Origin of the sequence: Microcoleus sp. AT3-D2 (genome assembly GCF_036705715.1) — a bacterium.
Classification (GTDB): Bacteria; Cyanobacteriota; Cyanobacteriia; order Cyanobacteriales; family Microcoleaceae; genus Microcoleus.
This window is the reverse complement of record NZ_JAUBVE010000056.1, coordinates 143-47,465: the sequence shown is the minus strand read 5'-3', so window position 1 is coordinate 47,465 and position 47,323 is coordinate 143. Positions and strand designations below refer to the sequence as shown.

The window sequence follows — 47,323 nt, the reverse complement described above, 5'->3', positions numbered from 1 at the left end:
AATGACTAATGACTAATGACTAATGACTAATGACTAATGACTAATGACTAATGACTAATGACTAATGACTAATGACTTTTATCTAAATTATCCCGCTGGCGAAGTAATTCAGGCCCGCGAGAAGTCCCCAAACGAGTTGCCCCAGCTACTACCAAATCTAGAGCTTGTTCATGAGTACGAATTCCGCCCGCCGCTTTAATCCCGATCCTTCCCTTCGTAACTTCCTTCAGCAGTCGCACATCGTCAACTTTCGCCGGGCCAAAAAAGCCAGTGTTGGTTTTGATGTAAGCGACGCCGGCTTCCATACAAATCTCAGCCGCTAATTGTTTTTCGGCATCGGAAAGCAGCGAACTTTCGATAATTGCTTTAATGGTGAGATTGGTTTCTTCACAAATTTGGGCTAGTTCCCGGTGGAATTCGTCGATTCTTCCAGCTTTCAACAATCCTAAGTTAACGGAGACATCTAACTCTACGGCTCCATTATCTGCTGCTTCTAGAGCTTCGTAAACTTTCACCGTTGAAGTCGAAGCACCGGTGGGAAAACCTATAACTGTACAGACTTTGGGACGTTTGCCGTGCAGCAGCTCAACTGCTTGTCTGACGTAGGCGGGATACACGCAAACTGTGACAAAGCCAAATCTCTCTGCTTGTTGGCAACAGTTTTCTACTTGCTCTGGCGTAGCGGTGGGGTCGATCAGGCCGTAGTCGATCAAGGGGGCAATATCGATGTCTGCCTGGTTTGCAGCCATTGCTGTTTTTTCTCCGAAGTAATTACTTCCTTATTATGTAGCGAATTTACCAATCTTCTACCGAAAGCAGCCAGGGTACAACCCCCCGCATTCCTCCGTGAGATCGCTTTCTCCAATTCTTCAATCTAAAATCTAAAATCTAAAATCTAAAATCGATTGACTTTACTCCGGGTTCTAACAAGTATAAATACTCAACTTGCTGCTCGTAAAAACTCTTGTGGGAATTGGTTTACCAATTTATGTCTAAAAAATAATATTTTGGTATCTCCCTTTAGATACATTTTTGCTCTTTCTTTAGGTATACTTTGTTAAAAGGACTTACGGTAGAGCCTGCGTCAGCTACGCTAGGGCAGAGCCTGGTAGCGGCTACTGTTTTTACTTTTAGTAGTGCTTTAAAAACATAAAAGCCAGTGCCAAGCATGAATCATTTAGAACTCGAACAAGAAATTGGGAAGATGGCTAGAGCGATGATGACTCGCAATAGCTTAATTGGTAAAGATTTGATTGCGGATCTCAGAGAGCGGGTGTCTGTTGACAGTTTAGCTGCTTTGATGATTGTCAGTATTGAGCGTTTGATTTGGTATGACTGCGAGTCCGTGATCTGGAGTTTGAGTTATTTGATTCCTGCTGACGTGATGGAAGAAATTCGCCGGATTACTGCGCTGATTGTTTGCCAGCGGTTGATGGGCCAGGGTTTTCTGCTGGGGAAAGATTTTAGTATTGATGCCACAGGCCAGTTGCTGTTGAGTGAGAATGCTAAAACAGCGGTTGTGGTTGCTTGAATTGGGCAAGCAGAAATAGGAGTCATTAGCACTAGGAGATTTGCAGTTAGACTGGGGGCGCCCTAGGACTCTTTGTGTAACTGCAAACCTAATTCGGGATGCGGTAAGAGTTACGTGATTCACGCAGAGTTAAGATTCGCACCAGCTCTAAAAAACGATGAGTGCGGTTAGCGAAAAGAGCTTTTTACCAGAGGAAAATAGTTAGTTTCGACCGCAAATTGTTGAGGTTGTTACTGGCCGAGTGTACGGGCGATCGCCCTGTATCAAATTTTTCAGATTTTTAGTGGAATTACAGTTTTACTCCAGCTATGGTTTCATGTAGAATCATCCCTAAGATAGATACAAAATATTATGAACTTAATTCAAAACTTGGAAGCGGCTTGGTATTACCATCTGGGCTCGCGCCACCTCGAAGCTAACGATGATCATGGTGCTCTGGCGAACTTTAACAGAGCATTGAAGTTGCAATCAGATCATTATAAGGCTTGGTTCGGCCGAGGTATGGCTCTGGGGAAATTAGAACGGCACTTAGAGGCGCTGAAGAGTTTTGATGAGGCCTTGGCGGTGGAGCCGAATGCGAGCTTTGGCTGGCACAACCGGGCTATTGCTTTAGGAAAGTTGGGCCGCTGGTTGGAGGCTCTCAATAGTTTTGACCGGGCTCTGGAGTTCAGTCCTTGCGCGGCGAGTATTTGGCACAACCGGGGACTGACGCTGATCGATATGGGGCTTTACGAGAAGGCGGTTCTGAGTTTTGATCGCTCTTTAAATTTGTACCCGGAGGCTGCTTGGGTGTGGTACAACCGAGGTAATGCCCTGTTGGAACTCAAGCTTTACTATCAGGCGCTCAACAGTTTTGACCGGGCGATCGAGTTTAAGCCTGATGACGCGAAGGCTTGGTACAATCGCGGTATAGCTGCGAACTCTATGGGACTTTACAAACAAGCAGTGGCTAGTTTTAGCCGATCGATCGCTCTACAACCTGGCAGAGCCGATGCTGTGGGCGAACGGAGAGTTGCTTTGGAGAAATTAATAGGTTTAAATCAGAGAAATGCCAAGTTCACTCCCACATCTGAGCGTCCCTTAGAAGATTATTTAATTTGGTACAACCGGGGTGTGGAATTGGCGCGAAAAGGCTGCTACTCTGAGGCGATTGCTTGCTACGAAACAGTCTTAGAAATAAATCCTGATTTTGCCAACGCTTTTTACAATAAAGCTTGCTGTTATGCGCTACTGGGATTCGCTGATTTGGCCCTTGACAATTTGCAGCGGGCTGTTGAGTTTATCCCTAATTTATACCGAGAGCTAGCTTTAGCTGACTCTGATTTAAGCTGCATTTGGAAACAAGAACGTTTTGAAGCGCTGATCCAAGGTTGATTTTACGCAAAAAACAAAACAGCTCGCCCCATTGGCGAGCTGTTTTTTTGGGCGGTGCAAATTCGATCGCCCGACAGTATTTGTGCAATCTTTGCTATTGCACAGAAACTCGGATTGAGGGCTTGACCGGCCTCTTGGCAACTACGATTACCCGGTAGATACCGGACTCGGGGAGTTGAGCAAAAGTTTGACCTTCACCTTGATCCAGGAGTGCTCCCGACGGAGATTGGATCGCCAGATCTAGATTTTTGTTGCTAGAGCTCGCCCTAATTGTCTGTCCCTGCTTGCCTTGAAGTGTGATCGGCTGGATTTGGTAGCCGGACATTTTGAGTTTGACTGTGGCTTGTGTTTCCTTGAATGCTATGGGAATTGCGCGATCGGGCCGATAAGTCCACTTGGCGCTAAAGTCGCGTCCGAGTACGAAGCTGGTGGTTTCACCTTTGGGGGTAACTCGCACGCGATAGATACCTGACTCTGGCAACTGGCCAATCCACTGATTATCTGACTTTTCAATAACCCCCATATTTTCACCATTGGGACTGTACAGTTCGGCTGTCAGTTGTCCCGCCCACAGGGAGAGAGTGAGTTCTCGCCCTTTGATGCCTTCAAAAATATAGGTGGTGGGTTGGTTGATGGTTTCTCGGATTTCCGAGGTTGACATTCGCTTGATAGGTTCGAGGTTTGAAGCTGATTCAGAGGTAACGGGTTTGTTAAGGGTTTCTGTAATTTCCGAGGCAGCCATCAGCTCGCTCGGCGCAATTTTGGGGGCTACTGGGCTGGCAAATACTGATTTTGCCGTCATCATGAGTAGCATTCCAGTCAGTAAAATTAGTTTTTTCATGTCGCACTTCCGAGGGGGGGGGTAAGGAGTTGTATATGGTTACTTGTATTTGCTTGTTTTCACCGGATTAAATCTGGCGATCGCACAGAGGCTACAAGAGGATATAGGATACACGTAAATATCCCGTACTTGCACAAAACCTGCTGGTAGCAAATTGGCAGTGCGGGAGCTAAGTAGTAGCCTCAATTTGTCGGGACATTTTAATGATACTCCTTACGCATAATATCATCACAGAATATTAGTAATTTTTTATAGGGAGATTAAAACTTTTTCCGAGGTTCTTGCTAAAGAAATGCCCACACCCAAAAAACGCGGTGTCTGGGATTCTGGCTCTGCCTTGCTACTAGAAAAGGGCTAGCACCCCACGGGGTGAGAACCCCTAGTGTTACTTCATTTTTGACGATCGCCTAATTATTTAGGGCGGTGCGAACCCCATCTTACCATATTTGTAGCGTGTTAAACCTTTTTTTACGTAAGTTTTGATACTCTATGTTTGTAGGGAGGATTTAGTTATTATCAATGATAAAGACAAGTTTATCACTACCGAATCCGCCCTACAATACGAGGTTAATTTGTACTACGAAGCGGCCAGGATTTTTAGGTAAGCTTGGACTGTGTTGAACAACCCCATTTCTAGCGCTTCCGCAATTAAAGCATGACCAATTGATACTTCTAGTATATTAGGAATACAGCAAAATTTAGCTAAATTTTGCAAATTTAAATCATGCCCAGCATTCACCCCTAAACCTGCTGATTGAGCGGCTTGAGCGGCTTCAACATATTGTTGAAAAACAGATTCAACTCTCCCTTCGCGAAAAGCAGTTGCGTAGGGTTCCGTGTACAGTTCTACTCTGTCTGCTCCAACTTCTTTTGCTAGCGGCATGAGAGCAGCATCTGCGTCCATAAATAAGCTGACTCTGATACCATTGTCTTTTAATTTTTCAATGATTGGTAAGAGCCGATCGCGATTTTCGGGAATATTCCAACCGCTATCGGATGTTAGCACGTCGGGAGCATCCGGCACCAAGGTACACTGAGCCGGTTTTACGTCGCAAACTATATCCATAAATGGCGGCTGAAACGGATTTCCTTCGATGTTGAACTCAACGGTTAGCATTTTGGCTAATTCGTAAACATCGGCAGCTTTGATATGCCTTTCGTCGGGGCGCGGATGGACTGTAACGCCGTGAGCTCCGGCGGCAATTACTGTTTTGGCGGCTTCCGTAACGCTGGGGATACCGATGTTTCGAGAGTTTCTGAGGAGGGCGATTCTGTTGATGTTAACGCTGAGTTTTGTCATGGGATGTTAATCTTTAAGGTAGATGCTACTATATTAATCGCTTTCGGTACGAAATCTTGAGCCTATGGCGGTAGTGTTAGGGCATTGTTAGAGGACAAATTAGCTTGTACCAGCGGTAAACTTTCTGCAAATAAAGCCTCTGCTATTTGCTGTTTGGCTGTCAAATCTCCAAGGTTGGCAATGCAGAAAAGCGGTGCGACGCGATCGACTATTTCGGGAGGAAAATCGCGGCTGAAATATTTTAGTTCAAAGTCGTATCTGTGGGGACGGTAAATCATGCCCAGCAGTTCGACTAACGGTAGAAGCGTCCAATTGTGATAGTTGCCGATCGCATCTACTAAATGTCCGCGATAAATCTCTTTTTTAACCAGAGGTTGCAGCAAATCGAAACGGATTTTAATTTCGTTGAATCTCGACTGCATTGTAGATAAATGTTTGCTTCGATCCAAAGGAGGCGGTACAATTAGATTAGCTTTGTCAAAGGCGATCGGGACTTTCCCGTGCCTCTCTATTTCCAGAAAATCGTTGCGGCTGCTGCGCCGAAAAACGGCGAAATCAATTAGCAAGAACGGCGGGGTTTCTTTCAGCCGCCAGAAGCACTGCGATTGACCGTGCCAAGCGGGTTCGGGAACTCGATATTTGATTTCGATTTCGCCAATTTCTGCGAGGGCTTTTTCCACAATCTCAAATGTTTCTTCCACGCAGTTATCTTCAACCACAACCGCAATATCGAGGTCTGACCACTCGTCGGTGTATCCGTGGGCTGTTGAACCTCCTTGCCACAAAGCGAGAACAAAATCTAAAGGTTGTAAGGTAGAAACAATCTTTTCGAGAATGATTTGTCTCATGGAATCAAGCTATACTGTTTGTTTTCCCTGGCTTGCACAAGTTTAACAAACGATCGCGTGTTGAGATTGCTCCGCGACAGTTGTCCGAGGAGTTGCTAATGCTTCCGGTTGTGCACTGCTGCCAAAAATTACACGGGAAGCTGCAAGGAAAAGTGGCAATCTTTGGGAAAGTGCGATCGCCCGCGATTGAAAATCAGCCTTATATGGTCAGAATCAGAAACTTGCCCGCTGTCCGGTAACATGAGAAAGGATTAATTTTTAACAGCGCGGCATGGCTACTATTTGGGAACTCGACTTTTACAGCCGTCCAATCATAGACGAGCGAGAGAAAAAAAAATGGGAAGTGTTGATCTGCGAAAGCCCGCTGAATGTAGGCGACAAGGCCGAATCTCTGTTTCGCTACTCACAATTCTGCTCCAGTTCTACCGTGAATTCCCTGTGGCTGGCGGGTGCAATTAAAGATGCGATCGCCGCAGCACCGAAACGCCCCGAAAAAATCCGCTTTTTCCGCCGCCAAATGGCGAACATGATTACCAAAGCCTGCGATGACTTGGACATTCCCGCCGCCTGCAGCCGCCGCACCCTCGCCCTTAGCCTGTGGCTGGAAGAACGGATGCAAGACGTTTATCCCGCCGAACCGGGCTATCAACCGGTTGTGAACCCGAGCGTTCAATTTGTACCCGAAACGCCAGTTGCGCTGCCGGATGCTTTAATCGGCGAAAAATGGGCGTTTGTGAGTTTGCCGATCGCAGCTTTTGACGAAATGTCCGAGTGGGATATCGGATTTGGCGAAGCTTTCGGACTGCCGATGACACGCCTCGCCCCAGAAACGCAAATTCCGGGACTGATTATCTACTCGTCGAGAGCAACAGCTTTGGCAGGTTGGATGTCGGGTTTAGAGTTGGCTTTCCTGAAATTTGAGAGCGGCCCACCCGCTAGGCTGGTATTAGATACGGGAGCTAATGATCGCTGGATTTTAGCTAATCTCAGAGACGCAGCAACTGAGAGAGAAGCAAAAGGATTTGAAGCAGCTAAAAAGCAAGCAAAAAAAGTACATTTCTTAGCAATTCAGTCGAATCCTGAATCGGAATCTTTTGCAGGATTTTGGCTGCTGCACGAACTAACTATTTAGTCATTAGTCATTAGTCATTAGTAATTATTCATTAGTCATTAGTTATGAGTCAATATAGCTGTTAACTCTAGACTAATGACGGTAGATTATTAACTGATGACTGATGATCAATGACTGTAAAATCTGGTTATCGCCAATTACACCAGTTTTCCCAAAAGAATCTAAATGTAGACCCGTGCACCCAACCCCTATCCAGTAAGTTATTGCCAATTCTTTAATCGAAAATCGAAAATCGAAAATCGAATCGCCCATTACAAACCACCGAGAACAATGACCAATCACCAATCAGCAGAACAACTGTTAGAACTAGCCACCAAAGCAGGTGCAGAAGCTGCTGAGGTATTGGAATCGCAATCGCTCTCACGGCCGGTCTTTTTTGAAGCAAACCGCCTCAAACAGCTAGAAACCGCCCAAGCAGAAGGCATTGCCCTGCGGCTGTGGCGGGATGGGCGGCCAGGTTTGGCGGTGGCCTACGGGCCGGTGGAACTGCAAATTTTGGTGGACAGGGCGATCGCACTTTCGCAACTCAACGAACCGGAAACCATCGAACTAGGCACCGGTGAGAAAGTTGTCTATCCCGATCTCGGAGTGTCAGTGTCGGCCGAACAGCTAGTAAACTGGGGCAAAGAGGCGATCGCGATCGTCCGGGAAGCCTATCCAGAAAGCCTCTGCACCGCCGAACTCGACTGCGAAATCGAAAGCACCCGCTTGGTGAACACCAAAGGCTTGGATTCAAGTCACACCGACACCACCCTCAGCGGTTACTTATCAGCAGAATTAGTGCGGGGCGAAGATTTCCTCAACATTTGGGAAGGCGAAACCGAACGCGGGACTCTCGACTTAAACACCAGCGCCAAGCGGGTTTTGCAGCGTTTAGAATGGGCGAAAGATAATGTTGCTCCCGCCACCGGGCGCGTGCCGGTGCTATTTACAGCCAAAGCCGCCGATTTGCTTTGGGGGACTGTCTGTGCGGCGTTGAACGGCAAACAGGTACTCGAAGGCGCTTCGCCTTGGAACGATCGACTAGGCCAACAAGTGACATCGCCCCTTGTAACCCTCTCGCAGCAGCCGGATATCGGGCCCTATAGCTGTCCCTTTGATGACGAAGGTACTCCCACTCGGGCGATCGTCTTTATCAACAGCGGAGTGTTGCAGCTATTTTATACCGATCGTACCACCGGTCGAGCCTTGGGCAGCGGCACCACCGGCAACGGATTTCGTCCCGGTTTAGGCAGCTATCCGACGCCGAGTTTGTTCAATGTTTTGATTAAACCAGGTTCGCTTTCGCTAATCAATTTAATCGCTAAATTAGACGACGGAATTGTAGTCGATCAAATGCTTGGTGGCAGTGCTGGAATTTCCGGCGATTTTTCAATAAACGTCGATCTCGGCTACCGAGTCAAAAAAGGTCAAATAGTCGGCAGAATCAAAGACACAATGGTAGCTGGCAACGTCTACAGCGTCCTCAAACAATTAGTAGAATTGGGAGGAGACTCTGAGTGGAACGGTTCTTGCCACACACCGTCTGTAATTGTAGAGGGATTGTCCGTCATCGGCAAGAATTAAAGGAATCGGGCATGGGGCATGGGTAATTGGTAATCGGTAATAGTTAGTAGTTAGTAGTTAGTGGTTAGTGATTACTTGTTAGTAGTTTTTCTAATTAAAAATAACCAATGCCCAATGCCCAATGCCCCATGCCCAATGCCCCATGCCCAATGCCCCATGCCCCATGCCCAATTCCCATTTCCTATTTACCCATTCCCACTTCCCACACATAATATGCGTATTTGTTTTATCGGCGATTCTTTTGTAAACGGTACTTGCGATCCCAAATGTCTCGGTTGGACAGGACGGATTTGTGCTGCCGCTTGCGGACAAGGACACGATATTACCTACTACAATTTAGGAATAAGGGGAGAAAACAGTGCCGATATAGAAACTCGCTGGTTCAGCGAAGTTTCTTGCCGCTTACCTCACTACGACGACGGCAGAATAGTATTTTCCTTTGGCGTCAATGACACTTACCTAGAAAAAGAAAAAATTCGCATAGAAGTTGAAAAATCAATTGAAAATGCTCGCTCTATTCTCACGTCAGCCAAAGAAATATTTCCAGTATTAATGGTAGGGCCGCCGCCAGTTATTGATGCCGATCGCACAAGCCGGATTGCAAACTTATCCGAACAGTTTTCTCAAGTTTGCAGCGAGTTAAACGTGCCTTATCTAGATGTTTGCACCCCGCTGCAAACATCGGAAATTTGGCAAAAAGAACTTACCGAAAACGATGGCTCCCATCCCGGCGCCGCCGGTTACGCTGAATTGGCTAAAATAGTTCACAATTGGGACGGTTGGAAAGCTTGGTTTAAAAATATCAATATATCAGATCAAGAGACTTTCACGCTGTTCCGAGCCGTCGGCAAAAAAGAAATGGAACTGATTAAAGAAAGCGATTTTCTGGCATTTCCGCCACGCTTATCCTTTCAGCCTACTTTTTATCCCGTAATTCATAAAGCCTATGCCATACAAATCGCGAGAGATTGGAATACAAGAGATGCAGCATCGGGATATTTCGGCTATGTCACGCGCTTTCGGGTGGCGGCAGAATTCTTAAAAAAATATCCGGTTCAAAATGTGGGCAGTTCGATTCACCAAGAATATTGGATTCCGGCAGAAGAATTGGCTCAATTTAATCAAAACATTGTGGGGAAAATTGAAATTTTTGCGGAATATCAACCCTAAACTAAGAGAGAACTATGCTAGAATTTTAATCAATTTTAAGTAGTGAGTTTTGACTGCTATGACACTCTGATAGATTGGGAAAGGGGAATACTGCTAGTCTTGAGACAATTGCTGTCAAGTCGCGAGATAGATTTGGGTAAATCGCAGACACGAAAAAAGAGGATTTGGGGCAACACTGCCGGCCAGCGGCCAGCCTGATTTAGAAGTGCCGGATTTGAAAACACTGGTGGAGGCTATAAGGTAAAAAAATCGCAGATTGATATCAAATCCGGTAGCATCAGAATTACAGCAGATTTCAGGTAAGTATCGAAGGATTTTTTGCTAAAGTGCGATCGAGCAGACAATTCTCAGGCCATCTACGCTATTTATGCCGTACATAACTATCCCTAAACAATTTAGGGAACCTTCCAGGGTAATCAAATCTCAACTTTTTTTACGGCCTAAACGCCTAGCCATTTTTGAAGCTTGTCTGATCGGCTTGGTTGCCGGACTGGCTGGTGTTTTGCTAAAGTCGGGAGTCGGATGGCTAGGCAGTTGGCGAGTTGCTACCTCGACATTAATCCCAGCTTGGATATTACTGCCCACCGTCGGTTTATCCGGCGGGTTGCTGACAGGTTTATTGGTTGAGCGTTTGGCTCCCGAAACTGCAGGCAGTGGCATTCCTCACGTCAAAGCTGCTCTCGGCGGAGTCAATCTTTCCTTAGATTTGCGAGTAGCTGTAGCCAAACTTCTGACCACTATTTTAGCAGTTGGTTCCGGTTTAACTTTAGGCAGGCAAGGCCCGACTGTGCAAATTGGAGCATCTTTGGCCGGCTGGATAGGTCACTTGATGCCCACTTCCCCAGACTACCGCCGACAATTGATTGCTTGCGGTGCAGCAGCAGGATTGGCTGCAGGTTTCAATGCTCCCATTGCAGGAGTTTTGTTTGTAGTTGAAGAACTGCTGCACGACGTTTCGGGGTTGACTTTAGGGACTGCAATTATCGCTTCATTTATCGGTGCAGTTGTCTCGCAGCTTTTGGGCGGCGATAGTTTAAGTTTGAACCTTCGCGCGTACCAAACCAGTTTTGATGCTCAGGAAATCCCGTTTTACATACTATTAGGAGTTTTAGCGGGATGGCTGGGAGCTTTGTTCACCAAAGGGATTATGGCTAGCTTGCAATTTAACAGGCGATCGCTCAAACTAGCTTTGCCCGCGCGAATGGCTCTAGCTGGTCTAATCTGCGGTTCAGTAATAGCTTTTCTTCCAGCAACTTTCCGCGATAATACGGGTTTACGGGAGTTTATGCTGACAGGCGAAGCAAGCGGCATAACAAGTTTAATTGCCTTTATAGCTCACTTTTTTCTGACAATTATTTCCGCTGCTTCGGGAGCTCCGGGAGGATTGTTTTCCCCTGCCCTAGTTATGGGCTCTGCACTCGGTCACATGGTGGGAATTGTGCAGGCAGATTCCCTGGGTGTCGGTTTGCCGGTAACTTACGCTTTGGCGGGAATGGGAGCGTTTTTTTGCGCGGTTTCTAGGGCGCCGATTACTGCGGTAGTGATTGTGTTTGAAATTACGGCGGATTTCAAATTAGTGCTGCCTTTGATGATCTGTTCTGTAGTTGCTTATTTGGTGGCGGAAAAGGTGGACAGTGGCTCTTTTTACGATCGCCTTTTGGAGTTTAACGGCATTCAACTGACAAAGGCAAAAGCTGCCAGCAATACTTTGAGCGACTTGCACGCAGATGACGTGATGCAGCGCCGAGTTGAAACTCTTTCGAGTCTGCTGACTTTCGATGAAGTGATGCAGGCATTTTCGCGATCGCACCACCGAGGATTTCCAGTCGTTGAAGATGGCAAATTAGTCGGAATTGTCAGTCAAACCGATTTGGCAAATGCCAGCGAGCGCAATTTTTCAGGAGACTCGCTGCTCAAAGAATTTATGACTGTACAACCGATCGCAGTCAAAGCAAGCGATACTTTAAGTGAGGTATTGTACAGGCTCAACAACTACAATATCAGCCGTTTGCCAGTCATAGAAGGCCGTCGTTTGGTGGGAATTATTACCCGCAGCGACATTATCCGAGTTGAATCCGATCGCCTCAGCGGAGAAGCAACCCAGGGCCCGCATCCAGAACCTTCTTATATTGTCTATCAAACCAGGGCTCCGCAAGTCGGAAATGGCCGGTTATTAGTGCCGCTTTCCAACCCCCAAACAGCACCCGCTTTGCTGCGGCTGGCCGCGGCGATCGCGCGCGATCGCAATTACGAATTAGAATGCCTGCAAATCATCTTAGTACCGCGCAACAGTTCCCCTTCAGAAAGCGCAGTGCGGACAACCAAAAGCCGCCGTTTGCTGCAACAAGCCGAGCGAATTGTTCGCAATTGGAACTTGCCAGTACACACCCAAATACGGGTAGCTCATGACGTGCCTAACGCGATTTTGGAGACAATCAAGGAGCGACATATCGATTCAATTTTGATGGGCTGGCAAGGCGAATTTTCCACAAAAGGACGTATTTTTGGCGATGTGGTGGATACCGTAATTCGGCAAGCAGGCTGCGAGGTTATTTTGGTAAAGTGGAGCGAAAAACTATTAGCAACACGCCAGAAAAATGAGTTTTCCGCCACTTTCAGCGGGCAGAAATATGCGTCTATAGAATGGGAGTTAAATCCCGAAAAACTTGACGGCGCAGATAATCCCGCATTGGCGAGATCCTCAGATTCATCAGCGACTACAGAGACTGAACTTTCTTCGCCAAATTCAGGCATTCCAGGGCCAGAATTGGGACTGCACACGCTGATGGGTTTGCACCGCTGGTTGGTACCTATTCGCGGCAGTTACAAGCAAGCTGCCGCTTTGCGGCTGCTACCGGCTTTGGTGGCTGCGAGTGCTGTACCGGAGATTAAATTGTGTCAGGTTCATCAGCCTTCTGTTGCAGAACCCGATCGGGGGGAATTAAAGCAAGCGGCGGAGTTTATCAAGCGCCGAGTTAGCTGTTCGATAATAGCGACTTCGGTTTGCGCTAAATCGGTTTCTGATGCTTTAATTGATTTGGCTCAGAACGATCAGTGCGATGCGATCGTTTTGGGAGCGAGCCGGGAAGGGCTACTGAAACAGGTGATTCACGGGAATATCCCGGAAGCTGTGGCACGCGGGTGCGACTGTACAGTCATTTTAGTGCGATCGGCCTCCTAGCAAATTCATACCTGGATATACCAATGATAATGTACCGGCTTTCTCCGATGGAATGCTGAGGATCGGGAAAAGTTACAGATAGCGGGTCATTAAATATGGTTGTGGCTTCTTGAAAGGAAACACCATGCTTCTCAACATTTAGTGTCGCTTTGTCTGGATTCCATTCAAATTCCATAAATAACTCTCCATGCCTTTTTCCGCTTGTGCTTCACAACCGCTAAATTCTCGCTTTCCTTTTATTTTTAACACTCAATTGCTTAGTAAGCGAGGTATAATAATGCAAAGCAAAAAGCAGATTGATTCCAAAAAACACCAAAGTTAAAACAAATGTAAAAAAAGACGTAAACGACAGCCTGGAAGTCATCGTAAATATCGCCAAAATGATTGAGCAAAGCCCAAAACCGGAAGCAAAAGAACTTAAAAGCAGCAACCGCACCTTAGACATAGTTTAATTTAAAGATTATCAGTAAAATGCACTCTTGGCAGCTACAGAGGAGTGCCAAATGATACTTATTACTATATAGCGGAATTGCTCAGTTCCGCCAAGGGCAAAACGACTGCTTTCCTAAAAAGGTTTGAATTATACAGAAAAATACAGCCCGCGCTCTTGTAAACTCCTGTTGGTCAACTTAATATCAATCAAAGTAATTCCCCAGCCTCCGCGAGCTTTCCACCTTTCGCCGTACAGTCACCGCAGCCGCAATCCCGCTGACAGCAAAGTATTCGCTCCCAAAACCGCGCTTTCCCTGGGATTCCAAACATTGCCAAAATCCACAAACGCCGTCACCTGCAAAACTCATTGTTTGTCGTCGGTGCGCTTGCATCGGATACCGCAACTCGACTGAATCAAAAATCCCGCTATCGGCAAGCATTGCATCCTGACGGTAGCCCCGCAATGTGTCTGAGCCTCCTATACCGAATTGTTGGATCGGCAAAAGCTCTGCCCCAGCCAATGCCAAATCCGATCGCACCACCAGCAGCGTCTCAGGAGCCAACAACCGCACGTACTGCAATTGACCCCGCCAGTGCAAAAATTGACTCTCAGGGCTGCTGCTGCTCACCGTAGCACCAAATGCTGCCACTCCCTGACAGAAATGCGATCGCGCCGCCAAGACATCTCTCTCCCATTTGAGTAAAATCCTGAAACCGCCTCAGCACCACAACCGGATTTCTACCCGAATTATCTGCTTCCGGCGACAGGGGAAAATCCTTTCCCAGCCAAGATGTATCGCTTTCTCGACTGCGAGTACCGATACCGATCGCGATTTCTCTTCTCGGATTTTGCACGATCGGCTCGCGGTAGGTCAACTGCCAACTACTTCAAATCGAGCGACTTTTATCCTACCCGGAATCTTAGCAATTCTGCAGGCTGTGCCGGCGCGGGAACAGCAGGCGGCAAAAGCTGTTCCGCTGAAAGCAAGGGCGCTGGCGGCGCGGGTTACGGGAGGGGAGCCGGATTTGGCCGTCGCGGGTTGGGAATAGGAAATTCGTGTCTGTTTTCTCCTCGATTCGGCAATTGAGGGAGAGTTTCTGCTGCCTCAGTTTGGGTCAATTGATCGATCTCCGGGATGCTATTTTCTTGCTCTTGATTGCCTCTATCTAATTCTGAACCTGAGTATAAATCACGAAGCCGATCGCGATCGTCTCCTATTTCTTGATTTAGTTTGAATTGAGACAGTAAATTATCCTGCAAAATTGGCGATTGCACCCATGAGTCGGTAGCAAGCATCGACTCGCTAACACTTAGAGCTGATAGCAGTGCGGGGCAAATAGCTGCAATTGAAAAACCAAGTGCTAATGCCTTGAAAAACTTGATTTTACAAAAGCCTCTAGAAAATTGCACGGGCATGACAGATTAGCAATATTTGATAGTTATTTACACTTACGATCGGGCGCGGCCGACGCAATTGCAAGGAATAAAATTACTCTATCACTTTTTACAGAGTTAATTCCTTAAGTCAATATAAAGATAGTTGACAGCACTCCTCTTTTGTGTACTAAATAATTACTGAAAAAACTATGACCACGAATTTCAAAGGTGGTACCCGCCACGTGATTTATCCGTGGAATCAATCCAAAATCGAAAATCGAAAATCCTCAAGCCCCCGGATTTATCCGTGGGGTCGCCTCTAAAATCTAAAATCTAAAATCTAAAATCGATTGACCTCCCAAGCTAGCCATCTTGCAAGGAATAAAATTACCCTATCACTTTATATTGACTTAAGGAATTAAGTCAATATAAAGATAGTTGACAAAACTCATGTTTTGTGCATTCAAAAATAACTAAAAAAACTCCGACCTCCCAAGCTAGCCCTGTAGGTCGGCGGAGCATTCTATCAAACCTGCGATCTCAGAAATAGGTAAATTTTGATAGAGATTACTACATTTTATTGAGCTGCGATCGCAATTCTTCCAACTCAGCGTCAATCACCGGGCTCGACTCCGAGCTACTGGCTGCTGCCGTTTTACCCGCTGCCGGCAATTGACCTTGAGACACAGATCCCCCGGTCAGTTGAGCTTTCATCTGAGCCAACTCATCGTCAACATCACCGCCACTTTCGAGCAAGCGGAACTGTTCCTCTAAATTGCTGCCGCCGGCGGCCAGTTCTGCCGAAGCTCCCGCGCGAGCTTCAATTTGCAAAACTTTTTCTTCCATGCGATCGAAAGCTGCCATTGAACTGCCAGTATTCAATGTGCCAATGGTATTGTTGAGCTGTTCCTGAGCCTTGGCAGCGGATATCCTCGCCTTGAGCATATCCTTCTTAGTCTTAGCTTCGGAAATTTTGCTCTCCAAACCGATTAAATTGCGCTTGAGACTTTCCACCTGAGCCGATTGCTGATCCAGGCTGGCTTTCAGCGTAGCCGCCGTTTCCGCGTGAGACTTTTTGCGAACTAGCGCTTCCCTGGCCAAAGTCTCGTCTCCTTTTTGCAGGGCTAGCTGAGCGCGCTGCTGCCACTGGTTAGACTGAGATTCAGCTTGATTGTACTGAGTCTGGGTACGCTTTTGAGTGGCGATCGCGCTGGCAACGGCCTGACGCAACTGCACCAAGTCTTCCTGCATATCTGTAACAGACTGTTCTAAAATCTTTTCCGGGTCTTCAGCTTTGTTGACCAGATCGTTAAGATTGGCTTTGACGACTCGGCTAATGCGGTCAAATAATCCCATAATGCTATTTTTCCTGGGTGAGGTGTACGAAGTAGGCGGAAAGCAGGCTTGATAGCCCTAGCCCGCAGTTGTGAAATTCACTCTTGTCAGATTTTTAGTGCGATTTAGTTTTTGGCAATTTTTGCAGACAGATAAATCCAGTTTAAAGCGATCGAGTAATGTGATGCAGGCAAGCTTATTCATGCACATATCTATTGAGTTTAACTTCGATCCGGGAATTCCCCAACAGGCTTCGAGCCATCTCTAGCTAGGCTGTTGAGAAGTTTTTGCTCGTCCCGACTCTTGTTCTGTTGCCTGGGGTTCAGGATGCGGGCGGCTCGCTCGACGGCAATTTGGGTGTATTGTTGCCCGGAAGCATTTGTGCTTTCATCGCCGCCAACTCGTTATCCACATCGTCGGCACCTTCGAGAGAGAGAAACTTCTTTTCTAAATCATTAGTTCCGAGTTCTGCAATTGCTTCGGAGCGAGCTTCTAGCTGCATGACTTTCTCTTCCATCCGTTCAAAGGCGCTCAAAGTGCTGCCGGTACTGAGATTGCCCATCATTTCTTGAAGCCTTTCCGACGATGCGGCCGATCGAGCTCGGGCAATGTACATATCTTTTTTAGATTTTGCCTCGGAAATTTTACTTTCGAGCGCCCGCATATTTTCTTTAAGTTTAGTCACAACAGCGTTCTGTTGTCCGAGACTGGCTTTCATCGCCGTTGCCGTTTCTTGATAAGATTTCTTGCGCGTCAGAGCTTCCCGCGCCAAATTTTCCTCGCCTTTTTGTAAAGCTAGCTGCGCCCGCTGATGCCATTCTGCTGCTGTAGACTCAGCTTGGGAACACTGGCGTTCAGTGCGTTTTTGAGCTGCAATCGCTCCTGCCACAGCTTGTCTGAGCTGCACTAAATCTTCCTGCATATCCATTACAGCCTGTTCCAGAATTTTTTCTGGGTCTTCGGCAGCCCCGACCAAACTGTTAATATTTGCTCGAATCACTCGCCATAGGCGATCGAATAATCCCATTTTGCCCGTCTCCCGATTTTATTAAATTTTAGATTTAGGACTAGGAATTGACAATTACAAAACCAATTTTGTGTTAGACAAAACATTCCTCATTGTCTAGCTTTGTCTAACAGTTTAGTTAAAGTTTTTCACCCTTTAACTAATTTATGGTTGATAGTATTGTGGCTTCATTCCTTTTTCTTGGAGTTCTTTCGCCAAACGTTCTGCTGAGGCAGCATCGCTCAAAGCCCCCATTTGGATCTTGACACCCTTTGAGAAGTTTCGCACGTAGGCATCGGGAACTACGGTTCTGGCTTGCTGCAGCGATTTTTCGTCGGTGTAATCGGTGACAACGTAATAGAAACCGTCGGCCGCCCGTGCAGGCCTTCCCAGCGGGGATGCGGCTGCTGGGGATGCGGCTGCTGGGGATGCGGCTGCTGGCTGGGCTGGGGAGGGTGTTGGAGGCAGTGTCGGCAGTGCCGGCACAGGCTGCGCGGCGCTGGGGCTGGGAGTGGGAAGCAAAGCCGTACTCAGATTGTTGAGTCCTTGTTCCCTACCTCTGGGCGGGTTGCCGTCTTCTGTAGGAATCGGCACAGCCCCGCTGGGGCCAGGAGGCGCTGGCGGAGTTGGCGGGATTGATGCTTTTGGTGACGGGGAAGGAATCGGGCTGACTGTCGGCTTAACATTGCTGAGAGTGCTCAAATCTAGCTCGACAAATTCCTTGGATACCAGATTTGGTGCTTTCGGTAGTTCCTTGGTGCTGGTAGCTGAGGTGGATGTAGAGGCGGGACTGTCGCTGGGAGAGGGTGAGGTGCGATCGAGCAAACGGTTCAGGCCGGCCATCTTAACTAGATTTGACGGGTACATGACTGCGTAGCCCAAAGCTGTGCACGATAGCAAAAACAGCAGCATCGAACTCAGCCCCAAGGGAGTTAACAAACTGGCGGCTAAACTGCGTTCTACCGTAGTTTCAGCTTTTGACTCGTCCAAACTTTCGATCAGTTTTTCGCTTGATTCGAGATAATTGTTGGGTGCGAAGGCACTGCTAGATAATTTTGTGCCACCCCTGGTAGTTGCTAGCGGGGCATCGCCCTGAGTGCCGGCAAGGGATAGGGGCAGTGATAGCGGCTGCTGGGTTTCTTCCGCAGTCTCAGGCGCCAAATTTTGGGCTAGCTGTTGCTCGGTTGTGGCTGTTTGCTTGCCAGTACGAACTGAGGGCGACACCCACTGTTCGGCCCGCCGCCTGTGCCTTCTGTATGTTGTCAGTTCTGCTTCTAGGTTTACATCTAGACTCCCCAGGACTGCTTGCAAAGCAGGGTTGATTGGGGTTGAAGAGGATTGATGATTTGGGGATTCAACCGAAGAACGCTTACTCATTAGCAAAACTCCTACCGCCTCTGAATTAATTTTAATGTTTTGATTTTGACACTCCCGGGCCTAAAGGCGTGGGGATTCTTGCTTCGCAGGGATTCCAATGAATTTACTTGCAGGCAAGCATCTTGACCGTATGCCCTACGGCTGCAAGTCCTCGCTTGAGAACTACTTGTGCGGCTGCGACATCTCTGTCGGTTGTATAGCCGCAATTGTGACACGAGTGAGTTCCTTGTGATAACTCTTTTTTGCCTGTTTCGTTAAGGCAATTGGGACAGATTTGGCTAGTCTTTTTAGCATCTACTTTCTGGAAATACACACCGCGCTTAAAGCAAGTTTGCTCCAATATGTTGAAGAATTGCCCAAACCCAGCATCTAAGCAGTGCTTACCTAACATCCCCGCTTCCAGTCCGACCAGATTAAGGTCTTCGACAAACACCATACCCGCGTCATCACAGATTTGATGTGACAACTTGCGATGCCAATCTTTTCGGCAGTTTGCCACGTATTCATGCAGCAAAGCGACTTTTTTTTGAGCCTGTTTCCAATTATTTGACCCGATTTTTTTTCTAGTAACGCGCTGTTGCAGCAATTTAAGCTTGCGTTCTGCGTCAGCAAGAAACCTCGTTCTTTTAATTAAAAGCCCGTTAGAAGTTGCAATCAAATTAGTCAACCCTACATCAATTCCTACGGGATTGCCGTGAGGAATGATATCGGGAATTGAGACATCCCATTGCAAAGTCAACATTATATACCAGCCACTAGACCGTCTAACGACGCGAGCTTGTTTGACGATTGCGCCCTGGGGGATGGGACGCGACTGAAAAAATTTTATCGAGCCAATTACAGGCAATTTAAAGCGGTTGCCTTGATGGAAAGTTGCACCCAACTGTGGGAAACTCAAAGACCTCAAAGCCCCCTGTTTTTTGAACCGAGGAAACCCGTGATTTTGCTCCCACATACTGACGAAAGCTTTTTCCAATCTCCGCAGCGTTTGTTGCAACACCTGAGCGTTGACTCGCTGCAATGCGGGGCTGGTCTTCCTGTATGCCGTTAAAGCCTTGCACTGACTTGAATATGTCGGTCTAGGCACCTCAGCAGGAATAATATAGTCGGAGCCAATGGAGCAAGAGTTGATCTGACATTTGCGTGAGTTGTACCAGTCTTTGCGTTCTCTTAGGGCATAGTTGTACACCTTGTGGCACTGTTCTAGCCAATCTTCAAAAACTGCTATTTGTGTCGCTGTGGGCTTCAACTTAAATTCAAACGTCAAATTAAACACTTGCTTCACATCCTTGACTTAGTATACAGCAAGTCTACAAATCGTCTAAGGATTTCTTAGGACCAATTAAAGTCGCCCGCTTATGGGCGAGGCTCTCACCCCAAAATTTTGGTAGGTAGGTATAAATAAGAAGCTTGAAAACTTGCCTATTTTATGATTAGATACTTTTGGCGTCAATGCAACAGGGGCCCGATCGCCTGCTGTCGATCGCCCGCAGCTATTTTTCATTTTCATTCGCAGACTTAATTGTTGCTGTTTCCTGGAGGGTGCTTACCGACACTCTCAGCCAATTTTTGTATTCTCGGCTACCGCTTATTTGTAAGCTCTCATACTCGTTGGGCATTTGTACTTTTTCTTGATCCCTAACGGCTTTATAAACTTTTCACCTTTGTTTTTACCTATACAATGAGCAAGCACCGAGCTAATTGTTTCTATATATAACGAGATTATAAATAAATTATAAAATTTAATTATGCTTCGGGGATCGCTACAACCCAGACAGCATAAAGGTTGGGATGCTCTAAAACCTGCTAGCTCTACAAAGGAGAATTAGAGATGAAAATGATTTCCCTAAGAACTTTTATGCAAACCTCATTAACTTCACCTTTAACTTCAGCTTGTGGTCACTGCCGTCACTATACCCCTGAAGGCAGACGCGGGGGTGTTTGCGCTTTACTAGGCGGCCCGGTTCAAAGTCACTGGAAAGCTTGTGCTTTAGCGGTTTCGCCTTTTAAATCATCTTGGGAAAACATAGAAGAAATTGGAATGTGGCAAGAATCGACTCTGACGCTGCAGGATGCCGCCGTCACTCTTTCCGAGCGCAATGCCTGCCAGCTTACAGGCACAACGTTAACCGAAAAATCGGCAGCAGCAGTCTCGGTCTAGTTCGTCGGCGGCCCTGCTGCTCATACCATTTTCGATTTTCGATTGGGAAATCACTGATCATTATCATGGTTTGGATCTGACAAAGCAGTTTCATTCTTTTTCGGAACTGGTATCAATAGTCACACTTTTGGACGATCGGGTGCATAGGGCTTTACTAACTCCGAAAAATTAGCAGCATCTACTTTAATATGAGCGAACAAAAAAACTGATTTATCCATCCAGCTATGGCAGCCAAGGATATTGACTAAAATCAGGTTGCCGTTTTTCTAAAAAGGCTTGTTTGCCTTCGGCGCCTTCCTGCGTCATATAGTACAGCAAAGTGGCATTTCCCGCCAGTTCTTGCAAACCGGCTTGACCGTCGCAGTCGGCATTAAAAGCTGATTTCAAACAACGAATCGCGATCGGACTTTTTTCGAGAATTTCCGCAGCCCACTGAATCCCTTCTAGTTCTAGTTGTTCGACGGGGACGACGCAGTTGACTAAACCCATTTCTAGGGCTTGCTGCGCGCTGTACTGGCGACACAAAAACCAAATTTCTCTGGCTTTTTTCTGGCCGACGACTCTGGCGAGATAGCTAGCTCCGAAACCACCGTCGAAACTGCCGACTTTGGGGCCGGTCTGTCCGAAAATAGCATTGTCAGCAGCGATCGTCAAGTCGCAAATTAAGTGCAGAACATGACCCCCTCCAATTGCGTAGCCTGCAACTAAAGCAATTACAACTTTGGGCATCGATCGAATTAACTTCTGCAAGTCGAGCACGTTCAACCGGGGTATGCCACCTTCGTCTACATATCCCGCCGAACCCCGCACGCTTTGGTCGCCGCCGGCGCAAAAGGCGTATTTGCCGTCTGTATGAGGCCCCGCACCGGTGAAAAGGACAACGCCGATTTTTGTGTCTTCGCGGGCATCAGTAAAGGCATCGCACAGTTCCAGCACGGTTTTGGGACGGAAAGCGTTCCGTTTGTGAGGTCGATTGATGGTAATTTTGGCGGTGCCACCACTTTTGTGATAGAGAATGTCTTCGTAGGTTTTGGCGGTTTGCCATTCAATTTGCATAATCAATCAATGTGAGATTTGAGATTGAGCTGAGTCAATCAAGGCAGCGACAAGTCGCTTTTAGATTTTAGAGGCATTCGGTTCAATGGGATACAAGGGTCGATCGACTGTTGCAAAAAAAATAAAGCGGGACTTAGGCAGAAACCAGGTTTTTGAGCAACATACGCCGCGCAGCGCTCTTGGTAGGGGTTAAACAACCCGGTTTTTGAGGGTAAGAGCGCCCAATTCCCATCTCAATTGGAAACAGCGTCAAATCCTCGAAATCCTCTCTCACTACTTTTACTGGCCCAAAATTTATATGGGCTGGATTATTTGCGGACTAAAATACTCAGCAAGTGCTTTGCTGCTTTGCCAAATACGGGATCGCGGGACTCGAATTGGCTGGGATCGAGTAAAGCTTGAACTTCGCTAAAAGCTTCTGAGTCGAGGGTTCCTTCTTTAGTAAATAAAGTGTCTATGACTGCAATGTGTCTGGAGTCGAGGCCGAGCCGATTGGCGATCGACTGTAAGTACATTTGCTCCCGCATATCGATGTGTCCGTCTGCGGCTGACATTTCGTAGCCGGAACCGATGAGCAACAACTTTTCTGATTCTGAGAACAAAGCTGTCAGGGTTAGCAATTCCGTGGGGTTGAAGTAAACCTGCTGTTTGGAGATTCCTTTGACAAGGCGCTGAATTAGTTCTACCCGATCGCGGTCGCCACTGGCAAAGGCTTTGAGAGTCTTTTGCAGCCGTTCTTCTTCTTCAACTGCGATCGTCCTGTCAATAATCATCACTCCGCGCAAGATGGAAATCAGAGCCGTTAGAAACACTACCAAAGGAGTGATATCTTGTTCGCGCAGCTTTTGCCGACTAATGCGGCACAACAGCTCAACAATTTCAGTGGTAATCGTAGTGGTGTCCATAATTAAAGACTCTCGATTAAGCTGTAATGTAACTTGATTTATCGATCTTAAGTTTTTCTGTTACTTAGGTATGACGTGAATTGTAAAGCTGAGCAGTTGTCTATTAGTGATACTACTTATTTTATTCACAAACGCTGGATGACTAGGGCTGTGGAACTGGCACAAGCAGCCGGTGATGCTGGTGAAGTACCCGTGGGTGCTGCAATTGTTGACGGTACTGGCAAATTGATTGCCCAAGCGCAAAATCGGCGAGAGCGAGATTGCGATCCGACTGCTCACGCTGAAATCTTGGCTTTGCGGGCGGCCGGCCAAGTTTTGCAAGACTGGCATCTTAACCAATGTACGCTCTACGTAACGCTGGAGCCTTGCCCGATGTGCGCGGGTGCGATCGTCCAAGCTCGGATTGGGCTGCTGGTATACGGAGCAGATGACCCGAAAACTGGCACGATTCGGACTGCGGCTAATATTCCAGATAGCGCGCATTCGTGTCACCGCTTAGAGGTGCTCGGCGGTATTATGGAGTCTGTTTGCCGCGATCAGTTGCTTTCTTGGTTTGAAGCGCGGCGGAAAAATTAACAGGTAAAATTTTTTACTTTCTTCGGGGCGATGTTTAATCGAAATTGACCTTTAACTGAAATAATAGATCCGTAATTGCCCGCTCCAGCTTTCGAGGCGGCCGACTGCTCTACATTAGTGCTGTCCGGTTGGCGGAGGTTTTACCTGTTAGAGATTATCTCTTGCGGGCGCGATCGCTTGATCGGCACAAGGCCAATAGCAAAAGTGTCCCGATCTAAAAACTAAAGATTTGGCCAACACCTTACTTTAGACTTTAGATCTCGATAAAGCAGCTTAATTGCTATGCCCCACACCGCCACGATCGCCGTTGAGTCCAGTAAATCATCTCTAGTGAAGCCAATGCCTGCCAAGGTAGCATCTAATACCTCTCGCGTTTCTCCTTGGTTAACCTCCTTGCTCTATCCGCTAGGTCACTATGTTGTCCTACCGTTTCATTTTGGCAAGATTGAGGTAACCGGACAGGATCACTTGCCGAAAGATGGGCCTGTCATCTTAGCCCCTACGCACCGCTCCCGGTGGGATGCCCTGATGATGCCCTATTCAACTGGACAGAAGGTGACTGGACGCGATTTGCGGTTTATGGTAACTGCTGATGAGGTCAAAGGACTGCAAGGTTGGTTCATCAGACATTTGGGGGGGTTTGCTGTGGATCTCAAGCATCCGGCAATCGGCAGTCTCCGTTATGGGGTGGAACTACTCCTCGACAAGGAAATGTTGGTGATTTTTCCCGAAGGCGGCATTTTTCAGGATGGCGAAGTTCACCCGATTAAGCCTGGATTGGCGCGTTTGGCAATTCAAGCAGAGTTGAGCAAACCGGGTTTGGGGGTGAAAATTGTACCGATGAGCATCCGCTATCGCCCGCGCATTCCTCAATGGGGTGCTCACGTAAAAATTGCGATCGGTTCTCCGATTTGCGTGGCGGATTATGCCAATGGCGGCGGTAAAAAAGAAGCACCATTGTTGACTGCCCAGCTCGAAAAGGCTCTTAAAAATCTTGATGAAAGTTGAGAAGAAGAAGGAAGTTCGGCAACGGATGTAACGGATGTAACGGATGTAACGGATGTCAGGAAGAAGGAAGAAGTAAGAAGGAAGAAGGAATTATGATATAATTTTTTCCGGTGCTGTGGAGAGATGCAGCACTTATTTGGCTGCTTTGTTATGTCTGTATTAAGTGTGAGCATTAATGGATTGTGCTTTGAACTTTAAGCCGGGTCAAATTGTCAGTTTAGAATGTGGAGATGCGTGCCTGCATTCAGAGGTTATCCAAGTGGTTGAGGCACGTCAAATTTGTTGGGTGCGCCCTTTAATGTTAGTTGTATTACTGTCAGGGAAGGATTTATCGGAGCAATGGTCGGAAGAATACACTTTATCCGACTTGCGGGATGGTGCTGATTTGCTTTGGCCGCTGAGCTTGTTTCGGGCGGCTTTAGATACTGAGGTAATTTCGCTGTTGACTCAGTTGCAGTCTCTGGACTCTGAGAAAAAGGATGGTGCGATCGCATCTCGGCAACTTAGAGATTTTGTCGATCGAGTTTGGGAAGCTTTTCCCAGTGCTTTTCATTAAGCAGATATCTGCCGTTTTGTCTATTAGTCCGCCAGGGGTTGAAAACCCCTGTCTAATAGCTAAAGCCCTCTTGGATAGAAATAATACTCTCTTAATTCTTCAGTCCGCGTAGGCGGACTTCGTTTGTCTAGAAGCGATTTCAATCGCCCAATTTTCTTTTCGCTTTTCGCGGACTATTATACTAAAATACCGCGTGGGAAAGCTCTTCCGGGTTGAGATTGCTGTGAATAACTTGACCGTCGCGGAACCAGACAACGCGGCGAGTTTGGCGCGCTACTTCGGGTTCGTGCGTTACCATAACAACAGTCATGCCGCTTTCATTGAATTCTGTAAAAATATCCATTACTTCTTGAGTAGTTTTTGTATCCAATGCACCAGTCGGTTCATCAGCCAGCAACAACACGGGACGGTTTACTATAGCCCTGGCGATCGCAACCCGCTGCTGCTGTCCTCCTGATAGTTGATTCGGTCTGTTTTGCAGCCGACTTTCCAGCCCTACTTTCGTTAAAGCATCTACTCCCCGTTCGCGTCTTTCTGCTGCGGGAATGCCTGCATAAACCATCGGTAACATGACATTTTCTAATGCTGTCAATTGAGGCAACAGGTGAAATTGTTGGAAGACAAAACCTAATTTTAAATTGCGAATTCCGGCTAATTCTTCTTCGGGCATTTGGGCGACATCTACGCCGTCTAAGTAGTAACTGCCGCTCGTAGGTCGATCGAGACAGCCGATAATATTCATAGCTGTAGATTTGCCCGATCCCGACGCGCCCATAATCGAGCAATATTCTCCTTGTCTTACCGTCAAGCTGACGCCGTTTAAGGCGCGAACTTCCAGGTCGCCAATCCCGTAAACTTTTGTTACCTCTTCCAGACCGACAACAACGGGCTTTGAGAGGACTTGCGGGTCGAGGTCTTGGTATGTATCGGTTTGTAGTTCAGGCATTTTGTTTTCTGTGCGATCGACACAACTAACTACTAACTTAACACTTCTTATCGGTTTTGGCGGCGGTCAGGGCGATCGTTTGGACGCTAATTGACGAGATATAAAAAAACTCAATCTTTAAGGACGTGTTTGTGAGTTCTTTAATGAGAGTCATCTGATGTTCTAGCACTAGATAGTTATCTAATTTGCTTTTTCCAGCCCGGGTCAAGCCTTGATTATTGTGGGCATAAATTAGGTCGAGGATATGCTCTTTTGCTTCCTCGGAGAGTTGAAAGTTGATAATGCTGTGGGAAGTGTGGCTGTCGCCAAAACTTCAACTGTTTCTGCATAACCTTTGAGGATATTAGTGGCTACAGCCATATTTTATTTCTGCTTTTTTTGTTTAGATCACAGCTTCTCTAATTCGGTCAACTTTTCCTGGGCAAACTGGCGGACTTCTTCATCGGGATCGTTGACCAATCGCTCGCGAAGTATTTCTAAAGTTTTTGGGCGATCGGGGTATTGCTTGAGCATGATTTCAAGTGCTGTTTGTCTGGGATTCTCGAAGGGGAACTCGCATTCAAAAGGATAATTGATAGCAATATCGCCCAACCATTCAAATATTTCTGGTTCATCTTTCCAACCGCGTGCTAATTCTTCAACGGCTGAATATCGCACATTCCAATCATTATCAGATTGAGCCAGTGGTTTGAGGAAAGGTAAGGTTTCTGGGTCATCTTTCCACCCCCTTGCTAATTCTCGGACTGCTGCACGTCGTACAGCCGAATTACCATCAGATTGAGCCAGGTGTTTGAGGAAAGGTAAAGTTTCTGGGTCATCTTTCCACCCCCCTGCTAATTCTTGGAGTGCTGCTTGTCGCACATACCCATTATCTTCTGATTGAGCCAGTTGTTTGAGCCAAGGTAAGGTTTCCGGGTCATCTTTCCACCCCCCTGCTAATTCTCGGACTGCTGCTTGTTGCACAGAAAAATCATTTTCACATTGAGTCCGTTGTTTGAGCCAAGGTAAGGTTTCCGGGTCATCCTTCCACCCCCTTGCTAATTCTTGGAGTGCTACTTGTCGCACATCCCGATTATCATCAGATTCAACCCGTTGTTTGAGAAAAGGTAAGGTTTCCGGGTCATCTTTCCACCCCCCTGCTAATTCTTGTACTGCTGCTTGTCGCACATACCCATTATCGTCTGATTGAGCCAGTTGTTTGAGCCAAGGTAAGGTTTCCGGGTCATCTTTCCACCCCCCTGCTAATTCTTGTACTGCTGCATATCGCACAAACGAATAATCCTCAGATTGAGCCAGTTGTTTGAGCCAAGGTAAGGTTTCCGGGTCATCTTTCCACCCCCCTGCTAATTCTCGGACTGCTGCTTGTTGCACAAAAAAATCATTTTCACATTGAGCCAGTTGTTTGAGCCAAGGTAAGGTTTCCGGGTCATCTTTCCAAGTGTAGGCGATCGCACTTACTGCTTGAGTATGAATGTCCCCAATCAGTTTAATTTCTGCGTCATTTACATGAAAACCTATGCTATACTTGCTGACAGGACACTTCGTTAACTCTTGTAAGCGTTCAAGCAATTGACTCTCAACCCCAGCAATCTCTTTTCTATCCCTCACCTCATTGAAACACTTCGCTGCCAAAAACAGATTGCTAAAGTTTTTGGCTTCCCCATCCTGTTCAATCAAAAACTCAATCAATTTCCCTGTAAACTTTCCAGCAATCAATCCCGCAATCAAGCACAAAACTTCCTGCCAAGATTCATCATCCCAGTGCTTGCCAAAAACATCGGTTTTCAGCTCCTCCAGTGAAATTTCTTGTGTCTTCTGAAACCTTTCCACCACCTCCGATGCACAGAAATATTCCAAAAAAGTTCGATGCACAAACCCATAAGTATCCGCACCCAAAAAACATAAAATAAAGTTGCGAGTTCGCAGTTGGTTAATTATCAACCTTGCCCGCTCTTTCGGTCGATAGAAATCTTTATTCTTCAGATATGCTGTCAGGGTATTCTCCAAATCTCCCGCACTAATAATATTGCCAGCCAACCCTTCAGGTGCTGCTTGCATTTTGTAAGCGACTCGCCGCAGCATTTCTTGCTTATCTTTAGCATCAAGAGTTTTCGGATCGAGCCTGCTATCCTCTACTAAAGACCTTTCCACATCCCATTGATACAGCAATACCCGCGAAGCTTGATTGTAAAGTTCCGCCCTGTCTCTCGGCAATTCTTGACTGCGATTTAAAATCGCCATAATCGTCAACAATAACGGATTTCCTGCTAAATCTCGAATTGTTGAGGAATACTCCAGTGCTCTTTCCATGCGATCGCGAATTCGCGCTTTTTCCACAGCATCAGTAAAAGTTAATTCATGCCAGCGGTGAACAAAATCCTGAATTTGTTCCGCATTCAAATCTTGGAGAATAAAGTGATGAAACTCTGCATCTTGCAACCGTTGAGGTTTGTAACCAATAATCCGAGACGTGACAATCACTCGCACGCGCGGATACTCATTGGTAAACCGATGAATCGCCGTAATTACATCTTCTCGTTTCCCGGTATCGAAAATTTCATCTAACCCGTCGAACATCACCACAGCGTCGCCTGCTTTAAGCTGTTCCTGCAATTGATGCTGATTCAAGTGACAAATTGAACCCGGACTTTGATGAAAAAATTCGAGGAAATTCTTGCAATGTCCTGATTCCCCGCTGCGAATGTAAGTCCGCAATTCTATTAGCAGCGGAATCGGCTGAGATGTCACGCTATTTAAGGGCGATCGCGCCCAGTTTAATGCTAAATATTGTAACAGAGTAGACTTGCCCGAACCCGGATCGCCTAAAATTACAATGTAGGGATACTTTTGCTTGTCATTGATAACATCTAACACGGAGACGATCGGCTGAGAAAAATAACCGCGCCGATATTTCTCTAAATTTTCTAGATCGATCGCGTCTAATTGATTGCTGTCTTGCAGCCGCCGTTGATGTTCTTTAGGAATTTCGTAAGCTTGGGGCAGAAAGGATTCGTAAATCGATCGCACATCTTGGAAAATAAAGATTTGCCAAACTTTCAGCTTTTCCCGATAATCGTAGGTATTGGGATCGACGCTGCTTAAATTGAGATTGCTGTAACGCTCGCACAGAGCTTCTTGATATTGCCTCAAGTCAAATTCGGGGATAATCCCCGCCGTTTCTTGAGTATTTTTCTGAATGCTATCCAGATTTTGAGCCGTCAAGATATCGCGCAAGTCTTTTGAGTCAAAGAGAATTTCTTGAACTTCTGCGAGATACTGATTGGCGATGGTTTGCCACTTAAATCTTGCTGGTAAAGGAGTTAAATCTAGTTGAGTCCAGGTTTGTTCGAGAAGTTCTGCATCGAGAGATTCGCGATCGCTCTCAAAAGCCTTGCCCAAAATTTCCTTAACCGACTTGTTATTGATAAACTGTTTAACATCTTTAATATACAGCTTTCTTTGCTCTGAGGAAAGTCCGCCAATTTTCAACTGCTGTTCCACCAAGTCCAAAAACTTTTTGATCGCTTTACCCGCTGCGACTTTTCGGGGGTCTTTTTCGCCTAATAAGACGTTTTTCAGGGAATCTTTAAAAAAATCTTTAGCAAAATCCTTCGCGCCGTCTTTGATCAAGTCTTCTAAGATGGGTTGAACGAGAATGCCAACTCCTTGCGTCACTCCCCAGATCACAAGCCAATCGATCATAAAGCTAGCCCGAGAATTAATTTATGTTTATAATATAGCAATTATCAAGGATTGATGAAATTCTCAAAAACTGTAGGGTAATCTCCCGTGATTGCCCCGATAGGTTAGGGTAGTATCAGTTTTCTATCGCTGCGCTGTGATTAGCCCCGATCCAGCCTGATTGTTGCCCCCTACTACCCCTTAAAAATCGGGAAGAGCATTAAAGTTGCGCTTTTTTACAGGGATTTACGGGAGTTCGACTCGGCTATAACGAGCGATCGACAATTAGCTCTTTTATTCTTGGCGGCGGCTCGAAAATAGTTACATTTTTATATGTTTCTTGTCGAGCGCTTGTGCTATACTCTAATAATGGGAGTGTGAGCATTTTTTAAATTAACGCACAGATTCCTATTATTAAATAATACCCGATTGATCGCAAAAAGTAAAGTAGTTTACCCCAAAAAAAACAAAAATTTTTTGAGATATCATTAAAAAAAGTAAAGCGTAAAATTGGTAAGTGGGCGATAAGAAGGTACAGACAATTATGACATACGACTACGACTTGTTTGTGATAGGTGCGGGTTCCGGCGGATTAGCGAGTTCCAAGCGAGCAGCATCCTACGGCGCAAAAGTGGCGATCGCCGAAAATGACTTAGTAGGCGGAACCTGCGTAATTCGCGGCTGTGTCCCGAAAAAGCTCATGGTGTACGCTTCAACATTTTCGCACCTTTATGAAGATGCGGTGGGCTACGGTTGGAGTCCAGTAGAAAGCAGCTTCGATTGGGAAAAACTCATCACCACGGTAGACGCAGAAGTGCGGCGGCTGAGCAAACTGCACATCAGCTTCCTTGAAAAAGCCGGAGTCGAATTAATCTCAGGATACGCGAAATTTATTGACCCCCACACCGTCGAAGTTGGTGACAAAAAATTTACCGCAGCGAAAATCTTAATAGCAGTCGGCGGAGAAGCCAGAAGAGTCCCAATTCCCGGCATCGAACACGCGATTACCTCCCGCGAAATCTTCCTGCAAAAAGAGCAGCCAAAACGGTTAGCCATTTGGGGTGGCGGCTACATCGGCGTCGAATTTGCTTGCATTATGAACGGGTTGGGAAGCCAAGTAACTCAAATCATTCGCAGCGACTTAATTTTGAACGACTTCGACACAGAAATTCGCACCAACGTGCAAGAAGGAATGATTAAGCACGGAATAGACATTTTGACAGAAAGCTCGATCAACCACATAGAGAAAACCCCAGAAGGCTTACAATTAACTTTGTCGGGAAAATCCGAAGGAACGCTCATAGTAGACGCGCTGTTGTGCGCTACCGGGCGCTTGCCGAACTTGGAAAAATTGGCTTTAGAAAATGCGGGAGTAGAAATCGATAACTGTGCGATCGCAGTTACCAAAGACAGCCGCACCAGTCAGCCCCACATTTTTGCAGTGGGAGATTGCACCAACCGGATTAATTTAACACCAGTTGCGATCGCGGAAGGCCGTGCTTTTGCCGATACTGAATTTGGTAATAACCCCAGATCGATCAGTCACGAAAATGTTGCATCAGCAGTATTTTCGCAGCCGGAAGCAGCTACAGTTGGCTTAACAGAAGAGGAGGCTAAAACCAAGTTTCCCGAATCAATTAAGTGCTATACAGCCAAGTTTAGACCGATGTTTCATTCTTTGACAGGTGCAGATGAGAAGACTTTTGTCAAGTTAGTTGTTGAGACTAATACTGACAGAGTTTTGGGCGTGCACATGGTTGGGAAAGACGCCGGCGAGATTATTCAAGGAATGGCGATCGCTGTTAATATGGGAGCTACCAAGAAAGACTTCGACGCGACTATTGGCATTCACCCATCGACTGCTGAAGAGTTTGTTACTTTGCGGTAAAGCGGGGGAAGTGGCCAGGGGTTTAAACCCCTGGCTAATAGCTAAAGTCGGTTAAAACTGACTGAATATCACCTTTTTGATGTTTTGCATAGCAGATTAATGAGTGATTCAACCAAACAAAACAAAATTTTAGCATTCTATCTCGGTCAGCAGCCTGATTCACAAGGTCGGGCGATCGAGGATATTTGGTCGTGGGATTACCAGAAGCTGGAATCTGTACACAATTACATTCAATGGCTGTTTCCGCTGAGAGAAAAGAGTCGCTTTAATTCCAGTGCTCCTACTTTAAATGATGAGGTAATTCAAGCTTTTAGAACAAGTGAAGAGTTGAGAAATCGCTTACTCCATTCGTTCAAAGTCATGCTGGCGTTTTACGGTTTGCAATGCCGCGAAGGGGAAAAAGCAGAAATTGTAATTGCAAAATCAGAGGAATATTTGTCAAGAAAAAGAGAGTGGATTGAAAAATTTAATCACAACTACCTGCGGCTGACAAGGATTCTCACAAGTTTGACAGAGTTGGGATTGAAAAATTACGCTTTAGGTTTTTTCAAATGTTTAGATGAAATCTATAATGAAGACCAAAAAAGTATTGGTTTAGAAACTTATACCTATTGGAAAAATGCTGTAAATAGTTAGAACTCACATCTTGCACCATTGTTAAGAACGGGCTCTCCGGCCCGTTCCACAATAAAATTGAGTTTTGTGGAACGGGCCGGAGAACCCGTTCCTAAACAGGTAGTTGATAATGGTGCAAGATATCAGTTAGAACCAATATTTTAGAATTATCGCCATAGCCAACCCTACGGCCCACAATAAGATTTAATTTTTGTGGAACAGGCCCGAAAGCCTGTTATGGGCGGGCTAGAAGCCCAACCCACAAGAAAATTCAATTTTTGTGGAACAGGCATCTTGCCTGTTGCTGACATTGGTACAGTTTTACACCCCAAGCGGATTCATGCTCAAAATAATATTTTAAATTATTTGAACCTTTTTCCAGATCGCCCTGTCTAAACTCTTCAGATAACGAACTGGTGGGGGAGACTTCACAGGTGTTAGCTGTGTCAGCCAATGTTTTAATCGATGATTGTTCCGACTCGGACTTAGTTGCTCAATGTTTAAAGGGCGATCGCACTTGCTTTCGCTACCTTTACAAACGCTATCAACACAAAGTCAGGTCAACCCTTTACCAACTCTGCGGCCCCTCGCTTCTTGACGATTTAGCACAAGAAGTATTTCTGCGAGTGTGGAAAGGATTGCCCAAACTCAAGCACCAGGAAAACTTTTCTACTTGGCTTTATCGAATCACTTGGAATGTGGCTTCCGACCAAAGACAAGCATTTGCTAAACAGCATTCTTTTGACTCCCAACTCAAAAATCAAGAAACAATGGATCGGGTTATTCTTAAAGATAACACATCGGACTTGATGCAGTTGCACTATCAAGATTTAGTGCAGCGGGGACTGGAGCAATTGAGCTTTGAACACCGCAGCGTTTTGGTGCTGCACGACTTAGAAGACATCCCGCAAAAAGAAGTAGCCCAAATTTTGGGACTGCCTGCGGGAACCGTCAAATCTCGCGTGTTTTATGCCCGAAATGCTGTGCGGCAATTTTTGCAAAAAGAAGGTGTCAGCGAGCTATGAATAACCCAAGCAGCGACCAAGAGTTAGTTAATTTCTTGAAGCGAAATCGCCCCAATATTCCTGAAGCTATACCAGATTTAGAGCAAAAAATTCTAGCAGCAATCGAAAGTAACCAGGCGAGTGTTTTCCATGAAACCAACTGCAAAAAAACGCGATCAAGTGCCTCAGCTAAGTCTGATGATTTAAAAATATCCTCTGTTTCTAAGTGGGCTTTATCGTCTGCGATTGCTGCTAGCCTGCTAGTTTTTTGGTCTGGCTACCGTCCGTTTCAGACTGCACAATTGCGAGATAAGGAAATAGCTCAGCTAGAAGCATTTTTAGTTACTAACTGGGAGGGTGTACTTCATGATTCTCCCCAAGAAAGTATGACCGATCGCTCACAAACATATTGGTTGACTTTCAGCCCGGGTGCTGACAGTGAACCGCCAACAAATAAGTAATATCAAAGAGGCAATTTTCATGTCAATTCGTCGTATATCTGCCCTAGCCGTTTTAATGCTGACTCTCGGTAGCACAGCCGCAGCAATAGCAGTTCCTAATCCCCTAGAACCGGAAACACTTGCACAAAATCAGCGACCAAATCGACCTGCTGGCAAGGAAGGTGGGATGTTCGAGAAACTGAATTTAAGCGCAGACCAAAAGCAGCAAATGCAGGCAGTTCGCGATCGGTACAAAGACCAAGTTTCCCAGCGAATGCAAGCAGTCCGCCAAGCCAGACAAGAATTGGACACGATGATGTCCGGCACGGCAAATGCCAGCGAAATACGCGAAAAACACCGTCAAATAATGGGATTGAGACAGCAGTTTGAAGAAGTTCAATTTGAAATTACACTCGCAATGCGAGAAGTGCTCACTGCCGAACAGCGCAGCCAATTAGCTCAAATGATGCAGCAGCGCCGGCAAAATGCTAAAAACAGGATGCAAAACGGTCAAAAACCGCAGTAGTTGACGAGGATTTTTGAGTAAATCGCAGGGTGTTTACGCACTCTGCGATTCATTAGTTCAAGCTCCCAGATTGGGAGCTTGAACTTTTGCAGGTAAGCTATAAATTGGAGTTTTGAGGCAGGAGCCAGAAGGAAACAGGAAGAAGAAAGAAGTAATAAGAAGTGTTTTTACAAATATGAGATGCTCTCCCAGATTCATGGAGTAAATCTAAAATCTAAAATCTAAAACCTAAAATCGAATGACCCCTCTAGCTGGGGCGAAACGTTAGCTTTCATGCTGCTTCCGTCGCCTACTGTAAAGGTGTGGGTTGAGATTTTCCCCTCCAGCATGATATCATCAGGCTGCTCTATTTGGTTTGTTAATTTAGACTGGATTTTAATATAGAATTAACTAAATTAACAGCCGAGAAGGCAGAAACTACAGAGGTCAGAGAAAGAGCAAATTAGAAATTTTTGATATGAGTACAATTTTTTATTAAACCGGAGCCATTGAAATGAGATTGTTAAAACCCTGGCGTTTAGTTTTATTAAGTCTAGTTTTTGGGATGGCTGTAATTTTATCAAATTGCGGCACTCCTTCAAACACGGTTAGCAATAATTCTCCAACTACGCCAACTCCTGCTGCGGTTCCGGCTGGGGCTTTAGTTTACGGTGCGGGCGGGCAGCCGGTCAATCTGGAACCGGGAAATATTACTGATGGCAATTCGGTGATTGTTATCGACCAAATTTACAATCGCTTGACTGATTTTAAACCGGGAACTGTGGAACTTGAGCCGAGTCTCGCTACTGAATGGTCAAGTTCTACAGATGGCAAAACTTGGACTTTTAAGTTGCGTTCCGGGGTAAAGTTTCACGACGGTACGGATTTTGACGCGGAAGCTGTTAAGTTTAATGTGGATCGCTGGTGGGATGCGAAAAATCCTAACGGTTTTCGAGAAGCGGGCAAGAATTATTCAATTTGGAAAGCTTTTTTTGGCGGGTTTAAGGGAGAAAAAGATTCTTTAGTAAAAGATGTGGCAGTTGTTGATAAGTTTACAATTAAATTTGTTTTGAATCGACCTTTTGCTGCTTTTCCGTCGGCGATTGGGTCTGGTTATTTCGGGATGGCGAGTCCGGCGGCGGTGAAAAAAGCGGGTGCTAAGTACGGCACTCCGGCGTCGCTGGCGGTGGGGACGGGGCCTTTTGTGTTTCAGGAATGGCGATCGGGCGATCGCATAGTTTTGGAGAAAAATCCGAATTATTGGAAAACTGGCACGCCAAAAGTCAATCAATTGATAATTCGTTTTGTTGATGATCCGGCGGCGAGACTGGCTCAGTTGCGAGCAGGACAACTTGATTTTACTGTAGATTTAACGCCGGATCAATTAAAAGAAGTTCAGGGAGATCCTAATTTAGAAGCTGTTGTGCGACCTTCTTTTAATGTCGGTTATTTAGGGCTAAATCCGAGTTACGAACCTTTGTCAAAACCGGAAGTCAGGCGGGCGATCGCCCAAACAATTAACAAGACAGCAATAGTGCAAGCTTTCTGGGGAGAACTCGGAAAACATGATTCGCAATTTATCCCGCCTGCGCTGAATTGGGCGGCGTCTGATCAAGTTAAAGATTATGAATTTAACCCGCAGCAAGCTAAAGCAATGCTCGCGAAAGCCGGTTATCCGAACGGTTTTGATTTGGATTTGTGGTATATGCCCGTCAGCCGTCCCTATTTTCCCACGCCGAAGCCGATCGCTGAGGCTTTTGCGGCGGATTTGAGCGCGATCGGGATTCGGGTAAAATTGCTGACAAAGGATTGGTCTGCTTATTTAGCCGATCGGCTCAAACCTCCCGGATTTCAAGCTTTTATGATGGGTTGGACGGGAGATTATGGCGATCCAGACAATTTTTATTATCCTCACTTCGGGCCGGGTTCTACGGCGGATTTGGGAAATTGGAAAAATCCGAAAGTTCTGGAACTTTTGGATCGGGGGAGGGCGAGTGGTGATAAAGCAGCTAGGGCGAAAATTTATGCGGAAGTTAGCGAGATTTTGCATGGGGAAGCTGTACGTTTGCCGATCGTACATTCGCAGCCACTTTTAGGCAAACGCAAGAATATTCAAGGTTGGATTCCGAGTCCTTTGGGTTCTGAGTCTTTTGAGGATGTTAGTAAGTCTTGAAAACGGCGGGTTTTACCTGCATATATTGGTGTTGATACAAGGGGCGGGTTTTAGGAGAAATATATGAAATAATTTAGTAAATTCATAAACCCGCCCTCTTCTCTTCGCGGTTCCCTAAGAAAAGGCGGGTTTATCCATATCCTTCGTTACTACAAATATTTTTCGTAAACCCGGCCCTACCAACCATATAACGATATGTGAAAATGCAGCCAAATCCGAGCGGAGCAAATCTATCTTAAAAAAATGATTAATTACATTATTAAACGTTTTCTGGGACTATTCCCAGTCCTTTTCGGAATCACTCTGCTAGTATTTACTTTTTTGCATTTGATACCGGGAGACCCAGCTACAGTGCTTTTGGGAGAACGGGGAACTCCCGAACAGGTGGAAATGTTGAGAGTGAGATTAGGTTTGAATCAACCTTTGCATTTGCAATATTTGGCTTTTTTATGGAGTTTGATCCGCTTGGATTTGGGAAATAGTATTATTAGTGGTATTCCCATAATTGATGAAATAATAAGTCGCTGGCCTGCTACTTTTGAACTGTCTGTGGTGGCGATGTTGGTGGCATTGGTTATCGGAATTCCGGCGGGGATTTTGGCTGCTGTTCATAAAAATAGCTGGCTGGACAATCTCGCGATGAGTGGTTCGTTAATTGGCGTATCTTTGCCAGTGTATTGGTTGGGATTGATGTTGATTTATTTGTTTGCTGTTTATCTGAAATGGCTACCTCCTAGCGGGCGGATTAGTGTAGATTTGGGGTTTGGTTTTAAGTCGATTACGGGTGTTTATATTTTGGATGCGTTGCTGAGGTGGGATTTTGCGGCTTTGCGGGATGCGATCGCCCATTTAATCCTGCCAGCTTTGACTTTAGGAACTATTCCTCTGGCGATTATAGCTCGCATCACTCGTTCTGCGATGCTGGAAGTGCTTTCTCAAGATTACATCCGCACTGCGAGGGCGAAGGGATTACCGGAATATTGGGTGATTTTGAAACACGCTTTGAAAAATGCCTTTTTGCCGATCGTCACAACTATCGGTTTGCAGTTCGGCACTCTTTTAGGCGGCGCTATTCTGACTGAAACAATTTTCTCGTGGCCGGGAATTGGTTCTTGGATTTATAGCGGTATTCTGACGCGGGATTACCCAATTGTTCAAGGAGGAGTAATTTTTGTCTCTGTCACTTTTGTACTGATTAATCTGGCGGTTGATATTTCCTATGCTTTTTTCGATCCGAGAATTCAGTACCGTTAAGGAAAAGGAAATCAGACACGAAATGCTTGTTTAACATCCGGCCGCAGCAGGTAATAAATGCTAGCTACTGCAAAACCCAGAGTTAAGAAATTGACTGCTGTACCGCCGCTGCCCAACATTTTGGCAATTTGCGCGATGGTGGCGATGATATGGACAATTAATGTTCCCGTCCAAGCCCAATTTTTTAGTTGAAACAAACCCCAAGTTAAGAGTAAGGAGAGGAGGCCTAAAATAAAACTGATTCCCGCAAAAATTGCAATAAAGCCGCCGATTACAGTGCCAACTTTCGCCCCGCCGACAGCCGCACCGAGACCGCCAAAAATGCCAGCAAAAAGTAAGATGAACAAGCCGTCAAGGAGGCTGAATACGCCGCTAATTAGCTGCAAGATTGCCAGAACTGTAACGCTTTGAGGACGGTTCATTGTTTTTATTTTCCATTTTTAACGGATTTGAAAAATATTTTAACCTGTTGTGGGCACAGGGCGGATATGGATTCAAGATTTACGCACCGCTACCCGTGAAACCGGGTTTATGAGAATTAAGTGTGTCCATACTGTGTCGTTACGAGCGATTCACTGGCAGATCCCGCTGCGATCGCTAACACGAGTCCGCAATGACCTACTGTAGTCGATCGCCCGCTGTCGTATCAGCCTTTGTCGCTGGTGAGGAGCGCGCCCCGATACCCCAAAAATGATATTATTTATTAAAATATATTTTTATTTGCCAGCAGCCAGGAGCGATTTTGTTTAGATCCACCTCTTTTGGCTGAAAAAACTTAACATTATTTAATAACTTGCAAAGATTAGCTATAATTGTTTACAGGTGCTGGTTGGGGAACTTTTTTTAAATCACCCGATCGGATGAGTCTGAAAGACGATGCCAAGCATCAGCAAAAAATTTTACCTTAAAGGTAATCCTGAGATTAAATTAGGTGAGTCGGTATGATCGTTAGCCCTAAAAAGGAAACTGCTCAGGTCAAGGTGGAAGATACTCAGACTGTAGACACCAAGGCCGCAGAGACCAAAATTGCAGATAAAAAAACCGCCCAAAAGCAGTCTCCGAAGAAACCCGCGCGCAAACCGCAGCGGTGGGCGATTGGGTTGGTTGCAGCCGGGTTGCTAGCTGTACCGACCACTATATATATAGCAAAAAGTCGATCGCAGCCGAAAGTAGATGCGATCGCCACTATGACAGTGCCGGTGGAAGCGCAAAACCTCACCGTGCGGATCACGTCGAGCGGTACCGTGCAGCCCGTACAGCGCGTCAATCTCAGCCCCAAAGGTTCCGGCCGCATCGCAGAATTATTTGTCGAACAGGGCGATAAAGTCGAAGCAGGACAAATCGTGGCCCGCATGGAAAGCCGCGATGTAGAAGCTCAACTAGCTCAAGCTCAAGCCCGCGAAGCCAGCGCGCGAGCCAAACTCGCCAAAATCGAAGCCGGGAATCGATCGGAAGACATCGCCAGCGCCCGAGCGCGCTTAGAGCAAGCCGAGGCCAGTCTCGCGCAAGTCCAAGCCGGCAGCCGCGTTGAAGAAGTGGCAGGAGCCAGAGCTCGCTTGCAGCAAACTCAAGCAGGGTTGCAGCGACTGCGAGCCGGCAGCCGCGTAGAAGAAGTCAGCCAAGGGCGAGCTCGTTTAGCCCAAGCTCAAGCTCGTTTAGCAGATGCTCAAACCGGCAGTGTAAAACAAGAAATTGCCCAAGCACAAACGCAAATTGACTCGAGTAAAGCCCAAGCCGAACTAACCGCTCAACGGGTGGAACGCAATCGGCCGCTAGTGGAAGAAGGTGCTCTTGCTAAAGATAAACTGGATGAATTAATTAAAGAAAATCGTACTGCCCAAGCTCAATTAATAGAGTCCCAAAGACGCGTGCAACAACTGCAAGAAAGTCGGGAGTCGCAAATTAAGCAACTGCAAGCTGCTGTGCAAGTCGAGCAGCAAGCATTGAAGCAATTGCAAAACGGCACGCGATCGGAAGAAATTGCGAGAGCCGAAGCAGAAGTTGCCGAAGCTAGAAGCAAATTAGCGCAGCTAGAAAACGGCAGCCGTCCAGAAGAAATCGCCCAAGCCGAAGCAGCAGTTGCTGAAGCAAAAAGCCAATTGAACGCACAAGAAAACGGTTCTCGCCCGGAAGAAATAGCTCAAGCTCAAGCTGAATTAGCCGAAGCTCAAGCTCAAGTCCGCTTTCAAGAAGTGCAGTTAGAAGATACGAAAGTTCGCGCTCCTTTTGCTGGAGTTATTACCCAAAGATATGCCATCCAAGGAGCTTTTGTAACTCCGGCAACTTCGGCATCGGAAGCTACTTCGGCAACTTCGACATCGATTGTCGCTCTAGCTAGAGATGTTGAAGTTTTGGCGAAAGTCCCGGAGGCTGATATCAGTCAAATTAAACCGGGTCAAGTCGTTGAAATAGTGGCTGACGCTTATCCAGATAAAGTGTTTAAAGGCCGCGTTAAGTTAATTGCGCCGGAAGCTGTTAAGGAACGGGATGTGACGCTATTCCAAGTGCGAGTTGCCATTGATACAGGCAAGGATTTCTTGCAATCGGGGATGAATGTAGATTTGAGATTTGTTGGTGAAAAGTTGAGCAATGCTTTAGTTGTGCCGACGGTGGCAATTGTGACTAATAAAGGTCAAACGGGTGTGCTAGTTCCCGATGAGAAGCAGCAGCCGAAGTTTAAGCCTGTGACTGTGGGATCGACTATTGGTAACAAGATTCAGATTTTGGAGGGTGCGAAAGCGGGCGATCGCGTTTTTACCGAACTTCCTCAAGGTAAAAAGCTGGAGGATATTATCAAGAATCAGAAATAGGGCATAGGGCATAGGGCATGGGGCATAGGGCATGGGGCATTATTTATCTCGATCGCTATAGGGTGTTTTCTTTCCCCGGAGATCCCCCCTAACCCCCCTTAACAAGGGGGGGACAAGAGCAGTCGAAGTCCCTCTTAATAAGGGGGATTTAGGGGGATTTAGACTCGGCTACAAGCGAGTTTATTATGGGTTTAAATATTAAGTTGATACCAATAATCCCAATCCCAAATCTAAAATCTAAAATCTAAAATCTAAAATCGAATAATCCAATCCCAAATCTAAAATCCCAAATCTAAAATCGAATAATCCCAAATCTAAAATCTAAAATCTAAAATCTAAAATCGAATTATGGATATTGTTGAAAGCGTCAAAATGGCCGTCACAACTTTGATGGCAAACAAGCTTCGCAGCACCTTGACGATGTTAGGAATTATCATTGGCAATGCTTCTGTCATTTCGATGATCGGTATCGGGGAAGGAGCTCAAACATTTATCGAGGGACAGGTTAACTCTCTGGGTTCAAACTTGCTATTTATTATTCCCGGCAGTCCTGAAGCGCAAACCCGCCCGGTGATTCCGCCCCAGACTTTAGTAGTGGAAGATGCAGAGGCGATCGCATCTCAAGTTCCTTCTGTCCAAGAAGTCGCACCAACTATCAATGATAGTCAACTCGTTACCTACCGCAATAAAAACGTTTCGTCTTCCATTGTCGGAACTACCCCAGAATTTCTGACAGTCAGAAGCTTTGATGTCGGTCAAGGCCGATTTTTAAGCAAATTAGATTTACAAAGACAAGAAAATGTGGTTGCTTTAGGATCGGAAGCAGCAGAACAATTGTTTGGTAATACACAGCCAATTGGTCAATACATCCGTATCAAAAACTCGAGTTTTCAAGTAATTGGAGTCATGCAGGCGAAAGGTTCCAGCTTTGGCGACAATCAAGATATGAATGTTTATTTGCCCCTGACAACAATGGCAAATCTGATCGTAGGTCGCACATCTCCCTACGGTACAAAAGTAACGTTTATTTCGGTTGCAATTAAAGATGAAAATATGATGCAAGCTGCCCAATTTCAAATAGAAAATCTGCTCAGGTTGCGTCACAAAATTACTAAGGAGGATGATTTTACTGTTCGCAACCAGAAAGATTTAATGAATACTTTGGGCAGCATTACTGGTGCTTTGACGTTGATGTTGGCTTTCGTGGCGGCAATTTCGCTGTTTGTCGGCGGCATCGGGATTATGAATATCATGCTGGTTTCTGTTACCGAACGCACGAAGGAAATTGGGCTGAGAAAGGCGATCGGAGCTTCTCAGCAGGATATCCTGATTCAGTTTATGATCGAGTCTGTGATTTTGTCAGCGGCAGGTGGGGCGATCGGCACTGGATTCGGTATTGGCGGCGTGCTTTTAGTCGCTGCTTTTACTCCCCTGCAAGCTAGCGTTTCCCCAGTGGCGATCGCACTTGCAGTCGGTGTTTCCGGCAGTATCGGCTTATTTTTTGGCATCGTACCTGCAAAACAAGCTGCTAAATTAGACCCGATTGTGGCATTGAGAAGTGCTTAAGAAGTCATTAGTCATTAGTCATTAGTCAGTAGTCATTAGTTATTTGTTGGTTTCCATTACCAATTACTAATTTCCGCTGCCCGATGCCCAATTCCCAATTCCCGATGCCCAATTCCCAATTCCCAATTCCCAAAGTATGAATTTTATTGAAAGCGTCAAAATGGCCGGTCAAACGCTACTAGCCAACAAAACTCGCAGCAGTTTAACAATGATTGGCATGATTGTCGGCAACGCCTCAGTAATTGCCATGATAGGAATTGGAGAAGGAGCTCAAAAATTTGTAGCAGGACAAGTTCAATCCCTGGGTACAAACGTATTAATCGTGAGGCCGGGAGTACCGAACGCTAGGCGAAGTACCATCTCAAGTGCGCCTCAAACTCTCGTACTGCCAGACGCAAAGGCGATCGCAACTCAAGTCCCATCCGTTCAAGGCGTGTCAGCAGAACTTAACAGTTCAGAGATTGTTCGCTACAGCAACAAAAATGTTTCGGCTCTAATTTTCGGCACGATTCCAGAATTTCTAGAAGTCAGAAGCTTTGAAATGGCAAAAGGGCGGTTTTTGACCGAACTCGATGTTAAGCAAAGTAACCAAGTTGTGGTTCTCGGTTCAGAATTGGCCGAGAAACTTTTTGGCAATATAAATCCGTTGGGCGAACAGGTGCGTATCCAAAATGTCAGCGTCAAAGTAATTGGAGTATTGGCGCCCAAAGGCACATCTTTTGGTACGAATTTTGATAATTCCGCCACTGTGCCGATCACCACAATGGCCAATCGCATAGTCGGGCGCAAATCTCTCTACGGTTTGGCTGTCACGTCGATATTTATTTCGATTAAAGATGAATCGCAAATGGACGCGGCGCAATTTCAGGTGGAAAACCTGCTGAGATTGCGGCACAAAATTACTACCGAAGATGATTTTACTGTCAGAAATCAGAGAGATTTAATGGCAAGAATGGGGGCAATTTCCGGCGCTTTGACTCTGATGTTAACTGCTGTTGCCAGCATTTCCCTATTAGTCGGTGGCATTGGGATTATGAACATTATGCTTGTGTCCGTCAGCGAACGCACTCAGGAAATCGGGCTCAGAAAGGCGATTGGCGCATCCCAACAAGATATCTTATTTCAATTTATTGTCGAAGCTGTAATTTTATCCGCTGCCGGAGGGATAGTCGGTACTTGCGTCGGTGTCGGCGGTATCTTGCTTGTAGGTAACTTCACGCCCTTGCAAGCTGGTATTTCGCCCGTGGCGATCGGCCTTGCTGTCAGTGTATCCGGTGCAGTAGGCCTCTTCTTCGGCGTTGTCCCCGCCCGCCAAGCCGCCAGACTAGACCCGATCGCAGCTTTGAGAAGTGCTTAATAAATATATACTTACTCAGTTACACAATCCGCTCCCTTGATGGTGGTAAAAATTCTCTTGCTCTATCAAAATATAAAAAAAAATAGTATTTTTGTAAAAATTTAACAAAGTTGTAGTATTTAAGGCAGTTTTAATAACTGTATTTTTACGTAGCTTCAGACCGCAAAAGTTCATAATAAACCCGTTAAATATTAAAGATTCAATAAAGTTGTGTTGTGGTGTTTACTTCCCAGCCATAAAGCTTAATACTATTAAACTAGGGGTAAACACACTTAAGCATCTACAGAGTTTACGAAACCTTTGCACTTTAATCAAAATATCCAATAAATAAACATGGCATCCCTGACCCCCAGTGCTAAATTTGACTATCTCGAAGGAACCATCCAACCAGACAGATTTAACGCCTTGGATGGCAACGACATAATTTATGCCAACAGCGGAGACGACTATCTCGAAGGCGATGTCGGCAAAGACAAAATCTGCGGCGACCAAGGCAACGATACGATTGTTGGTGGTGCAGACGACGACATCCTCTGGGGGGGTAAAGGCAGCGACCTAATTAGTGGCGATTCCGGCAACGATATCATCTATCCGGGCGCAGGTAGCGATACCGTGAGCGGCGGCACAGGCGATGATATATTTGCCATTGCTAAAGGCAGCGGCGGCCCCACTGTAGCCACAGCCGACTACATCGCCGACTTCGGCAACGGCAATGACAAAATTCGATTGCTAGACGGCCTCAGCTTTGAAAATTTAAACATCCAGCAAGGCACCGGCGCCAACAGCAACAGCACCGTAATTCAAGACAAACTCACGGGCGAGTATTTAGTAGTATTGCCGGGAGTCAACAGCAACACGATCGACCGCGACCAATTCACAAATCAGTTATCGGGAAACCCTGTCATTGAGTGGAACGGAGTCGTGCTCAATGCAGTGCGGACATCCAATACCCCGCCTCCCCTCGCCTCCCGCAACATGGCAATGGTTCACGCAGCCATTTACGATGCTGTTAACTCGATCAGCAAAAAATACACCCCTTACCTCGTGGAAATAGACCCACCTGCAGGTACATCAGCAGAAGCAGCCACCGCCGCGGCCGCCCACCGCGTCTTAGTCAACCTCTACCCAGCGCAAGCAGCCACATTCAACGAAGCATACGCATCGTCTTTAGCTAAAATTACCGACGGCAAAGCCAAACAAGACGGGATTGCCCTCGGACAGCAAGTTGCTGACCAAATTATCAGTTCGCGGAGTGCAGACGGCATCACGAAAGTAGTGCAGCCCACCCCCACAACCGGCCCCGGTAGTTGGGTGCCGACTCCCCCCGCTTTTGCCGCAGGGCTAGCGCCACAGTGGGCCGAAGTTACTCCCTTTGCGATGACTAGCGGTTCTCAGTTCCGCCCGCCCGGCCCGCCCGCCCTTGACAGCGCCCAGTACGCAGAGGAACTTAACTACGTCCAAGACATCGGCAAAAGTGACAGTCTTACGCGCACCCCAGACCAAACAGTCATAGCCAAATTCTGGGCCAACGGCGCTGGGACGTTTACGCCTCCTGGTCACTGGAACCAAATCGCCGAAGAAACAGCGACTCTCACCGGCACATCCCTGGAAGATAGCGCCCGCTTGTTCGCCCTGCTAAATATTGCCCTCGCCGATGCAGCTATTAGCTGCTGGGATGCCAAGTATGAGTACAACTTGTGGCGGCCGGTGACAGCTATCAGCCAAGCGGACACAGACAACAATCCCAACACGACAGCCGACGCCCAGTGGACTCCGCTGCTACCTACTCCGCCGTTCCCTGAGTACACGTCTGGTCACAGTACCTTTAGCGGTGCAGCCGATGCCGTTATGAGTTCTGTATTGGGTTCGGATTTTGGCTTTGCCGATCGGGGAGATCAATCTATCAACACTTTGCGAACCTACGAAAACTTCAGCGAAGCGGCCGACGAATCGGGCATGAGTCGCCTTTACGGAGGCATTCATTTCATGAGTGCTAACGTAAATGGTTTGAGTGCGGGTAGAAATGTGGGGAACTATGTTGTCCAGAATTTCTTAGTCTAGGAAAGTCGGGGCGGGTTTACGAGATTATTGGTTTGAGCTTACATCTTTCACCATTTTCAAGAACTGGTTCTGGGGCCCGTTCCACAAAACTCAATTTTATTGTGGAACGGGCCCCAGAGTCCGTTCCTAATTAGGGCTTGTTGAATAAAGACCAAAAGATTTACGAGAGCTGGGTTATGCGATCGCGCGATCGTCCGTCAGGTCGCCGTGAAAAACAGGTAAAATAGGTCAAAACCCGTGCATCACCATTTGCGATCGTGTACATAAAAGCTGAGCTTGCTCTCCTATCACCCTCCGACTTTGAACTCGCCTCATGTGGAAAGTTGTCACCAGATAACCGTTGGGTAAAAATGGCCGAACTTATTCCGTGGTCAGGGTTTGAAGCATAATCTGCTGAAAACTTACCCACAGAAATGGGAGCCCGTGCCAAATCTTTTCGGATGGCGTTCGGGGCATTAATCATTAAGGAAAAATTAGGAATCAGCGATCGTCCAAGAGTAGAAAAAGTCCGCGACAACCCCTATCTGCAATACTTTATCGGTCCATCAACCTACAGTAATGAACTCGCATTTGACCCGTCACTATTGGTTCACTTACGACGGGCGTATTAGTGCGTACCTAATTAATAAAGTGAACGAATGGTCGAAACATACCCGAAACCACTCCAGCCAGAACCAAAAAAAAGGATTCGGACGCTCAAAATGAGTCATCCCATCGAGGAAAATTAATCATAGATGCTCCCTCGGCCGCAGCCGATATTACCTATCCGACCGACTTAGGATTATTAAACAAAGCCAGAGTTTATACATAAAAAATCATAGACATCCTGTATAAACAGATCAAATATCAAACCAATAAAAAACCAAGAACCTACCGTAATAATGCCAGAAAAAATCACTTAGCAGTGGCGAAAAACAACTCTAATATATTTAAAAAAAACTAGCTCATATTCAAAATATAATCTAGTCAATCTATTTTAGATTTGAGATTTTAGACTAAAGAATTGAAGCATTGACCCCACGGATAAATTCCGGGGGCAAGTTTCATCGGATACAGGTTTTTTATTTCTGGGTACTGAGTCTCCGAAGGAATGAATCCGGCGGCTTGTATCCTGGATGCTTTCGGTCAGGTGTCACCCTAGAAATTATGAACCAAAAGCAGTATAAAACCAGTCTAGTCCTCACAGAAGTCTATCGCCAACAACAGTGGTTATTTAAAAATAACAAACAGAGCATAGAAGATAGAATAGTAAGTTTAAGCCAACCCCACATCAGTCCCATTGTCAGAGGGAAAGCCGGAAAAGCTGTAGAGTTTGGAGCAAAAATGTCAGCGAGTTGCTTACTCAGGATATGTATTTTTAGACCGGATGAGTGGGGATAATTTTAACGAATCGAGAGACTTGAAAGCCCTAATAGAAGCATTTAAAAGTTACACAGGATACTATCAGTGAATTAGTCCATGCAGCTCGCATTTATCGAACAAGGGAAAACCGAGCGGGCGTGTAAAGAAAGAGAAATTAGAATGAGTGGGTTTCCGTTAGGGAGGCCACCAGCAAATGTCAGTAAGGAAACAAAGAAACAAGCCTGGGAAGATGAGAGAATTGGTAACACTATTGAGGGCAAATTTGGGACTTGCGTAAACGAAGATTCACCTTGAATCGCGTGGCGGCAAAACTTGATAATACTTCTAGTACAGCCATTGCTATTACTTTTTTAGTAATCAACCTTTCTACCTGGTTAAGACGGGTTTTTTGCGTTTTTTTATGTCAATAACCGAAAATCACACCTATTTACGGGTCAGTTATTATCAAAAAGTATAACTGGACAAGTTAGAGAAAACAAAAAATTATGTTTCGCCGAACTAGAATCACCCATCAATTGCGATCGTGATTTTTCTTAACTTATTCAGCAAGCCCTAAATAACTTCCGACCAATTTTGGTTTGGGGTTTTTTTGCGGTATCGACGGTGATGCTGAATAAAGTTTGAGGTTGTCCGGATTGCGCTCGAATTCTCAGGAAGCTTAATTGGTAGATGCACCCTGATTAATTAACTCCCGACCAATTTTGGCCGGGTTTTTTTTGCGGTATTGACGGTGATGCTGAATAAAGTTTGAGGTTGTCCGGATGGCGCTCGAATTCTCAGGAAGCTTAATTGGTAGATGCACCCTGATTAATTAACTCCCCGCCAATTTTGGTTTGGGGTTTTTTTTACGATATTGACGGTGATGCTGAATAAAGTTTGAGGTTGTCCGGATGGCGCTCGAATTCTCAGGAAGCTTAATTGGTAGATG

41 protein-coding genes and 2 pseudogenes are annotated in these 47,323 nt (G+C 46.1%); 25 read left to right on the top strand and 18 right to left on the bottom strand.

Features of this window, described 5'->3' with window-relative positions; genetic code table 11:
- Positions 1–68 precede the first annotated feature (68 nt).
- Positions 69–749: a deoxyribose-phosphate aldolase gene (gene deoC, locus QUB44_RS21145; RefSeq protein ID WP_333326795.1), complete on the bottom strand. Its 681-nt coding sequence runs from the start codon at positions 747–749 to the stop codon at positions 69–71.
- 419 nt (positions 750–1,168) lie between these two features.
- Here deoC and QUB44_RS21140 point away from each other — a divergent pair, with 419 nt between their 5' ends.
- Both QUB44_RS21140 and QUB44_RS21135 read left to right on the top strand, forming a co-directional pair.
- Entirely contained in the window at positions 1,169–1,531 is a 363-nt protein-coding gene (locus QUB44_RS21140; RefSeq protein WP_333370489.1) for a hypothetical protein, read from the top strand.
- A gap of 351 nt (positions 1,532–1,882) precedes the next feature.
- The gene (locus QUB44_RS21135) at positions 1,883–2,905 is read left to right on the top strand and encodes a tetratricopeptide repeat protein (RefSeq protein ID WP_333168347.1); all 1,023 of its coding nucleotides are present in this window, start codon (positions 1,883–1,885) and stop codon (positions 2,903–2,905) included.
- A gap of 94 nt (positions 2,906–2,999) precedes the next feature.
- On the opposite strand, the gene QUB44_RS21130 is transcribed toward QUB44_RS21135, so the two are convergent.
- The 3 genes from QUB44_RS21130 to QUB44_RS21120 all read right to left on the bottom strand — a co-directional run bounded on the left by QUB44_RS21130 (position 3,000) and on the right by QUB44_RS21120 (position 5,894).
- Positions 3,000–3,746 carry a hypothetical protein gene (locus QUB44_RS21130; protein ID WP_333370487.1) on the bottom strand — a complete coding sequence of 249 codons (747 nt, stop codon included), beginning with the start codon at positions 3,744–3,746 and terminating at the stop codon, positions 3,000–3,002.
- A 577-nt stretch (positions 3,747–4,323) separates the two neighbouring features.
- On the bottom strand, positions 4,324–5,046 hold the full coding sequence (locus tag QUB44_RS21125; protein ID WP_333370486.1) for a pyridoxine 5'-phosphate synthase: 723 nt from the start codon (positions 5,044–5,046) through the stop codon (positions 4,324–4,326).
- Between the two features lie 62 nt (positions 5,047–5,108).
- On the bottom strand, positions 5,109–5,894 hold the full coding sequence (locus QUB44_RS21120; protein ID WP_333370484.1) for a nucleotidyltransferase domain-containing protein: 786 nt from the start codon (positions 5,892–5,894) through the stop codon (positions 5,109–5,111).
- A 271-nt stretch (positions 5,895–6,165) separates the two neighbouring features.
- On the opposite strand from QUB44_RS21120, the gene QUB44_RS21115 reads away from it, so the two are divergent.
- From QUB44_RS21115 to QUB44_RS21100, 4 genes are all read left to right on the top strand, one after another.
- A complete protein-coding gene (locus QUB44_RS21115; protein ID WP_333137275.1) occupies positions 6,166–7,026 on the top strand; it encodes a Tab2/Atab2 family RNA-binding protein in 861 nt (286 codons plus the stop codon).
- A gap of 270 nt (positions 7,027–7,296) precedes the next feature.
- Positions 7,297–8,592: a TldD/PmbA family protein gene (locus QUB44_RS21110; RefSeq protein ID WP_333370482.1), complete on the top strand. Its 1,296-nt coding sequence runs from the start codon at positions 7,297–7,299 to the stop codon at positions 8,590–8,592.
- 213 nt (positions 8,593–8,805) lie between these two features.
- A complete protein-coding gene (locus tag QUB44_RS21105) occupies positions 8,806–9,762 on the top strand; it encodes a GDSL-type esterase/lipase family protein (protein ID WP_333370480.1) in 957 nt (318 codons plus the stop codon).
- A 367-nt stretch (positions 9,763–10,129) separates the two neighbouring features.
- Entirely contained in the window at positions 10,130–12,943 is a 2,814-nt protein-coding gene (locus QUB44_RS21100) for a chloride channel protein (protein ID WP_333370478.1), read from the top strand.
- Here QUB44_RS21100 and QUB44_RS21095 read toward each other — a convergent pair.
- Entirely contained in the window at positions 12,918–13,118 is a 201-nt protein-coding gene (locus QUB44_RS21095) for a BrnT family toxin (protein WP_333370476.1), read from the bottom strand. The two genes, QUB44_RS21100 and QUB44_RS21095, sit on opposite strands and share 26 nt — an antisense overlap.
- Before the next feature lie 121 nt (positions 13,119–13,239).
- On the opposite strand from QUB44_RS21095, the gene QUB44_RS21090 reads away from it, so the two are divergent.
- Positions 13,240–13,395, top strand: coding sequence for a hypothetical protein (locus tag QUB44_RS21090; protein WP_333370474.1), 156 nt, complete (start codon positions 13,240–13,242; stop codon positions 13,393–13,395).
- Between the two features lie 183 nt (positions 13,396–13,578).
- Here QUB44_RS21090 and QUB44_RS21085 read toward each other — a convergent pair whose 3' ends face one another.
- The 4 genes from QUB44_RS21085 to QUB44_RS21070 form a co-directional block, all read right to left on the bottom strand.
- Complete coding sequence (locus QUB44_RS21085) at positions 13,579–14,025, bottom strand: ShlB/FhaC/HecB family hemolysin secretion/activation protein (protein WP_333370472.1); 447 nt, start codon at positions 14,023–14,025, stop codon at positions 13,579–13,581.
- Positions 13,985–14,251, bottom strand: a complete 267-nt coding sequence (locus QUB44_RS21080) for a hypothetical protein (RefSeq protein ID WP_333167720.1) — start codon at positions 14,249–14,251, stop codon at positions 13,985–13,987. Before QUB44_RS21080 ends, QUB44_RS21085 begins: the two co-directional genes overlap by 41 nt.
- A 130-nt stretch (positions 14,252–14,381) precedes the next feature.
- Positions 14,382–14,792: a hypothetical protein gene (locus QUB44_RS21075; protein ID WP_333370470.1), complete on the bottom strand. Its 411-nt coding sequence runs from the start codon at positions 14,790–14,792 to the stop codon at positions 14,382–14,384.
- Between the two features lie 531 nt (positions 14,793–15,323).
- On the bottom strand, positions 15,324–16,109 hold the full coding sequence (locus QUB44_RS21070; protein ID WP_006635936.1) for a PspA/IM30 family protein: 786 nt from the start codon (positions 16,107–16,109) through the stop codon (positions 15,324–15,326).
- A gap of 70 nt (positions 16,110–16,179) precedes the next feature.
- Here QUB44_RS21070 and QUB44_RS21065 point away from each other — a divergent pair, with 70 nt between their 5' ends.
- On the top strand, positions 16,180–16,356 hold the full coding sequence (locus QUB44_RS21065; protein WP_333167716.1) for a hypothetical protein: 177 nt from the start codon (positions 16,180–16,182) through the stop codon (positions 16,354–16,356).
- Between the two features lie 54 nt (positions 16,357–16,410).
- Here QUB44_RS21065 and QUB44_RS21060 read toward each other — a convergent pair whose 3' ends face one another.
- From QUB44_RS21060 to QUB44_RS21050, 3 genes are all read right to left on the bottom strand, one after another.
- Positions 16,411–17,115: a PspA/IM30 family protein gene (locus QUB44_RS21060; protein WP_333167714.1), complete on the bottom strand. Its 705-nt coding sequence runs from the start codon at positions 17,113–17,115 to the stop codon at positions 16,411–16,413.
- A gap of 144 nt (positions 17,116–17,259) precedes the next feature.
- A complete protein-coding gene (locus QUB44_RS21055) occupies positions 17,260–18,471 on the bottom strand; it encodes an SPOR domain-containing protein (RefSeq protein WP_333370468.1) in 1,212 nt (403 codons plus the stop codon).
- A gap of 103 nt (positions 18,472–18,574) precedes the next feature.
- The gene (locus QUB44_RS21050; RefSeq protein ID WP_333370466.1) at positions 18,575–19,756 is read right to left on the bottom strand and encodes a transposase; all 1,182 of its coding nucleotides are present in this window, start codon (positions 19,754–19,756) and stop codon (positions 18,575–18,577) included.
- A gap of 573 nt (positions 19,757–20,329) precedes the next feature.
- On the opposite strand from QUB44_RS21050, the gene QUB44_RS21045 reads away from it, so the two are divergent.
- Positions 20,330–20,632 (top strand): hypothetical protein, encoded by a 303-nt coding sequence (locus tag QUB44_RS21045; RefSeq protein ID WP_333370463.1) that lies wholly within the window; start codon positions 20,330–20,332, stop codon positions 20,630–20,632.
- A gap of 222 nt (positions 20,633–20,854) precedes the next feature.
- On the opposite strand, the gene menB is transcribed toward QUB44_RS21045, so the two are convergent.
- Positions 20,855–21,688: a 1,4-dihydroxy-2-naphthoyl-CoA synthase gene (gene menB / locus QUB44_RS21040; RefSeq protein ID WP_190733148.1), complete on the bottom strand. Its 834-nt coding sequence runs from the start codon at positions 21,686–21,688 to the stop codon at positions 20,855–20,857.
- A gap of 308 nt (positions 21,689–21,996) precedes the next feature.
- Entirely contained in the window at positions 21,997–22,593 is a 597-nt protein-coding gene (locus tag QUB44_RS21035) for a TerB family tellurite resistance protein (RefSeq protein WP_333370461.1), read from the bottom strand.
- A gap of 75 nt (positions 22,594–22,668) precedes the next feature.
- On the opposite strand from QUB44_RS21035, the gene tadA reads away from it, so the two are divergent.
- The 3 genes from tadA to QUB44_RS21020 all read left to right on the top strand — a co-directional run bounded on the left by tadA (position 22,669) and on the right by QUB44_RS21020 (position 24,733).
- The gene (gene tadA, locus QUB44_RS21030; protein WP_333370459.1) at positions 22,669–23,169 is read left to right on the top strand and encodes a tRNA adenosine(34) deaminase TadA; all 501 of its coding nucleotides are present in this window, start codon (positions 22,669–22,671) and stop codon (positions 23,167–23,169) included.
- 282 nt (positions 23,170–23,451) lie between these two features.
- The gene (locus tag QUB44_RS21025; protein WP_333370457.1) at positions 23,452–24,177 is read left to right on the top strand and encodes a lysophospholipid acyltransferase family protein; all 726 of its coding nucleotides are present in this window, start codon (positions 23,452–23,454) and stop codon (positions 24,175–24,177) included.
- Between the two features lie 175 nt (positions 24,178–24,352).
- Positions 24,353–24,733 carry a hypothetical protein gene (locus QUB44_RS21020; RefSeq protein ID WP_333370455.1) on the top strand — a complete coding sequence of 127 codons (381 nt, stop codon included), beginning with the start codon at positions 24,353–24,355 and terminating at the stop codon, positions 24,731–24,733.
- 181 nt (positions 24,734–24,914) lie between these two features.
- Here QUB44_RS21020 and QUB44_RS21015 read toward each other — a convergent pair whose 3' ends face one another.
- From QUB44_RS21015 to QUB44_RS21005, 3 genes are all read right to left on the bottom strand, one after another.
- Positions 24,915–25,679 carry an ABC transporter ATP-binding protein gene (locus tag QUB44_RS21015; protein WP_333370453.1) on the bottom strand — a complete coding sequence of 255 codons (765 nt, stop codon included), beginning with the start codon at positions 25,677–25,679 and terminating at the stop codon, positions 24,915–24,917.
- Positions 25,680–25,910: 231 nt separating this feature from the next.
- Positions 25,911–26,039 (bottom strand): hypothetical protein, encoded by a 129-nt coding sequence (locus tag QUB44_RS21010; protein WP_333370451.1) that lies wholly within the window; start codon positions 26,037–26,039, stop codon positions 25,911–25,913.
- Positions 26,040–26,066: 27 nt separating this feature from the next.
- Positions 26,067–29,381 (bottom strand): HEAT repeat domain-containing protein, encoded by a 3,315-nt coding sequence (locus QUB44_RS21005; RefSeq protein WP_333370448.1) that lies wholly within the window; start codon positions 29,379–29,381, stop codon positions 26,067–26,069.
- Positions 29,382–29,904: 523 nt separating this feature from the next.
- Between QUB44_RS21005 and gor the strand changes: the two genes are divergently transcribed.
- The 7 genes from gor to QUB44_RS20970 all read left to right on the top strand — a co-directional run bounded on the left by gor (position 29,905) and on the right by QUB44_RS20970 (position 37,239).
- Positions 29,905–31,248, top strand: coding sequence for a glutathione-disulfide reductase (gene gor, locus QUB44_RS21000; protein ID WP_333370446.1), 1,344 nt, complete (start codon positions 29,905–29,907; stop codon positions 31,246–31,248).
- Positions 31,249–31,347: 99 nt separating this feature from the next.
- Positions 31,348–31,884: an opioid growth factor receptor-related protein gene (locus QUB44_RS20995; RefSeq protein WP_333370444.1), complete on the top strand. Its 537-nt coding sequence runs from the start codon at positions 31,348–31,350 to the stop codon at positions 31,882–31,884.
- A 413-nt stretch (positions 31,885–32,297) separates the two neighbouring features.
- Positions 32,298–32,888, top strand: coding sequence for a sigma-70 family RNA polymerase sigma factor (locus QUB44_RS20990; RefSeq protein WP_333370442.1), 591 nt, complete (start codon positions 32,298–32,300; stop codon positions 32,886–32,888).
- Entirely contained in the window at positions 32,885–33,328 is a 444-nt protein-coding gene (locus QUB44_RS20985) for a hypothetical protein (RefSeq protein ID WP_333370440.1), read from the top strand. The genes QUB44_RS20990 and QUB44_RS20985 overlap by 4 nt, the downstream gene beginning before the upstream one ends.
- Positions 33,329–33,347: 19 nt before the next feature.
- Positions 33,348–33,833, top strand: coding sequence for a Spy/CpxP family protein refolding chaperone (locus QUB44_RS20980; protein ID WP_333370438.1), 486 nt, complete (start codon positions 33,348–33,350; stop codon positions 33,831–33,833).
- Positions 33,834–34,377: 544 nt separating this feature from the next.
- Complete coding sequence (locus tag QUB44_RS20975) at positions 34,378–35,985, top strand: ABC transporter substrate-binding protein (protein WP_333370436.1); 1,608 nt, start codon at positions 34,378–34,380, stop codon at positions 35,983–35,985.
- 243 nt (positions 35,986–36,228) lie between these two features.
- Positions 36,229–37,239 (top strand): ABC transporter permease, encoded by a 1,011-nt coding sequence (locus QUB44_RS20970; RefSeq protein ID WP_333370434.1) that lies wholly within the window; start codon positions 36,229–36,231, stop codon positions 37,237–37,239.
- Positions 37,240–37,250: 11 nt separating this feature from the next.
- Here QUB44_RS20970 and QUB44_RS20965 read toward each other — a convergent pair whose 3' ends face one another.
- Entirely contained in the window at positions 37,251–37,661 is a 411-nt protein-coding gene (locus QUB44_RS20965; RefSeq protein WP_333162282.1) for a hypothetical protein, read from the bottom strand.
- 519 nt (positions 37,662–38,180) lie between these two features.
- Here QUB44_RS20965 and QUB44_RS20960 point away from each other — a divergent pair.
- From QUB44_RS20960 to QUB44_RS20935, 6 genes and pseudogenes are all read left to right on the top strand, one after another.
- Positions 38,181–40,049, top strand: coding sequence for an efflux RND transporter periplasmic adaptor subunit (locus QUB44_RS20960; protein ID WP_333162278.1), 1,869 nt, complete (start codon positions 38,181–38,183; stop codon positions 40,047–40,049).
- Between the two features lie 348 nt (positions 40,050–40,397).
- Positions 40,398–41,615 carry an ABC transporter permease gene (locus QUB44_RS20955; protein ID WP_333370432.1) on the top strand — a complete coding sequence of 406 codons (1,218 nt, stop codon included), beginning with the start codon at positions 40,398–40,400 and terminating at the stop codon, positions 41,613–41,615.
- A gap of 136 nt (positions 41,616–41,751) precedes the next feature.
- A complete protein-coding gene (locus QUB44_RS20950) occupies positions 41,752–42,972 on the top strand; it encodes an ABC transporter permease (RefSeq protein ID WP_333370430.1) in 1,221 nt (406 codons plus the stop codon).
- A gap of 333 nt (positions 42,973–43,305) precedes the next feature.
- Positions 43,306–45,033 (top strand): chemotaxis protein CheB, encoded by a 1,728-nt coding sequence (locus QUB44_RS20945; protein WP_333370428.1) that lies wholly within the window; start codon positions 43,306–43,308, stop codon positions 45,031–45,033.
- A 257-nt stretch (positions 45,034–45,290) separates the two neighbouring features.
- Positions 45,291–46,029: pseudogene (locus QUB44_RS20940) on the top strand (transposase); the annotation flags it as partial.
- A gap of 165 nt (positions 46,030–46,194) precedes the next feature.
- Positions 46,195–46,805: pseudogene (locus QUB44_RS20935) on the top strand (transposase); the annotation flags it as partial.
- Between the last annotated feature and the right edge of the window lie 518 nt (positions 46,806–47,323).

Coding starts and splice junctions, on each gene's coding strand:
- QUB44_RS21035 (WP_333370461.1), bottom strand. CDS start 22,593: ATGGACACCACTACGATTACCACTGAAATTGTTGAGCTGTTGTGCCGC.
- QUB44_RS21005 (WP_333370448.1), bottom strand. CDS start 29,381: ATGATCGATTGGCTTGTGATCTGGGGAGTGACGCAAGGAGTTGGCATT.
- QUB44_RS21120 (WP_333370484.1), bottom strand. CDS start 5,894: ATGAGACAAATCATTCTCGAAAAGATTGTTTCTACCTTACAACCTTTA.
- QUB44_RS21110 (WP_333370482.1), top strand. CDS start 7,297: ATGACCAATCACCAATCAGCAGAACAACTGTTAGAACTAGCCACCAAA.
- QUB44_RS21010 (WP_333370451.1), bottom strand. CDS start 26,039: ATGGCTGTAGCCACTAATATCCTCAAAGGTTATGCAGAAACAGTTGAA.
- menB (WP_190733148.1), bottom strand. CDS start 21,688: ATGCAAATTGAATGGCAAACCGCCAAAACCTACGAAGACATTCTCTAT.
- QUB44_RS20970 (WP_333370434.1), top strand. CDS start 36,229: ATGATTAATTACATTATTAAACGTTTTCTGGGACTATTCCCAGTCCTT.
- QUB44_RS21020 (WP_333370455.1), top strand. CDS start 24,353: ATGGATTGTGCTTTGAACTTTAAGCCGGGTCAAATTGTCAGTTTAGAA.
- QUB44_RS20985 (WP_333370440.1), top strand. CDS start 32,885: ATGAATAACCCAAGCAGCGACCAAGAGTTAGTTAATTTCTTGAAGCGA.
- QUB44_RS21070 (WP_006635936.1), bottom strand. CDS start 16,109: ATGGGATTATTTGACCGCATTAGCCGAGTCGTCAAAGCCAATCTTAAC.
- QUB44_RS21045 (WP_333370463.1), top strand. CDS start 20,330: ATGCAAACCTCATTAACTTCACCTTTAACTTCAGCTTGTGGTCACTGC.
- QUB44_RS21140 (WP_333370489.1), top strand. CDS start 1,169: ATGAATCATTTAGAACTCGAACAAGAAATTGGGAAGATGGCTAGAGCG.
- QUB44_RS20965 (WP_333162282.1), bottom strand. CDS start 37,661: ATGAACCGTCCTCAAAGCGTTACAGTTCTGGCAATCTTGCAGCTAATT.
- QUB44_RS20955 (WP_333370432.1), top strand. CDS start 40,398: ATGGATATTGTTGAAAGCGTCAAAATGGCCGTCACAACTTTGATGGCA.
- QUB44_RS21125 (WP_333370486.1), bottom strand. CDS start 5,046: ATGACAAAACTCAGCGTTAACATCAACAGAATCGCCCTCCTCAGAAAC.
- QUB44_RS20975 (WP_333370436.1), top strand. CDS start 34,378: ATGGCTGTAATTTTATCAAATTGCGGCACTCCTTCAAACACGGTTAGC.
- QUB44_RS20960 (WP_333162278.1), top strand. CDS start 38,181: ATGATCGTTAGCCCTAAAAAGGAAACTGCTCAGGTCAAGGTGGAAGAT.
- QUB44_RS21105 (WP_333370480.1), top strand. CDS start 8,806: ATGCGTATTTGTTTTATCGGCGATTCTTTTGTAAACGGTACTTGCGAT.
- QUB44_RS21100 (WP_333370478.1), top strand. CDS start 10,130: ATGCCGTACATAACTATCCCTAAACAATTTAGGGAACCTTCCAGGGTA.
- QUB44_RS20980 (WP_333370438.1), top strand. CDS start 33,348: ATGTCAATTCGTCGTATATCTGCCCTAGCCGTTTTAATGCTGACTCTC.
- QUB44_RS20945 (WP_333370428.1), top strand. CDS start 43,306: ATGGCATCCCTGACCCCCAGTGCTAAATTTGACTATCTCGAAGGAACC.
- QUB44_RS21060 (WP_333167714.1), bottom strand. CDS start 17,115: ATGGGATTATTCGATCGCCTATGGCGAGTGATTCGAGCAAATATTAAC.
- QUB44_RS21075 (WP_333370470.1), bottom strand. CDS start 14,792: ATGCCCGTGCAATTTTCTAGAGGCTTTTGTAAAATCAAGTTTTTCAAG.
- QUB44_RS21015 (WP_333370453.1), bottom strand. CDS start 25,679: ATGCCTGAACTACAAACCGATACATACCAAGACCTCGACCCGCAAGTC.
- QUB44_RS21135 (WP_333168347.1), top strand. CDS start 1,883: ATGAACTTAATTCAAAACTTGGAAGCGGCTTGGTATTACCATCTGGGC.
- deoC (WP_333326795.1), bottom strand. CDS start 749: ATGGCTGCAAACCAGGCAGACATCGATATTGCCCCCTTGATCGACTAC.
- QUB44_RS21025 (WP_333370457.1), top strand. CDS start 23,452: ATGCCCCACACCGCCACGATCGCCGTTGAGTCCAGTAAATCATCTCTA.
- QUB44_RS21115 (WP_333137275.1), top strand. CDS start 6,166: ATGGCTACTATTTGGGAACTCGACTTTTACAGCCGTCCAATCATAGAC.
- QUB44_RS20995 (WP_333370444.1), top strand. CDS start 31,348: ATGAGTGATTCAACCAAACAAAACAAAATTTTAGCATTCTATCTCGGT.
- QUB44_RS21130 (WP_333370487.1), bottom strand. CDS start 3,746: ATGAAAAAACTAATTTTACTGACTGGAATGCTACTCATGATGACGGCA.
- QUB44_RS20950 (WP_333370430.1), top strand. CDS start 41,752: ATGAATTTTATTGAAAGCGTCAAAATGGCCGGTCAAACGCTACTAGCC.
- QUB44_RS21055 (WP_333370468.1), bottom strand. CDS start 18,471: ATGAGTAAGCGTTCTTCGGTTGAATCCCCAAATCATCAATCCTCTTCA.
- gor (WP_333370446.1), top strand. CDS start 29,905: ATGACATACGACTACGACTTGTTTGTGATAGGTGCGGGTTCCGGCGGA.
- QUB44_RS21095 (WP_333370476.1), bottom strand. CDS start 13,118: ATGGAATTTGAATGGAATCCAGACAAAGCGACACTAAATGTTGAGAAG.